Source organism: Marinobacter sp. B-12, from assembly GCF_056857915.1.
Window position 1 is genome coordinate 286,639 of the sequence record NZ_JBSXOB010000059.1, and the last position, 57,671, is coordinate 344,309.

Sequence of the window (57,671 nt, forward strand, 5' to 3'; positions counted from 1 at the left end):
GAAGCTTCTGGACGTAGAGCATAACGCCAGAACGGATCTCGAGTTAAAAGTGCATGAACGAACCGCGCAGCTTCGCAGCACCATGAGAGAGCTGGAGAAGGCAAACCGGCAGCTGGCAACCCTAAGCCTCAATGACGCTCTGACCGGGCTCCATAATCGCCGTCATATGGACAACCTGCTGCCGGAACTCTGTGCCGAAGCCCGACGTACTGGTCAACCCCTGACCATTGCTCTATTGGATGCCGACCACTTCAAGGCTGTCAACGACTCCTGGGGGCACGGGTTTGGTGATCGTTGCCTGCAACACATTGCCGACATTCTCAGGCGCCACGTCAAACGACCACGTGATATCGCGATCCGCTTTGGCGGAGAGGAGTTCGCCATCCTGTTACCCGGCACCGACGCGGATGGCGCTCTGGGTGTCTGTGAAGGGATTCTTGAGGATATCGCCACGATACGCGTGCCTGCGGACGATGGTACACCGGTTACGCTGACCATGAGCGCCGGTACCGCAACATTATCCCAGGGGGATGATGAGCGGGACCTGTTCAGGCGTGCCGATGAGGCACTCTATCGTGCCAAAGCATGCGGTCGAAACCGGACTGAGCAAGCGACACCCGAGGTCTCCTGACTCACTCCTGCCCGGTCATAAACCTTGCAGCTGTTGCCGCCGCCTGCTGAATCAGGTCTTCCCGGCTCTCACTCTGCCGCGCCAGGGGCCGATAATCGTGGTCTCCGCCTTCCAGCCAAACCAGGTTCACGTTGTCCAGCACGTCGAAGTCACGCGCCTCAACTTCTGCTTGTTTTCCAAAAGGGTCCCGTGTCCCCTGAATGATCTGTATTGGCCGGCACAGCGACTGGAAATGATCCGTCCGCCACCGGTCATTTTTGCCAGGAGGGTGAAAGGGATAGCCAAAACACACGGCACCACGAACCGCGTCATCAATACCAGGCTCCGCCGCCAGAATGCTGGCCATTCGCCCCCCCATGGACTTGCCACCGACAAAAACCCCGGCCTGACCATCGGCTCCGGCGCAAGTATCCGCAATTACCCTGCGGAAATGCCCAAGCAGGGTTGGCTGGCGGTCCGGTGGCCGCTTTTTGCCATCCTCCCGTCGCTTCTCCATATAGGGGAACTCAAACCTGACGGTCGTCACGCCCTGCGCCGACAGCGCTGCCGCCAGGAGCTCCATGAACGGCGAATCGGCGGGTGCGCCTGCGCCATGCGCAAGGACAAGCACCGGCGCGGTCACACTATCTTGCGCCCTGGTTTTGAATACAGTTACAGAATTCACCAAACCTCCGAATTATGACTATCATTAGTGTTCCGGGAAGCAACGCATCAACCGAACATCAAAAACCGCTTTTGGAGCATTCATGATTACCCTTGTAGATTCGCCATGTTACTGATTTAGACACAGTTGACAGAGTTTCAGAGTTGATCTACGTCATTGCAAACAGCTAATCGTTTCTCCATACTTGCGCCCGCATATTTTCCCCACTCTAAACCCATTGGTAAGGCTATGAGCACAGTAAATGCTAACCTGACATACAACTACAAGGTGGTAAGACAGTTTGCCATCATGACGTTGGTCTGGGGCATTGTTGGCATGGGCATGGGTGTGCTGATCGCATCCCAGCTTGTTTGGCCCTCGATGAACCTGGATTTCTCCTGGACTCACTTCGGTCGTTTACGGCCGCTCCACACAAACCTCGTCATCTTCGGGTTTGGTGGTTCGGCACTGTTTGCCACCTCCTATTACGTTGTTCAGCGTACCTGTCAGGCGCGACTGATCTCCGATGGACTCGCGGCGTTCACCTTCTGGGGCTGGCAAGCCGTGATGGTCGCGGCGATCATCACCCTGCCAATGGGCCTCACGTCTTCCAAGGAATACGCGGAACTCGAATGGCCAATTGATATCCTTATCGCCATTGTCTGGGTGTCCTACGCACTGGTTTTCTTTGGCACAATCATGCGGCGCGCCACTGCCCACATCTATGTGGCCAACTGGTTCTACGGCGGTTTTATCCTGACCGTGGCCATTCTGCACATCGGTAACAACCTGGCCTTACCAGCGGGTGCCTTCAAATCCTACTCCGCCTATGCAGGCGTGACAGACGCGATGATGCAGTGGTGGTGGGGCCATAACGCGGTCGGTTTCTTCCTGACCGCAGGCTTTCTGGGAATGATGTATTACTTTGTTCCCAAACAGGCCAACCGCCCGATCTATTCCTATCGTCTCTCCATCGTTCACTTCTGGGCGCTGATTGCGACCTACGTATGGGCGGGTGGCCACCACCTGCACTACTCGGCACTGCCGGACTGGGCCCAGACCGCGGGAATGGTGATGTCACTGATTCTGCTCGCACCTTCCTGGGGTGGCATGATCAACGGCATGATGACGCTGTCGGGTGCCTGGCACAAACTGCGTACCGACCCGATCCTCCGCTTCCTCGTGGTGTCTCTGTCATTCTATGGCATGTCCACGTTTGAAGGCCCGATGATGGCCATCAAGACGGTTAACGCGCTGTCACACAACACGGACTGGACCATTGGCCACGTACACTCCGGTGCCTTGGGCTGGGTTGCGATGATCAGTATCGGCGCCATCTACCACCTGATTCCCAAGCTGTGGGGCCTTCAGGCCATGTACAGCGTCAGCCTGATCAACGTCCACTTCTGGCTGGCCACCGTGGGCACCGTACTTTACATCGTTGCCATGTGGGTGAACGGCATCATGCAGGGGCTTATGTGGCGCGCCGTCAACGAAGACGGAACCCTGACATACAGCTTTGTCGAAGCCCTTGAAGCGTCCGAATCAGGCTATTTCGTGCGGTTCCTTGGCGGTGTGATTTTCCTGACCGGTATGCTGGTAATGGCATACAACGTTTACATGACCGTGCGTCAGAAAGAAGCCGTTGCTCAGGACAATACAGCAGCGCAAGCGGCGTAACGGGAGACAGAATCAATGAAACACGAAATTGTTGAAAAGAACCTGGGGCTGATGATCGTACTGATCATCTTCACCATCAGTGGTGGGTTCCTGGCAGAAGTGGTTCCACTGTTCTTCCTGGACGAGACCAACGAGCCGGTTGAAGGCCTTGAACCCCTGTCGGCACTGGAACTGGAAGGCCGGGACATCTACATCCGTGAAGGCTGTCACGTCTGCCACACTCAGCAAATCCGTCCGTTCCGCGCGGAAACCGAGCGCTACGGCCACTACTCCGTTGCGGGCGAGTTCGTCTACGACCGTCCGTTCCTGTGGGGCTCCAAGCGCACCGGTCCTGATCTGGCCCGTGTCGGTGGTCGCTACTCCGATGCCTGGCAGCGCCAGCACCTGTACGATCCCCGCAGCGTAGTGCCTGAATCCAACATGCCCGCTTTCCCGTGGCTGTTCGAAAATCGTATTGATCACACCAGCACCGAGTCCAAGCTGGAAACACTCCAGACTCTGGGCGTGCCCTATACCGACGAGCAGGTTGCCGGTGCGCCCGACGAAGTCAGGGGCAAATTCGAAATCGAAGCCCTGGTGGCGTACCTGCAGCAGCTTGGTACCGTGATTTCAGATAAACGGTGATCCCCATGGATATTAACGAGTTACGTGGCATTCACTCACTGGTCATTATGGCCATGTTCCTTGGCATCATCTGGTGGGCCTACAGCGCCCACCGGAAGAAGCCCAATGACGAGGCGGCCCATCTGCCCTTCGAGGATGACGACGTGGAAAAGCGTACTCTTGAACAGGAACAAACGGAGAAAAAGCAATGAGTACCTTCTGGAGCATCTGGATCAGCGTGATCGTGCTCGGTACCGTGTTTGGCTGTTGGTGGCTTCTGTATGCCACCCGCAAGGGCCAGACCACCGATACTGAAACCAACAAAACCGTTGGTCATTCGTTCGATGGCATTGAGGAATACGACAACCCGCTGCCCAAGTGGTGGTACTATCTCTTTATCGCGACCTGTGTTTTCGCACTGGGCTATCTCGCCCTGTACCCGGGCCTGGGTAACTACAAGGGTCTGTTGGGGTGGACTGCGGAGAACCAGTGGCAGGCCGAAATGCAGCAGGCCGATGCCCGTTACGGCGAGCTCTACGCCAAGTTCGGTGACACACCGGTGGCCGAACTGGCTGAGAACGACGATGCCATGAAGATGGGCCAGCGGCTGTTCGCCAATAACTGTGCCGTCTGCCATGGCTCCGCCGGGCGTGGTTCCCTCGGGTTTCCCAACCTGACGGATGACGACTGGCTGTATGGCGGCGACCCGGACACCATCCTGACCACTCTGCACCAGGGTCGTAACGGCAACATGCCCGCCAAGGGCACCATGCCGGGTATGACCTCTGAGCAGGTTGACCAGGTTGTTAACTACGTGCTCAGTTTCAGCGACCGGGCAAAGGACGAGGAAGCCGCTGCCAAGGGTGAGCAGGTATTCGCACAGGCCTGTGTGGCCTGTCACGGTCAGGACGGCAAGGGCAACCAGGCCATGGGCGCTCCGAACCTCACCGACAATACCTGGCTGTACGGCTCCACCTACGAGTGGATCAAGGAAACCGTGGTGAACGGTCGTGCGAACCAGATGCCCGCACAGGGCGACCGGCTCTCCGACGACCAGATCCAGATTCTGGCTGCGTACGTCTACAGCCTGTCCAACTGAGTAATCGGCCGGGATTCTGTCCCGGCCAGGTCTTCTCAAGCCTTGGCCTGCAGCTGCTGGCCAAGGCTTGAGAAGATCGCCTGCCCACAGTCAGCTGTGAATGAGGGCGCCACATCATCGGGAGGTAACGATGAGCAGTGAGATTCCGGTCAAACAGATTGACCCATCCTCTGACACCTCCGACAACAATAAAAACACCGGAACTGTCGAGCTATACGCCAGCCGCAAAAAGATCTACGTCAAAGGGGTCAAGAATGGCTTCTTTCAGCGTATCCGGAATATCAGCCTGACAGCCCTTATGGGCATGTACTTCCTGTTTGTCTGGTTTACCGTGGATGGTCAGCCCCTGATTCTTTTCGATCTCCCGGCCCGGGAATTCCACCTCTACGGAACCACATTCTATCCCCAGGATTTCATCCTGCTGTCGGGTATGCTGATCATCGCTGCTTTCGGCCTGTTCTTTGTCACCACGCTGTTTGGTCGGGTGTGGTGTGGCTACACATGCCCTCAAACCGTTTGGACGTTTATATTCATGTGGGTGGAGGAGCGTATAGAGGGCAGCCGCAATAAGCGGATGAAACTGGACAAGGCGCCCCGTTCCGCCGAGAAAATTGTCAAGAAATCCGTAAAGCATTCCGCGTGGCTACTGATTGCACTGGCCACCGGCCTGACCTTCGTGGGTTACTTCTACCCCATCCGTGAACTCATCAGTGACCTGTTCACCCTGCAGGCCAACGGTTGGGCCTATTTCTGGGTGGCTTTCTTTACGGCTGCCACCTATCTGAACGCGGGTTGGCTACGTGAGCAGGTATGCCTCTACATGTGCCCCTACGCCCGCTTCCAGTCCGTCATGTTCGACCCCGACACCCGTGTGGTGTCCTATGACCCCAACCGGGGAGAACCCCGCGGCGGACGCAAGAAAGGCACTGAACCTTCGGAACTGGGTCTCGGTGACTGCATCGACTGCGGGCAGTGCGTTCAGGTATGCCCTACCGGCATCGACATTCGCGATGGGCTGCAGTACGAGTGCATTGGCTGCGCGCTGTGCATTGATGCCTGTGACGAGATCATGGACAAGATGGAATATCCGCGCGGCCTGATTCGCTATACCACTGAAAACGAACTGGAAGGCAAGACCTCGAAGCTGATGAGGCCACGCACCTTTGGTTACGGGTTGGTACTGTTGCTAATGATTGGCGCGATTGTATTCACAATTGCCACCCGGGTTCCGGCGCAACTCGATGTCCTGAGGGATCGAGGCGCCCTCTTCAGCTTTAACGGTGAAGGCCGGGTAGAGAACACCTACACGCTGAAGGTCGACAACATGTCGGAGGTGCCGCAAACCTTTACGATTTCGGTTTCAGGCCTGGAAGGCATCCGGCTGCTGACCGAGAACACCCTGACCGTGGCGAGCAGTGAAAACCGGGCACTGCCGACGGTGGTGGATGTCGCACCCGAGAACATCTCGGAAAGCAACAATGCCATTGTCTTCACGCTTGAATCACAATCCGATGAATCGCTCGTTCTTGAAACCGAAAGCCGGTTTGTCGGCCCAAATCGCTGATTCCCTGACACCAATCAGGGAAACCAGCCTTGAGAGACAGCACTATGAATGAAAACGCACCCATCATTCCCTGGTACCGGCAACCCTGGCTGTGGTTTCTGCTGATATTCCCCGGCGCCGCTATCATCTGGTGCTCCATTGCCATCACAGTCGCGATAAATACCGACAACTCCATGGTAACCGATGACTATTCCAAGGAAGGTCGCGGGATCAACATGGCGATCGCTCGCGACCAGAAAGCCGAGGACCTGGGCCTGACGGCAGATATGACATTTGGCGAACGGGAAATCACTCTCTCCATGGATACTGCCACCGGTCCTGCAAACTACCCTTACCTGATACTGAGCCTGTATCACCCGACCATGTCGGAGTACGACCGCACCATACAGTTCCGGTCGATCGGAGAGGGGCTGTACAGCGCCACGCTGAATCAGCCGATTGAAGGCCGCTGGTATTTTGACCTGCGTGGCCCCGACAACCAATGGCGACTGAAGGGTGAGTCCAGCCTGCCATCGCAACGCTCCCTGAGCCTCAGTGCGGTCACAGAAGACCGCGGGTGACCCCCTTGGATTGTTATCATTGTGGTGAACCGGCACTCGGAGCACCAGCCATCACCCTGGAACTCGAAGGGGCGTTGCGACACTTCTGCTGTCTTGGTTGCAAGGCGGTCTGTGAGACCATTCGTGCCGAAGGGTTAACCGGGTTCTACCAGTTCCGTACCGAGCCGGCGGTCACTCCGAAGGCACTCAGCGATTCCGAGCGGAACCGGATCCTTGAAGTGGATCACCCCCTGGTTCAGAAGTCGTTTGTCTCTCCCGTTACCGCAGGCCAGGAAGCCACATTGCTGGTAAGCGGCATCACCTGTGCTGCTTGCATATGGTTGCTGGAGAACCACATGGCCAGGCAACCGGGCGTGGTGTCATTTTCCGTCAATCACAGCACCCAACGCGCGCGGCTGGTCTGGAACCCGGAGCACTCCAGACTCAGCCAGTTACTGATTGCCGTCCATGAATTGGGCTATCGTGCCCGCCCCTATCAGGCCGATGAGGCCGAAAAGGCTCTAAAAGCCGAACATCGCTCCGCGTTGATCCGCCTTGCCGTCGCGGGCATAGGCTCGTTCCAGAGCATGATGCTGGCCTTTCCGCTGTATTTCGAGCTGGTGAATGACCTGTCGCCAGAGTTTGTCAGTTTTTTCCGCTGGTTCAGCCTTCTGGTCGCCACCCCCGTTGTGTTCTATAGCGCTCGCCCTTTCTTCGCTAACGCGTTCAGGGATATTCGCAGCCGCCACCTGACCATGGACGTGCCGGTGGCCACGGCAATTGGCCTGGCCTATATTGCCAGCGCCTGGGTGACGGTGTTTGGCGGCGAGGAAGTCTATTTCGAGTCTGTCTGCATGTTCACCTTTTTCCTGCAGCTTGGCCGCTACATCGAAATGCAGGCCCGTTACCGCGCCGGGCTGACAGGTAACGCACTGGCCGGTTTCCAGCCCATGGTCGCCAATCGCATTCAGGGGAACGGCAGTGACATTGTGGCCACCCATGACCTGGCTGCCGGCGACATTATTCGCATCCGGCCCGGCGAGACATTGCCCGCAGACGGCGTCATCGTCAGCGGCAACTCCACCCTTAACGAAGCGGCGTTAACCGGTGAATATCTGCCAGAAACCCGCAGTGAGGGTGACCCCGTCCATGCTGGCAGCATCAACGGCGAGAACCCGTTGGACATTGAGGTCCGCCGTGCCGGCACACAGACCAGACTGTCCGGCATTTTGCGGGTGCTGGATCGGGTGCAGGCTGAGAAGCCGCCCGTTGCGCTCGCGGCCGATCGAATTGCCGGCGTGTTTGTCAGCCGTGTGCTGATCCTGGCCCCAATCATCTGGATTGGCTGGTGGCTGGCCGGCGCCGATAATGCCTTCGACATTACGCTCTCGGTATTGGTGGTGACTTGCCCCTGCGCCCTGTCACTCGCCACTCCAACCGCGATAACGTCGGCGACCATGAGGCTCCGCAAGCTGGGCTTCCTTCCGACACGCGGACACACTCTCGAATCCCTGAACACCATCGACACGGTGATTTTCGATAAAACCGGTACCCTGACCCGAGGTGAGCTCAGCCTGTTGGATACCCGAACCTTCGGTAACCTTGATGCGGATCGGTGCCGGCAACTGGCAGCCGGCCTGGAGAAACACTCGGAACATCCTATCGCCAGGGTATTCCACCAGATATCCGGTGACACCGCCAGGCAGGTAAAAAACCACTTGGGCGGTGGTCTCTCGGGACAGGTAGACGGGGCTCCCCTCTATATTGGTCACCGGGACTTTGTGGAAGAGAAGGTGGGAAGCCCGGCGCCGGAAGCCGACACCTCCCATGGCATCGAGATATGGCTGGCCACGCGCCACGAATGGCTGGCCCGGTTCACACTGGACGACGAACCCAGGCTGGATGCAAAAGAGGCCGTCCAGGCCCTGCAAAATGCAGGACTGCGCACCATCCTGCTCAGCGGTGACCGCTCAGGACACGTTGAGCAGATAGCGGGCAGACTCGGCATTGACGAAGCCATCGGCCAGGCCTCACCGGAAGAGAAACTCCGCGTACTGGAGAACCTCCGCGACCAGGGCCACCACATCATGATGGTGGGTGATGGCCTCAACGACTTGCCCTCCATGGCCGGTGCCGGTGTGTCCGTGGCCATGGGAAGCGCTGCCGACCTGACCCAGCTCAAGGCCGATGCAGTGCTGTTGAGCGGGCAGTTAACGCAGCTGTCCGAAGCCCTGAAAGCCGGCCAGGACACACGCCGCGTCATCCGCCAGAACATGGCCTGGGCACTGGCCTACAACGTCTGCGCCCTGCCCCTGGCAGCAGCAGGCCTGGTGCCACCCTGGCTGGCGGCTATTGGCATGTCCCTTAGCTCACTGGTGGTGGTACTCAATGCCATGCGGCTTGGTAGGCAGCGAGGCAACCCGGCACCCCCAACCCCGGCGGTTGGCGCCGAAGCAACGTCCTGATACCGTGAACACTGAATCACCCAATACGTCTGAGGTAGCCCTGTGCAAATCGTAATGATCCTGGTTCCGGTCATGCTGATCCTGGTGGCACTAGGCATCCTGCTGTTCTCCTGGGCCGTCAAGAACGGCCAGTACGATGACCTTGATGGACCGGCCCATCGCATCCTTTATGACGATGACAAAGACATGATCCCGGACGACGCCAAACAGCCCAAGCAGGATGCCAACTCTGCCGAGGAACCGGGCGACAGCCACAAATCCTGATGGGCGAAGAACTTTACCTGAGTTACTCCAGTGCCTTCCTGATTGGTCTGCTCGGCAGCACCCATTGCCTGAGTATGTGCGGAGGGATCAGCGCATCCCTGTCCATGGCACTGCCTGTTGGCCGGGGCTTTCGTGTTCGCCAGACCGGTATGCTGCTCGCCTTCAATGGCGGTCGGATTGGCAGCTATGCGGCGATTGCCGCCCTGATCGCGCTGCTGAGCACCAGCGCCTCGGCCTATTGGACACAACTTGGCCCGATACTTCGAACAATGGCGGGGATCCTGCTGATCCTGATGGGACTGTCCATGGGGCAGTGGTGGCAAGGCATCCGCTACGTGGAGCGCATCGGCGCCCCGGTCTGGAAACGGCTATCACCGCTCACCGCTCGGGTGCTCCCGGTGCATCATTTCCACCAGGCGCTCGTCCTCGGCGCGCTCTGGGGCTGGCTGCCCTGCGGGCTGGTCTACAGCACCCTGGGCTGGGCCGCCCTGCAACCCTCGGTGGGTAGCGCCGCCACCACCATGTTGTTCTTCGGCCTCGGCACTCTGCCGTCCATGCTGGCCACCGGTTACGCCGCCACCTGGATACGAAAACTGCGGGAACACCAACACTTCCGGCAGATCGCCGGGCTACTGCTGATCGGTTTCGGTATCTGGACCCTTCCTGTCACCGCCCTTCTGCATACAGGTCACGGATAGGCAAGGGCCGGACTGCTGGCTCGAACCGGTCAGATATTGAGCACATCCAACCGTCCGAAATCAGGTGTTTGCGGCTCGACAGTCCCGGCACTTTGGCCCGGCGCAGAATGGCGATGACCCTCGCGGAAGTTATACAGGGAGGTATCGGCGAGGTGTGACGGCTCAACGTTACACATGGCCCGGAACATGGTTTCCAGGCGCCCCGGGTGCTGCTTGTCCCAGGTCTGGAACATGTCCTTGATCACCTGTCGTTGCAGGTTCTCCTGAGAGCCACAGAGATTGCAGGGAATGATCGGGAACTCGCGCAAGCGAGCATAGCGCGCAATGTCTTTCTCCCGACTGTACGCCAACGGACGAATCACCGTGTTCCGACCGTCGTCACTGTGAAGAACCGGTGGCATGGATTTCAGCTTGCCACCGTAAAACATATTCAGGAACAGCGTTTCCAGAAGATCATCCCGGTGGTGCCCCAAAGCAATCTTGGTAACACCGTGTTCTTCCGCAAAATTATAGAGAATTCCACGACGTAGGCGGGAACAAAGTCCGCAGGTGGTCTTCCCTTCCGGCACTTTTTCCTTAACAATACTGTAGGTGTCCTTCTCGATGATGTGATACTCAATATCAAGAGCCGAAAGGTATTCAGGCAGCACCTCCTCCGGGAAGCCGGGCTGCTTCTGGTCCAGGTTCACGGCAATCAGCTCGAAGCGCACCGGCGCGCTTTTCTGAAGATTCTGAAGGATATCGAGCATGGCGTACGAGTCCTTGCCACCAGACAGGCAGCACATGACTTTATCACCCGCTTCGATCATCGAGAAATCAGCAATCGCCTGCCCCATTTCCCGGCGCAGGCGCTTCTGCAGCTTGTTCAGTTCCAGTTTCTGCTTGCGCTCCGCTTCAGGAGCCTGGGCGGTTTCGGAGTTGGCGGTTATAGCTTCGGGCATAGGAAAACGTCGTTCATAAGGTCAGTGAGCGTCGGATTATACGCGTGCAAAAGTTCCAGGGACAGGATACAGACATGGATATGTTAGACACAAAATCGGAAGCCACTGGTAAACGCGAATTCAACCGTATTCGCAATCGCAGTGCCATACTTGACGCAGCGCGGGAATGCTTCCGCGAACGCGGATACGACAACTCCACCATCCGCGATATCGTACGCCGCACTGGCCTGGCGGCAGGCACGTTCTACAACTATTTTTCCAGCAAGCAGGACATTTTCGCCGCCCTGCTGGCAGACTTTTTAAGTGGCCTGAATCACAATCTCGCTGAATGCCGAAAGGCCGCCAGTTCTGCCGAAGACTTCATCTACTTTGCGTATCTGTCGCTGTTCCGGGCCACCGCCAGCGACCCATTGGTTTACGAGCTCGCGCATCGTAACGACCGTGCCATTCGTGAACTGTTCGGCTCGGACATTCTCGGGCTTGCCATGCTCTCCCTCGAGGACGATATCAAAAACGCGGTTGAACGCGGCCTGTTGCCGAAGATGGACGAAGAATACCTGTGCGCTGCCTTTTTCGGTGTGGGTTACGAGCTTAGCCTGCGCCTGGCCTACCGCGCCCACAACCGGCCCGCCGAGGCTGAGGCCGAAGCCAGGAACGCCACCCGGTTTGCGACCAACCTGTTTCTGAAGGGGCTGGAGCGGGACATGCCTCTTCCGTAACGGCGCCCTCTCGCCTAACATTGGGACATGAATCAACCTGATACCGCAACACAGGGCGCAACGGCACTGGATGCTGACGCTCCCAATGAGACGCTAAACTTTCAGATTCAGCATCTGCTGGTTGCCACTGAGCATATCCTTCGTCGGCACCCAGCCGGAATCAACGAACTGGGCCTTATCAAAACCCTGCAAAAGCCGCCCTGGGAGCTGATCAGTGAGGTTAACTTTGGTGAACCGGACAAGCTCTATCCGGTTCATTTCCTGCTGTTCCATGTGCTGTACCGGCTACGGGATCAGCTCGCCACCGGCGGCGAAACCCTGACCATTTCGCCATTGGTGATCCAACTCCGGAAGAGCTCTGTGGTTGCAGGCGCAGGTGTGCCCGACAGCATGGACGAACTGCGGAATTTTTACCTGGACCTGTCCAAGTACGAACTGCCGGAAGACGCCATAAACCGGATGATGGACGATTTCTGGGCCGGGCGAAGTGGCAACCGACCCGCCGCCAAAGAGGTGACAGAAGCCGCAGAAATCCTCGGTTTTGAGTCCGTTCCGCCTGGCTTCGACGACATCAAACAACGCTTCCGGCGGGCAGTTATGCAGGCGCATCCGGACCGGGGTGGTGAAACCGAAACCATCCAGGACCTGAACCAGGCCTTCGCCGTGCTCAAGGCACATTTTCGGACCTGATTGCACCAGTTTTCCCGATTTCTAGGACACTCCAATGGCACAAAGAATGATAACCCGATCTCTCCTGCTCTTGCCGATCACCGCGTTCGCGTTGACTGCCAATGCCGATCTGGTAGTGCTTCAGTACCACCATGTCAGTGACTCGACACCGTCATCCACCAGTACCTCGATATCCCTGTTCCAGGGGCAGTTGGATATGATTGAAGGCCTCGGACTGGAGGTCGTTCCGCTTGAATCGGGGACCCGCGCAGCACTGGCGGGTGAGCTGAGCGACAGGTCCCAGATTGCCATCACCTTTGATGATGCCTACGAATCCGTCTATTCACACGCGGCGCCAGCCCTGCAAGAGCGGGGGTATGAGTACACCATATTCGTCAATACCGAGGCAGTGGGCAGCCATGGCTATATGACCTGGGATCAGTTGCAGGAAGTCGGAGACCGCGACGGCGTGACCATCGCCAACCACAGCAGGGACCACGGCCACCTCGCGAAACGCCCTGGTGAATCCGATAGCGACTGGGAGGCACGTGTCGATCGCAGCCTGGACGGCGCCCAGGAAACACTCTCCGAAAAACTGGGGACCAACGTTCCGATGTTTGCCTATCCCTACGGTGAGTTTGACGACGCGTTATTACGCAAGATTGAGGCACGCGGCTGGCTCGGCTTTGGACAGCAATCCGGCGCCATCGGGGAGACTTCCGCCGTCACACGTTTGCCCCGATTCCCGGTGGCGAACGCCTACGGACAACTAAACAGCCTTGAAGACAAATTACGCAGCAAGGCGCTGCCGGTCGATGCCAGCCAACTGCCGGACGGCATTATCTCAGAGAACCCGCCCACCCTCTCGTTTTCCGTACCGGAAACCATCAACGTGGACCGACTGAGCTGCTTTGCCTCCGGCCAGGGGCGGGTAGACTTCCAGGTATCAGGTGGGGACAGAGTCATTCTGCAGGCGCCGAAAAGCTTTAACAGCCGTCGCTTTCGCTACAACTGCACCCATCCGGCCCCCGATGGCAGCTATTATTGGCTGTCACAGCAATGGCTGGACCTGAGCCAGCCGGAAGACTGAACGTCACTCGCCAGCGCGGGAGAGACTGAGTTCACCGGTACGGGTGTGAGGGATGGCCTTAGGCCCGTACTTGCCCTCAATAACCGTCTGCCCCGCCAGATCCGCCTCGCGGGTGAAGATCACCATCCAACGCTCACCCCGGCTCGGAAACACCGGAATGTAAGCGTGAAGGTAGCCGTACTGATACCAGGATTCAGGAACATAGCTGGCCACCAGATCGGTCACGATTCGAACCGGGGCGAACGAGGCATCAAGAAACGCCACTGAGGGCACAAACATTCCTTCGTGGTTGAACGACCTGAGGTGGAGGATGAAATCGGTAGTTTGCTCCGCCGGCGGCAGCCTGACCAAGCGGTAGTGGCTGTCACCCGTGCTGAACGAATGGCGCGGGGCGTTGTCACCCATTGAAACTCCGAATTCACGACCTTCCTGCCATTGCTCTGGCTCCGACCGTTCCAGCGCCTGACAGCATTGCCCTGCCCATTGCTGGAAAAAGCTCTCCTCTCCGGGATCAATTCCCAGGACTGCCATGGCTTCGGGGTCAGCATCTTCCGGCAGGCCCGGCGGCCCGATTGTTTCCCCCGGCTGGTGGATACTGGCCTCCGTCAGTTGAATCGGCGGCTTGATACGCCCCTTCTCGACAGCGGTGCGGGTATCCGGCTGGTAATAGCTGACACGAATGTTGCCCTGAGCGTCCCGCCAGGTGAAATAGGGCTTGGGTTCGCCCGGACGAACATAGCCATCTTTTTCAAGCTGATTGCCATCAGGATAGTTCTCGAGGTTGTACTCTTCGTGATATCCGCCAGACGAGGTGTCGCCGGCCGGTGTTGGTTCGACAGCGCTGGCCCGGGAAGCACCGTCGCCCTTTGCTTCCGTGCTCTCGCCCCCATCCCTGTCACCGGAACTCTGCGGTATCGGCGAATGACGTACCCGCCCCTGCTCGTCCACCCAGGTAAAATAGCCTTCACGGCTTCCGGACGAATCGGAGCCTGACAACTGGCAACCATGCAGCACCAGCGCCAAGCAGGCAACAACCATAAAACGGCTTTTCGGCATCGGGGCACAACACCCTGTTCGCAAGCGCATTCGCGTCAGAATTTGGTACGGAAACTGAGACCCGCCATCACAACCCGCAGTGATGTCTTCACATCCAGCCCCGCATAAGGGTTGTAAATGATATTGGTTATGTTGTCACAGTTTAAGTTACAGCTACCGTTGGCTGGAATTGTTTCCACTGAGTGCAGATAGCTCAGGTTCATGTCGATCTCGGTATCCTTGTCCCACTGGTAACCCATGCCAACACTGTAGAGATTTGCGCCACCGAACGGCGCCATGATTTGGCGCTGGTCGTCCGGAATGACAGAGTCGCGAATTTCCATGCCGGCCCGCAAATCAAGGCGCGAAGAGGCGTGAAACTCCAGCCCGAAGCCCCAGTTCCATTGATCAGTGAAGCCCAGCGGCAATCTCAGGGTGTTGGAAGTGGCGTTCTGTGGTGACAGGATCCGCGCGGCGTTCAGGAACTCCAGGTTACGATCAAACCGGAATACGAACGCATCCCACTGTTTGTAGTCCGTCCAGCCCACATCCACGTTGACCGTCAACTTGGGATGGACATCCACACTGATGCCAGTCTGGAAATGCTGCGGATACGTCAGGTCCATGGAGACGTTACCCGCTTCCCTTGGGGCGCCGGACGGCAAGCTCAGGATAGCGGAGGTGATTGCACCCAGCACCGAGCCGTTTACGCTCTGCCAAAAGCCGGACCAGTCGTCGGTGTACTCGATCTCAAAAGTACCCTTCATGTTCATGTCGGCTTCCGAGGTATAACTCGCCCCCCAGGTGAACCATTCCGTTGGCTCCCACATCACACCCAGCGCGTAGGTGGGTGACAGGGTTTCCTGCACGTTGATGCTCAAGGCACCAATGTCGTCCCAGGGACCGACATTACCCCCGCAAAGGGCCAGCCAGGGCTGCAGGGGCTCATCGCCACTTTCACAGTTGAACGCGTCCTGGAGCACCTCTGCGACACCCAGCAGCATGTTGGGCGCACGCATGTACTGGTCCGCGGCAATCCCCATGTGCGACAGATGGATGCCGGCACCCACTGACCACTCGTCGTTAATTTTGTACCCAACGGTTGGCGACAGATAGGTTGTCCGCTGCAGGGCGGTTGCCTGTGGCATATAGCGACCCGGGTCGTCCTTATCGCGATAGAAACCGGCGGCCAGCGGCAAGTAGAAGGCATTGCCAAAGGTCAGTTTGGACCCCGGCGGGTTGATGCTGATACCGGCCGACGGCGCGATGGCAGGGCCTGGCGGCGCGCGCAATATGCCAAACCCCGGAAGATACAGGGCAACATTGTTGGTATGACTGTGCTTGTTGGCGACCGGATCTTTCTGCTTACCGGTGAGAGGGTCTGTCTCCAGGCCGTCGATACCGAAAATCTCGTACCCATCCGGCGCGTGAAAATCAGCGTCAATGTCCAGGTAGACACTCATCAGGTTGACTTCAAGTTGACGCCCATCCAGCCTGGTCAGCCCCGCCGGGTTGTAATGAATGGCCATAATGCCCGGTGGATCGGCTGTAACCGCATTACCCAGAGCCAGCGCCTTCGGATGGATGGTCAGGTTCTGCGCCAGCTGCGCCTCGACACCACAGGTCACCGAGGCCGCCATCATGGCAGCGGCAATCTGTCTTTTGTGGCTGGTTATTCCCATGAAATCTTCCCTTCCCGTAAAACGTCAGAGGCTGAACTCACTCTTTGAGACCTGAGAACCGGATGGGCAGGGACACGCCCAGCGAGAAATCAGGTGCGTCTTCGGTAAGGCCAATACCAAGGCTGGTGTTCACGATGGTGGTATCACTCACGCGGGTACCCAGCGACATACTGAGGAAGCCACTCATCTGGTCCTGAGCAACGGCCTGAGTACCATCGCTGAAGGACAGGATGGTCTGGTCGCTGTAACTCAACTGGGCGGAGATGCTGAGGGAAATGTCGTAGGACAGCGAGTAGGCGAAACCGGCGGAGCCGGAAAGCCCGAAGCCGGGCTCAAGTTCCTGCAACACCCTGGCGCCCCGGACTTGCTGGAGGTCCCGCTCAGGAAGGTTATAGGTAGCGCTGGTAGACCCGAACACTACCACCGGGTCCAGCACCTTTGAGAAACTTACGCCGCCGGCAACCGAATAGTAGCCGCTGCCGGTGGACAACTGCTCGTCGATATCAATCTCGTAGGGACTGACCCCCGTCTTGGTTGTAAAGGTGCCGAAAACCGTCGTGGACATCTTGCCCGGAACATAGGCAAAGGGCTGCCAGCGGGCGGTTGCTGATATATCACCAAAATCGTAGATATTCAGTTCATCCTGAGTATCGTATTTAACCACCAGGGGTATCCGCGCACCGACAGTCAGGTTGTCCAGCAGGCCATAATCGTAGGAAAACGCATTGGTGAAATTGTGAGTTGCGGACGGCACCACATCGAGACTTTCTACCGAACCACCGGTAATAGACAGGTCAAGACGCTGGTCACCGGTGTAGGAGTAGTCAAACGAGTAATTGAGGGAGTGGGTACCCTTCTTCTGCAACGAATAGCTGGTCTCGGCCGCCTGGAACACCTCTTCCAGCTGCTTGGATGAATCCTCATCACCCTCCTGCCTGGCAAGCGCCTCCCTCGCCTCGTCTACGTTTCCTTCCTGCGACAATGCCATGGTTGGTAAAAGGCCAGTCACGGAAAAAAGGATAAAACCTCGCACTAACCAACGATTCATCCTGACTCCCTTATTTCTAATTGTATTGGTTCCTGTGTGCCGGCTTTGCGCCCGGCACGTTAATGGCGCCGGTAAAACAGCTGCTTCCGGGTATTCTCAACGCTGCCGTCCGGATTATTCTTCTGGCGCTCCAGCATGTTTCTGATCCGGCGTTCCGTGGATTCATGGAATTCGGGTAGTTTCTGTAACGCCAACAGCGTCATTGTCTGGTCATCCACAAACCGGAGGTCTTCTTCTTTCAATTCCAAATAGTCCAGCGGCTTGTCACTGCCGGGGAATACAATAAAGAGCACGTTGTCGTCCCAGTTCTCCTCAAACTGGGCGAGCGTGAAGGAGATGTTGCCGACCGCCGGATCAGCGAGATAAACCCGACCATCGCGAATGGTCCGAAGCACCACGAAGTGTTTGAAACCCGCGTGCTGAATGGGCACGATGGCCGGGTGATCGAGATCAATCAGGTCATCAATCGTGGCGCGAAATCCGCCAGAGGGGTAACCAAGGGCGGTGACCAGGCGCTTCATATCGAGCATCGAAAAAGCGCGGCGCTGGACGATTCGCTCACTTTCGCCGTAGTGAAGCAGCCCCTCCATGACTTGCCGCTCACCAAGGTTTCTACCGAGGTAAAAGTTCAGAACCGTGGTCAGCGCGGCACTGCCGCAGCTGTAGTCGTAGGCCTGACGAACAATGTTGCGGAACTTCTGCTCGACGAGGGGTTCAACGCGGGTGTCGGTTCTCAACTCAACGGGGCTGGTGTCAAAATCCTGCTCAATCACAATGGTGCCCTGTTCATAAGGCTCCACGACGACCGCCTCCTGGGCCATGGTGAAAGTGAGGATGGATCCGGCGAGTACCAGCAGCATGGTCAGACGAAGTCCCTGTTATTATTAGACATCACGTTTTCCGAGTTACATCTTGTTACGGTAAGATACCGAAATCGCTAACGCCTTAAAGATAACTGTGCCTCAAATCTGCCGCTGCAGAAGAGGCCCTCCCCGCCGGTTTTGAGAACTGGTTCATGCCCCTCAAATCGGGACAGCCCGCAGTTGACGCAGAGCAACAAAGCCGGTATCACATTCCTTGCCACTGTCTGACACCAATTACTGAAGATCCTGATGACAACAACACTGAATCCGGGACAACTGACGTTCATCGCTGCCAAAAACCAGAGCCCACAACCACCACCCGCCCTTTTACATCGGGAAAAATTCAACGACCTTCTCCACGGCCTGGAACCGGTAAGCCTGCTGTTGGTGCACGCGCCCGCGGGCTATGGCAAAACCACCACCGTGGCGGACCGTCTTGGGGCACTGGAGGCCACCAGTGCCTGGTATCGCCTGGAAGTGGGCGATAACGACCCGGCCCGGTTTGCGGGCTACCTGGCCAAGGCGATTGAAGTTGCTGCACCCGCAAGCTGCAAGGCCACGCTGCGGAGGTTGCAGGAGAAGGGGTACGACAATCTGGAGAGCTTTCTCACCGACCTTCTGGCCGAGCTTCCCCTGGAAGGGCTGGACGGGGATCCGCTGTATCTGGTGCTGGACGACTACCACCTGATTGACAACGAGGCCATCCACAACGCACTGCGCTTCCTGCTGAGGCATCAACCCGCCTGCCTGACGCTCGTCCTGATCACCCGGACGGTGCCACCCATCGGCGTCGCGCAACTGAGAATGCAGGGACGGATGACCGAGATCACCTCACGGGACCTGGCTTTCGGTGCCGACGAAGCACAGAGCTACTTCGACAGCCGATTGCCGTTTGAAATTTCGCGGGAAAGCATGGAGCGGGCGGTGAGACGGGTTGAAGGATGGGTATCGGCGCTCCAGCTTCTGTCCGCGTCCGCACTGACCAGCATCGAATTCAACGACTTCGTCGACCAGCTTGAGTACGGCAACCAGCACATCTTTGACTACTTCGACGAACTGGTTGGGCAGGGGCTGACGGAACAGCAGCGAACATTCCTGCTGCGAACCAGCATACTGGACCGCTTCAACGCGCGGATGGTCATGCGGGTTATGGACGACAGCAACGGCCAGGCCCTGCTGAGCAGCCTTCTCTCCATGGGGCTGTTTATCACGCCCGTGGACAATTCCGCCCTGTGGTTCCACTACCATCCACTGTTTTCCGTCTACCTCCAGCACCTTTTGACCTGCACCACCGAAGAGAACCGCCAACAGCTGCACCAGCGGGCCAGTGACGCCTGGCTGGAACTGGACCACGCTGAAGAGGCCGCCCGCCACGCCATCGCCGCCGACGATGCGGACCGTATCACTCGCGTACTGACCATTCACGGCCGCAAGTTTTTCACCGAAGGCCAGTTTATCCTGCTGCAGCGGTGCCTCGACGCCCTGCCCCAGGATGTGATTGCCCAGGATCCAACGCTGACCCTGCTCAGGGCCTGGGTGGCCCAGGGCCAGTACAAGTTTGACGAGGTTGAAAACTGGTTATCGGCTGCGGAGACCCGCCTGGAAGCGTCCATGACCGAGGACACTCAACGCGCCGTACATGGTGAGTTCAGTGCCATTCGTGCCCAGGTCGCGATGAATTACGGGGATGGAGAGCGCGCCCTGGTACTGGCCCGGGAGGCTATCGACCAGGAAGCCCGCTACCTGCCCACTTCCCGGGTTGCAGCGGCCTCGGTCATCGGGGAAGCGCTGTTTGTGCAAGGGGAACTGGAAGAAGCCCTCGCACGCATGCAGGAAACCGAACACCTTGCCCGGGCTCACCAGGCCCACCAGAACGTCATATGGGCGCTGTGCCAGCAGTCAGAAATCAGTGTTGCCATGGGCTTATTGCAGAAGGCCTATAACATCCAGGAGCGGGGCTTCCAGTACGCCGAGGAAAACCACCTCAACCACCTGCCGATACTGGAATTCCTGTTCCGCATCCGCAGTCAGATCATGTGGGAATGGCACCACCTGGAAAATGCCGAGCGGTGTGCGCTCCAGGGCATCGAAATACTGGAAGCCCAGGGCGAGCGCTGGTACGTGCAAAGCTATACATCGCTGGCCAAGGTGGCCCACGCCAGGGGCCGGCAAAGCCTCTGTGCGGACTACATCGCCAAGATGCAGAAGATGCTTGCCTCCGGCGACTATCATCTGGACTGGGTCGCCAATGCCCATGCCACCATGCTCGCCTACTGGGATGCCGTTCGGGACCGCGAAGCCATCCAACGCTGGCTGACCATCGCTCCGCCTGTCGACCCCGCCACCGCGACCAACCACTTCAATCAGTGCAACGGCCGCAACCGGGCGCGGGCGTATATGAGTCTGGGTTTGTACAGCAAGGCTCAGCCTCTGCTGACAGGGCTGCAAGCCGTAGCGGAAGAAGTGGGACTGAAAACCGACCTCAACCGCAACCATATCGCCCTGGCACTGCTCTACTGGGACACCGAAGACCGCGAGAACGCTCTGAAGCACATGGTGGCTGCGCTCCAACTGGCCAGTACCACCGGGGCCGTTGGCAGCTTCCTGCGTATGGGCAAGGTATTGATCGTGATCCTGAAAGCACTGATCAATGACGAAGCCATTGACGGCATGGAACTGCAGCGGGCGGAACGCCTGATCCAGTTGGCTCAACAACAACGGGATTTCAGCCGCGCCATCCGGATTTCCCTGGATGAAGCCATCATCCAGGATATTATCGACCGGCCGGATGTGCCGGAACTGATCCGCACATCACCGCTAACCCGCCGGGAATGGCAGATACTCAGCCTGATTCATGCCGGCCTGTCGAATGACCAGATCGCCGAACACCTGAAAGTCGCCTCCACGACGGTGAAGACGCACATCCGCAGCCTCTACCAGAAGCAGAACATCAGCCATCGGTCAGAAGCCATTGAACTGGCCAAAGACCTGCTCAGCAAGATTCAAGGGGAGTGATCGCGGATCAGTCTTCGGCGCATTTCACGCAGACGGTGGTATAGGGCAGGACCTGCAGGCGCCGTGGGTCAATGTCTTCGCCGCACCCTTCACATTCGTCCCCGCGCCCTTCAGCAAGGCGTTCAAGGGCGTGTTCGATCTGGGCCAGCTCGTTGCGGGTTTCCGTTTCCAGTGAATCGACCACTTCGTCGTTCTGGGTCTGCACGGCCTGTTCTTCGAAGTCTTTCTCCAGCGCGCCACCCTGGCGATGCTGGTGGGCCTCATACTTTGACAGGCGTGCCTTAAGGTCAGCACGCAGGGTTTCCAGTTCCGATTTGCGATTACTCATTGGGTGGGGCCTCCCCCGTCGGTTCAATTCCGGATGATGACTTACTACAGTAAAGCATAAGACAGTCAATCGCAGCACCGCGTGGAATATGTCACTATTCCCGGCTTTATGATTAACGGAGAGACACACCATGCTCTACACCACGGTAGCTGCCCTGGCGGCTGCACTCGGTCTGTTCACCTGGCTGGGACTACGGGCGCGCCTGGCCGATGGCGGCCTGGATGATTTCGTGACTGCCCGCAACAGTCAGGGCGCCCGGGCACTCGGGCTATCCTTCCTGGCGTCGGGCATGGGCGGCTGGATACTCTTCGCGCCCCCAGAGGTGGGTGCCCTGGTGGGGCCAGTGGCATTGGCCGGTTACGCCCTGGGCGCTGCGCTGCCCTTTATCGTGTTTGCTTTCTGCGGCCCGGCCATTCGCCGTTACCTGCCCGAGGGCCGCAGCATTGGCGAGTTTGCCCAGGCCTGCTACGGCACATCAGTACGCCGCTACGTGTCGCTGATATCCGTGCTTTACATGCTGTGTTTCCTCACCGCCGAACTCACCGCCATTGGTGCCATCACGTCGTTACTTTCAGGCGTAAATGGCAACCTTGCAGTGCTCGGCGTGGCCATTGCCACATTGATATACACCACCTGGGGTGGCCTGCGAGCCAGCATCGTCACGGACCAGTGGCAGGCGTTCCTACTGATCGGGCTACTGGCCATTGTCGGATTCGTGGCAATGGACCGGCTACCGGAACTGCAAATGGCTGACGCCCCCTCCGCGCCAGTAGGCAGTGCCTTGGGCGTAGCCCTGACACTGGTGATCGCCGTAACCGCCGCTAACCTGTTTCACCAAGGCTACTGGCAGCGCCTGTGGTCCGCCCGTGATACCTCGGCATTACGCAGCGGCGCCTTGTTGGGCGGCCTGGTGACCATTATCGTGGTTGCCGTGGTCGGCGGCCTGGGCATTGCAACTGCCATGAGCGGTGCAGATCTCGGTTCTCCACCCATTCCCTTCTTTGCCTTGCTGTCCGGCGCCCCCGCATGGCTGACGATTCCCGCCCTGGTATTGGCCCTCACGTTAGTCGCCTCGTCCGTGGACACACTTCAGAACGCCCTCGCCTCCCTGGCAGTGACCGAAAAACAAGGGCTCTCCATCATATCGGCACGATGGGTGACCGTCCTCCTGATGATTCCTGTGGTGATTGTGGCACTCCAGGGCGTCTCGGTACTGAGACTGTTCCTGATCGCCGACCTGCTCTGCGCCACGGCAGTGATACCGGTATTGATGGGGTTGTGGAAACGCATGACTACCACCGCAGCCGTATTCGGTGGCCTTGCTGGTCTCGCGGGCGCGATCATTCCTGGATGGGTGACCGGTGGCAGCCTGACGGCAGGTGTCCTGGCCGCCAGCTTCCCCGGTGGCATTCCCACCTTGGAGCCATTCCTGGGTGCCCTGGCCGCTTCGGCTGTGGTCAGTTTGGCGATAACGCTGGTTTGGGGGCGGAAAAGCAACTGATCGCCTCTTAGTCGACTCACCGAAAGCAGGGAAAGTGGTCGACACGGCCACTTTCCCAACACTCCACCCTGGATGAGAATTCAGGAACTGATTGACCCAACGAGGTTTTCTGCCTAATTTGAACAGAAGTCAAATTGAAGTTAAATACTGCCCAGCAGAGTCGGTAATGGGAGAACGAGAATGGGGTTCTTTGGCATTTTAGCCATTGTTGTCATTGTAATATTGCTCATTCCGTCAAACTCGTTCGAGTCCAAGGCCATCCGGCTGGCTATGGATGCGTTACAAAGGACGAGCAGCACGGTACCTGAGAGTTCAGCTGAATACTTTCCGCCGCCCGGGGTAATGAAGGCAACGCTAAAGGAAAACTTTTGTCCCAGCCAAATGAAATTGTCACTACAGCGAGATTACGGTGCAGCCAAAGCTGAACATGCTGCCTATCATCTACTCGACATTGTGGGCCACTTATTCCTGCAGAATTCAAAGCCTGACATGAGTACATGGTGCCTTTCTGCAAGAGATACTTTAGGGGCCCACTTCGAGTAGGTATTTAACAAACTGTTGTAGTTCGGGCCTCCGACCCTACACCGGACTCCCATTTCGCTTCGCTACATGTACGCAGCTAAACGAAGGCGATAAGAGTTGCTGGGAAATTGGTTGTGGAGACCAAATCCAAATGTTCGCCAGGGGAAACTATGAAGCGTTACACCGCGCCCATGTCCAACACACTTCCGGATAAGCACGGTGATCGCCTCACCAAGGAAGCTCTAGAACAACTTGCGGCATCGGTCCGGATGTCGCTCATCCCGATTAACATAGAGCACGATCCTAGGGGTGGTCCGTGCGGTAGAGTGATATCAGCGGAAGTACGCGAAAGGACAGATGGCGAATATGAAGTCGTAGCCGAGATGGAAGTATTCGAAGGTCAGATTGAAGAGCTGTCGGACGGTCGGGAGATCGTGCAGAACCGCGTGGACAAATCTGAAAGCGTAAGCATCATTTGGGACAGAAGCTACTTGAGTGATGTAGATCAGAGCACGATCCAGGAACTGACGCACATCTTGAAAGGATCCTCAAGCCAAGAGCACAAGAAGTCTGTAGAGCCGCTTAGCATTTTCTGGGTGGTGGGCGGCTTTATGGGATTGGTTGGCTCATCCCTTGCGGCTGGTTTTTTCGGGAAGATGGGGGCGGATGCTTGGGATGCATTGAGAAGCAAGCTATCAACGCTCATGAAGCGGAAGGCGGAGTCGCATGACGAGTATCTTCTGATATTCGCATTTCAAGTGCGCCAGTCAGAAGGAGAGCATATCGTCGAGGTGGAGGTATGCATCGAAAATCCTCAAGGGCAAGATATTGATAACTTTCTAGGGGAAGGTATCAATATTCTTGATACTGTAGTGCCTGCATACATAGAAGCTGAGACTAAGCTCCGGAAGCTGTTTTTTGTGTATGGGAGCGGTGGGTTAGAGCTGCAGTATGGCGTCAGACGCGACTGCGCCTCCATTAAATTCAACCGTTCGACAAGGCAAGTGCTTGAAAGGCAACTGCTGCGGGGCGCACAAGATTATGCAGCCGACACTCGTACTTCGCGCGGCTGATGGAGTGCGTCAGGCACTATGTATGGACACTGACCAGATGGTTCAAAAGGTCCTTGAGGAACTGCGGGAGAATGCGACAGCTAGCGAGGGTGGATCAATTTATGACGAGCGGGACAGGGCGCTCCAAGATATAGAGCATTCGTTAAATCCAAGGAAGTATCGTGCGAAATATTGACCTGTTTAACCTACATGTTGCCGAAGTGCTCGGAATTTGCTTTGAGAGCTTTCCTGTGAGGCCAGATATAAGGTACGAGGATCTTGGTAAATGCGTTTATCAAAGGTACGCATCTGGAACTGATGAAGAGCTTTCCTACAATGCGCAGGAGTACGAAGAGCTTGCAGCTGCGACAGTAAATTGGCTAACAGATGCTGGGTATTTATGGGTCGGTAAGAATGTCTATGGTGCTGTTAAAAGTGTCACGTTGACGCCCAAGAGCTTGGAGCTGTTAAATGCCACTCCCCAGGCGCTTGAAATAACGGAGTCAGTGGGAACTATTCTGGCGAATGAATCAAAAACACTTGGACGTGAGACGGCTCTATCTGTGATTCGATCTGTGCTGGCGGAAGGCGCGAGGCTTGCGTTTCCAGGCAATATTTAACCATGACAGCCAAGGCGACAGTTACTGCATTGCGGCTTCACCTACATTCTATAGCCGCGCATACTGGCCGAGTCGTTCCTGAATTCAGCCTGGATCATATTCGCGAATTGATTCACGCACCATTTCGGGTTGTCTATCTCAAGCAGGCGAAAGAGGTTGTGCTCATACGAGTCTGGCGGAGTGAGAGGCAGCTCGACTTACCAGAAAGCGAAACATAGCCGAGCCATGCACCGTAGCTGAACCCTTCGCTTCGCTGCGGCTTGCAATCGGTGATTTCGGGCATAATACACAAGGAGTAGTCACAAAAAATGGCAAGGAAGCGCAGCCAAGGTGGGCCAATTGAAACAAGATTGATTGGCCTCTTTGCATCTCTATTTTTCTCCGTGCCCACAGCAGCATTCATCTGGCTCGGGGTAAACAAGCAACTGGCTTACTCGGGTGGTTTTCTCAGCAGTAACTATCTTTTCACCTGTATCATCGTGCTCGCCGTGACAGCGTTGATACTCCCGCAACTGTTTCCGTCTATTCTTGGCAGTATCTGGCGTGGCATCCTCAAGGTCGAGCGTTGGTGGGGCTGGTAGCCTTGATCTCTGGAGCATCCAGACCAGTCTTGATAGACTTTTACTCCGGTGCAGGAAGGCACCGGAGAGTTATTATCAAAAAAGGAAGATGGAATGAAATCAGATGACAGGGAATATGTAGCTGCTGTAATCAATTTTTTCTGGCAAGGCTTGGCACAGCCTCACTCAGTGAACGAAAACTCAGCAAAAGTAATGTATGAAGCTCTCACAGAGGCGCAGTCATGTACTGCTTCAATAGATTTGGTGCCAAGACCGACCTACACTCCAGACATCAATTACATAATCAAGCAAATAGCAAAAATTGGCCAGCGAATAATGTCTGGAGACACTTCCCTTTATAATATGTGTCGGGATCAAGTTTCTGCAAATTATAAAACCCATATTCGCGCAGCCTTGTGGGGTCTTTAATATGAATAAAATTTTTATTCTAGCATTTATGTCAATTCTTCCTCTCTCGTTGTCAGCAAGCGGCAGTGATTTGCGCATAGTTTATGGAGAACTTGACTTTTATATCCCCAAAAACCCTAACTTAGTGGGATATCTTGGTACAGATAGTGAAATTCTAATCGCAAAATACAGTGACGAGCCTGGTAAAAACATTGTTGGCTTTAGTTTAGATAAGGAAGTAAATACTGGCGGCTGTAGCCCGGATGTCTTTTTTAGGTCTGTTCTAAGCAACAACGAATTCGAATGCAACGAAGAGGCCGTTGAATCTTTTCAGTACGTTTTCATGAAAAACAGAGATTCCGGTATTTGGTTAAGTGACAATAAGGAATTTTTCTATTTTATCGGATCGGATAAGTCCACGGTATTTTTCGTAGAAAAAGGCAATGATAGTAAAACTTTTAAAATAGAATCAAACTTTTTGAGCAAAGAAAGAATCAAGAAAATATTCTCAAGTTATCTTTAATTTTTCTGAAACGGATCTCCGTTAGTACTACAGATAAGGAGTCTTCCCCACATGGACCTACGAGGTTCAAACTGCGGCACCTGCCACTGTGGCAGCGTTCAATTCGAAGTTGATCTCCCCACCGGCTTTCAAGACCTGAGTCGTTGCAACTGCTCAATGTGCGCGCGGCGTGGTGCTGTCGTGACCTCGGTTCCCCTTGATGCCTTCAGAATCTTACAGGGTGCAGAGAATTTGACCCTCTATCAGTTCAATACCAAAACGGCTGAACACTACTTCTGCTCTACCTGCGGGATCTATACACACCATAGACGGCTCTCAAACCCCAATCAGTTTGGGGTGAACGTGGCGTGTATAGAGGGGGTGAACCCCTTTGAGTTGGGCGATATTCCTACCACGGATGGCATCAACCACTCGTCCGATCGCCGCTGATCGCTAATTGCAGGTTAGTCCCGGCCTGGTGGCCGGGACTCGGTAGCCAATAACGTCCGTTCAACCAGACAGCAATTCGATCGGATAGCGGATAGTCGTCCTGTCGACACCCGGGCGGGCGCCGAAATCCACCAGCCGCAGACGATTGCAGATTTTCTTCTCAAGGGCAGGCTCGTTCAGGGTGGATTCCACCACCGAGCAGCTTGAAACCGCCCCACTCTCTTCAATCACCAGTTCCGGCGTTACGCTGCCCTGCAGTGAAGGTTTGCGGCGCAGTTCGCGGTTGTAGATGCTGTAGATGGCCGACTTGTTCGCGTCCATGGTGCGGCGGAGCTCTTCACGGCTGCGCTTGCTGGCCGCGGCCTGTTGCTCGCGCTCGGCGGCTTTTGCCTGGGCGACCACTTCTTCGGCTTCCTCCACCTGGGCTCGTTGCCGTTCCGCCAGGGCGACCTCTCGGGTTTCACGAGTCAGGCCGGATTCGTCCACACCGGAGCTGCGGCCGGTGTTGGCCTTCTGTGCCAGGGTATCACCGGTCTTGCGGGCGATCGGTTCCGCCGTTGTGACGGTGGCCGGGGTGTCCAGTTTGACGGATTTGCCCAGGGCACTCAGTTTGGACAGCTCATCGCCCATCGCCAGGATACCGGTGTTTTTTGCCTTTTCACGGGCTTTTTCGACGTCCTGCTGTGTGGGCTCCGGCTTCTCCGCCACCTGGGGCTCTGGTTCCGGTTCTGGCTCAGGTTCCGGCGCTGGCGGCTGTACCTGGGGCTCGGGCTCGGCGACGGGCTGCTCTTCCGGTTCCGGCTTTTCGGGTTCAGGCTCGGGTTCCGGTGCTTTCAGTTCTGGGGGTGGTGGCGGTTCCTGTTTCTCAACAATCAGCTTGGCCAATTGCGGCGGCAGGGCTTCACGCTCTTTGCGGTCCTGCTCCGGCAACTCAACCCAGGTGATGTACGCAGCCGCCACAATAAACAGTGGGATCACGAGGGTGGCAACCGCAAACAAGCGCTTGCGTTCTCCCGCCTCCTGATTCCAGGGCAATCCCTGACGATACTCTGCCACAGCTAGGCTCCCTGCTCTGTTTTCTGGTTTACAGCCAGTGAAATACTGGCGTAGCCCGCGTCCACGCAGGTGGACATGATTTTCTTCAGCAGTTCATAGGGCAGTTCGCGGTCGGCAAGGATGGTGATGGGGCGCCCTGCATCCGGTGCCGGCGCACTGGAGCGGCTGGCCTGGTAGTCCAGTTCTTCCTTCAGGGCGGGCTCAACCTGACCACCGAAGGCCTGGAGCACTTCCCGCTTCATCACAACACGGCCGTTCACCAGGATATCGTTGTCCGTGACCGTCAGCGCGAGCACATCACCCGGGGGCTGCTGGGCACTGGAGTCCGGCAGCTTGATGGCGTTGTCCTGGTTCAGCACCTGCACATCGGAGGATGAGTTCACCATCAGGAAGAACACCAGGATGGTAAAGATGTCCATCAACGACACCAGGTTCAGCTTGCTCTGTTGTTTGCCACGCCGATGATGGCGCTTCAGGCGTTTGGCTTTCGCAGACTCTTTCATGACTGTTCAGCCCTCTTCGGTGCGTCGCCCAGCGAGATCTCGGGAAACAGCTCGGCCTCGACCACATCACCTGCAACCACCGCTTCGTAAGAGCGCACCTTGTCCATGACCGACACCAGCGTCTGATAGGAGGTGTCGCTGGATGGCATAATGATGATGTTGCGTTTGTCCGGGAGCCTGCCCTTAAGCTCCTTCATGACCTTACCGAGCATCTCGAAGTCGTGGGCCGCTTCGCGGTTGGCGATGGTCTTGATCACGCCGCCCTGGTTGTCGGACACCACAAGCTGGTCTTCGAAGATGACAACCTGTAGCTGGAGTTCCTTCTGCTCTTCAACGGAACTGCTGTCCACGTCGGGAAAATTCAGTTCCAGCACGCTGGTGTGTGCAAACACCATATTCAGTAGCAGGACCGGCACCAGCACGATCATCAGGTTCATGAACGGTGTGATGTCGAGGTCCGCGTCACTGCGAAGCCGACGATGCTTACGCCTCATGGCTTTAGCTCCCTGATTGAACCGTTACGCCACTGACCCGGCGGGGTTGGCCGCACGGGAAGCAGGCTCTGCGGGGCGGGCAGCAGCCGGTGCCTGCGGCCTTGCGCCTGTTCCGTCGGTGATCAGGTTCAGCACCTTGATGCCAGCCATTTCGAAGCTGTCGATGATTTCGTTGGTCTTGGTCTGGAGCACGGAGTGGATCAACAGCAGCGGGATCGCGGACATCAGGCCGAAGGCCGTGGTGTTCATCGCTACGGAGATACTCTGGGACAGCAGGCTCGCCTTCTGAGACGGGTCCGCCGAAGCAACGGCGGTAAAGGCCGCGATCAGGCCGATGATGGTGCCAAGCAGCCCCATTAGCGTGGAAATGTTGGCCAGGGTGGACAGGTACTGGGTGCGCTTCTCGAGGCGAGGCATGACTTCCAGAAGCCCCTCTTCCATGGCGTACTCGATCTCTTCCCGGGACTGGCGACGGGCCAGGCGCTGGAGACCGAAGCCGATCATGGAGGCCATGGCACTGCCGGACTCGGAGGCATAATTCAGCGCGCCCTTCAGATCCTTACCACCAATCATGTGGTGCAACCGGTTGAAATCCCGGCGATTGGTAATCTTTTGGGCAGAGAGGTAGATGTAACGTTCGGCGGCAACGATGAGTCCGATAATCAGCACGATGGCAATCGGATACATGAAAAAGCCACCTTCCTGGAAGAAGCGAACGGCGGTTTCAATCATTTTCAGGGCACTCCATAGTCCGTGTTTGCAGGCTAGTGTATGCGGCAACCGCCCCGGCAGGGGTAAGTTCGCGCAAGTCTTTGTAGCGGTTTGTTTTTACATGCGTATGTGCACAAACAACGTGTGACGCAGCTCTCATTCCGGTGTTGCATCGGGGCGTCCGGAGGTCTTGCCATCCTCCACGGAGGCGCGGAAATACTGATGATAGGACACCAAACGCTGGAATTCCTGGCGCTCCAGGCGCGCGATGGGGCGCTGGAGCATCAACCGCTCATCCGGCCGGGCCAGTGACTGCACGGCCGGAGCCTGCCAGGGCACCAGGTAGAGTACCGTCGGCACTTCCTGATCGCCCCGGATGCGCGTGCCTTCAATGGTCACAACACCATCCTGGGCAACGCAGGGAAATGCAATAATCGACAGCAACAGGCTGAGTAGATATTTTCTGGCGGTCATAAACGGTTCCTGACATCAAAGATCCAGTCCTTGAGACGGGGATTCGGCTCTTCCACCAGCGACTGATACTGTTCGTAGAGAGGCAATGCTTCCTCCAGCCTGCCGAGGTAGATATCCAGCAGGATGGCCAGGTTCAGCATGGCTGGCAGGTGATTCGGGTCGGCTTCCAACGCCTGCCGGTAAAGGGTTTCCGCCTGCTCGAACTCGCCCTGCTCCCGGGCCAATACCCCAAGATGGGTCAATGCTGCGCTGTGTTCCGGGTCACGTTCAAGCACCTGCCGGAAATACGCTTCCGCCTCGTCGGCATTGTCTTCTTGCAGGGCAATAATCCCAAGATTGGCCAAGGGTCCGGTTCGCTCTGGGTCGGCCTGATGGATCTGCTCAAACAGATCCCGCGCGTTGCCGCTATCCCCTCCCCTGAGCAAGGCAACTGCCTCGCTGAATTCCTGGGTTAACTCGGCCTCACGGGCCTGGCGCTCTGCCTCCGCTACATCTGCCGGATCGGTTTTGGGCGAGGACGCACAACCGGCCACCAGCACGACAGCCAGCAGCAGGCCCACTCTCGTCCAACCCCGGAATGACCTAGCCCAGCTCATCGACAACCTCTACGGTGATTTCAGGTTTGTTGTAGCGGCCCGGCAACAGGGTTTTCAGGGCTTCGTAACTGCGCTGAACCCATTCGTCGAAAATACCGTTGCGGGCGCGGCTGGCGTTCTGTTCGTGAATATCGATGGCGTTGTCCTCAAACGGATAGGCCTGCTCTTCCAGCAACAGTTCATACTGAGCCAACTCCAGCTCCGACAATCCTTCCGGGCGCTCGGAGTCCATCAGGTCGCGGCCGAGGCGTGCATAGATGTGCGCAATCTGATAGCCGGCTTCGGTGGAGAAGGACGATACGCCGTAACTCACGGTTTTCTGGTAGGCGATAACGGCCTCTTCCAGCGCTTCGGTCTTGGCCGCCATGCTCTGATTCAGGGGCAAGGTCAGGCGAATGCTGTCGTAATACGCCAGCGCCTCCCGGGCGAGGATGGCCGAGGCCTCGGCCGCCAGGTAACGCATGCGGTCGTCTGCCTCGTCGGGATTGTTGTCCACCGCATCCATTTGCTTCCTTAGCCAGAAACGGCGGCTACTGTCGTCGCCAATCTCGTCGTACAAGCCAGCCAGGCTGTTGCCGGCTTCCATGTAGACGTCCAGTGGTTCCGGATAGGTATTGGCGTACCGCCGCCAGGTATCGATGGCCTTGCCGGTATTGCCCGCACGCTCGTACAGATCCGCCGCGATCAGCAGGGTTTCGCGCTTCTCTTCTTCCGTGGTCGCCATGGCAATGAGGTTGTTCAACTCATCCCCGGCTTTCTCCCATTGTTCTGTCTCGCGGTAGGCTAATGCCAGACGCGCCGGCAGGGAATCGATCTGCTCGTGGTCGGGATAGCGGGACCGGAACGCCACCATTACGTCGATGGCATCCTGCCAGTGACTGAGTTCGATCAGCAGAGTGGCAGCGTCGTATTCGGCGTTTGCCCGCAGTGCCGAGGTTGGCGCAACCTCACCCACACGCAGGAATTCACTGACCGCGCCCGCGGTATCGCCGGCATCCGCCAGCGCTTCTGCCTGACGGAAAACGGACGCGGCCAGGCTTTCAATAACACCCGGACGCCGTTCATCGGTTTCAGCCATGACTCGCAGTGCCTGTTGATAGGTGGCTTCCGCCTCGGCGTAGCGGCCCAGCTCAAACAGGCTGTGGGCTTTCAGTAACCCGGTTTCAGTCAGTATCTCCGCCCCGGGGGCGGGAACGCGGGCGATCATGCGATCCGCCATTTTCACCACCTGCCCGTAACGGCCCCGCTCAAATTCATGCTGCATGGCGATGTAGAGCACTTCTTCCGAACGCGGGTCATCAGGGAAAGCATTGACGAACCGTTGGCGATTCAACTGCTGGAACTCGGCGTAGTCGTTATAGGTTTCAGCGGGTTCCCGAGGCCAGGTCCTGGCGTACTCCCGGAATGCCAGAACAGAGGCATAGCCGGCCTCCGCGGCGCGTTCGGGAGGCTCGCCCTCCCAGGGAAAGTCATAGGCCACACGTTCAAAGGCTTCGATGGCTTCCGGCCACTGGGCCAGTTCTACATGGGTTTCACCCAGCAGGAACAGCATCTCCGGTGTGCGGGAATGGGTCGGGAAGGTATCCGCAAAGGCATCGTAGTACACCGCCGCCTGGCGATAGTGTTCATCCGATTCCAGGCCTTCTGTCTCGCCCGCCAGCACATAGTGGCGGTTGGCAAGCTCCGGAATCAGTTCTTCCAGTTGCTGCCCGATATATTGTGCTGTTTCGTCATCGGCCTGTTGCAAGTAGGCGCCGTGAATGCCGTAATCCCGAACGAACGCTGCCTTGCGATCCGGTATGTCGGCGGTAAAGCCGGCTTGCGCCAGGGTGTCGATGATGCGCATGTGGTATCGAGGCGCCCACGGGCTCAGTGGCCGCGCATCGATGTAGCGCTCGAACACGTCAATGGCGTCTGTGTATTGCTCCCGTTCCAGCAGCAGGTCGCTGTAGCGGTCATACACGAGGATTTCATAGGGTTTCTCGCCGGTCTCACGGAAGATGGCCTGCAGGGTGTCCGCGCCGTCCAGGTAGGACAGCGAAAGCCCGAACACGCGGAACAGGTCTTCCATCATGGTTCGGTATTCCTGCCCGACGGATTCCACGTCCTGCTCTTCGGGCATCACCAGATCCAGTACATTGATGTAACTGAACAGCGCTTCCCGATAGTCACCCTGCTTGAACTGGCTCCAGCCCAGCATGTAATGAGCGTTGACCAGGAACGAGGCGTCGTCCCTTCTGGCCGGGTCGGCGTCGATCACCGTACGGAACGCCTGCTCAGCCTCGGCGTAACGGCGATTACTGAACAGCAGGTCACCGCGCCGGAACTGGGCCTCGACCCAGAATTTCGAATCCGGATGCTCGTTCACCAGCGTCGTCAGTGTGGCAAGGTGCTCATCGCTCATGCCGCGTAGATCGTAGGCGCGGGCCAACTGGTAAAGAACCTGATCATTACCGGGTCGCTCCGGGTACTCGGCTAAAAGCTGTTCATAGGCCTCGATGGCCCCGGCCATCTCATCCACAGCGGTTTCAACCATCGTGTTTTCCGCCCGCTGGAACTCCAGGTCCGCCAGCCGGTGACGCACGGCAACCTGTTTGGCGGGGTCTTCCAGCAAAGGCAGCAAGGCGCGGTAGCTGTCCATCACCTCGTCCAGGGATACCTCACTAGCACTATCCCCGACGCTATCGGGCGTGGGCTCGATGGATTGAAGAGTGGCCAGTGTCCCGGGTTGAGGCTGCCTGTCATCCCCGCCGCCAAAGACATCCGGCATTGAGAGCGACTGGCAGCCTCCGAGAAAGCCTGCAAAAAGCACTGGCAGCAGGGCATCCAGGCGCCTGCGGATGACTGGCTCAGTCACGGTCACCTCCCGCTTCGGGGGCCGGGCTTACCGTCGCACCATTGCGACCAAGGAACAGCGTGTCCGCCAATCTCGCCGCTGCATGACGGGTTGCCCTGAGGTACCCCTGCACTTCCTGGCTCTGTTGCAGAAGTTCAGTATCCACCAGGGTGAGCAGCTCCGTGCGTGCTGCCGAGAGCGCCTTGTTCACCTCGCCCTGCAATCGTTGCAACGCGGCCTGGCGGGCCGCTACCCGGGCAGCCAGAGCCTGGTTCTCGCCACCCGATGCCATCTCCTGTTCAATCAACGCGCGCTGATCAACGAACACATTCATGGCCCGGTCCAGTTCCCGCAGCTGCTTTTCGGCAGCCCAACGATTGACCGCGTAATCATCGGCAAGGCGCCAGTTGAAGTACGCCTTCATCCGCTGGAAGGTCTCTCGCTGTTCGCGAGTGGATTCGTCATCCGGCAGTTGCGACAGGGTCTGCTCCACCTGCGCCAGTCGGTCCGCCAGTTCATGCTGTTTCTGCGTCATGAAAAAGCGCAGGTCTTCCCTGGCCAATGCGTCTTCGATAGCGCTGCGGTACTCCGCCTGTCGCGCCAGCCATTGATCCGTGTTGAGCGCCTCTAGTGCGTAGCGGGTCTCGCGAATACGTTGTTCCCGCTGTTGGGCACGGGTTGCCAGCATGATATCGAAGGATTCCAATTGCTTCTGCCACTGGCCAAGGGAATCCTGCAATCGATAGAGTTCGTGCAGATCACGCAGGGAGAGTTGAAAGCGCTCGGTCGCCAACAGACCAGCCAGGCTGTAATTCTCGGGCCTGACCTTCACGCGTCCGTAGGCATCGGTCAGCACGGTTGGCGTTCCCGGTTCGGGACGCGCCAGTGCCGGGTCCATCGACCCGACCTGTCCAGGGCTATCACCCTCACGCCCAAAGCGAAGGGCGTCGACCAATCGCGCTTCAGTCAACTGCTCCCGCTCACTCGACAGGCGGGTGTTCAGAGACTGGTAATGGCTGGCAGCCTCGCGGTAGGCCTGGAGCGCCTGCTGCTGGCGCCCCATCTGCTCGAACAGAAAGCCGCGGGCATAGGGCACCTGCTGCAGCCAGGGTGTAAACAGGGGGCGTTTCTGAAGAGTATTCAACGCTTGCAACGCCAAGCCCGCTTTGCCCTCTCGGGAGGCGGCAACCGCGTAGTCAAACAGTGCCTCGTCGGAAAACACGCCATCCAGGGCAATTTGTTCAAGGCTGGCCATCGCGCCTGCAAAATCGCCCCTACTGAGGTGAAGCCGGCCCATGGAAAGTTTTACCCGTTCGCGGAGCGCAGACATTTCATTGGCCAACGGTGGCTCAAGTTCAGGCTGCTCCCTGATCAGTTCGTCAAGCAGGTCATCAAGGCTGGAAAGATCGGCCATCGCGGCTTCCGTCTGGCCCTCTGCCAGCCGGCCAACCGCCTGGTTGTAATGCAGGTAGGCGCGCCAGGGGGAACTCTCCGGGAGCGCATCGATCAGTTCGTCAACTCTTTCCCCATTGGCCGACGCCGTTCCGGCCAAGGCCAGTTGACCCCGAAGGTACAGCCACTCGCGGTAAAGCTCTTCGTTTTCGTCCTGCAGCAGCTCGTCATCCACCCGCTCAAGGGCATCTCGTGCCGCGGCAGGATCCTGCTCCAGGTAGAACACCTTGCCCAGATAGAACCAGGCCTGGTTACGGGTGCCCGGCGCCACCGCTGCGTCCTTGTCCAGTAACGCCCGGAACAGCGCACCGGCTTCCTGAGTCATGCCGTAGGACAGCATCAGGCCGCCTTCCACAAGGGCTGGATGGTCGCCGTGACCATCGATGCCACCTTCCGCTGCGGCCACGTTGAGGCGGGTCAGCGCCTCGAACGCGTTGCCCTGGTAATACTCGTACAGGGCCACACCATAGGCGGGATCACTGGCGCGCTGCGGCAGTTCATCACCCACAGCCACCGGACCGTGAAGCAACGCCGCCAGCGCACTGGCCAACGTCAGCCCTGCAGGGGCACCTGCCGTCATTCGGTTCAGCCACTCAATCACAGGCCGCGTTACTCCCACTCAACAATGGCCACTTCGGGCTGGTAATCGGATGAGCGGTCGCGGATACGGACTTCCAGGGCGGCGGTATCCGTATCCTTCTGCAGCTGATAGGTCGCGGCCTGCTTGTAGGCCCGGTTATCCGGGCCAATACCCTCAACAAACACCGTCACCTCGTGTTCGCCCGTCTTGAGGTTGCCGATGTGCAGGCGCTGCATTCCGCCACGCTGCAGGGCCTTGGCCTGGCGCTCGGTATACAGGTGCGCTGCAACGGTTTCGTCATTGACCTTGAGCTTCACCGAATCCAGCTTGAGGAATTCGCCGGTGTCGAGGCTGAGAAACACCGCAAACTGGGTACTGGCGGGATACAGCAAGTCCTCTTCCAGAATGAACAGGTCCCGGTTCAGGCGGATCACCTGTTTTTTCAGCTCTTCAACGCTCAGGGCCACGGCACCGTCGTCGGTCCCGGATTCGCCATTGTCCTGAGCGGTAGCTGTCGGCAGCCAGAGCGCCAGTGCCAGGCTGGCAACGTGCAGTGCAAATGTGTTCTTCAGGGTCATCATGATGAATCGTTCCGACTCGGTCAGTATTCAAGAATCAGCGATGCCCGGGTTACAAAGGCATCGAACGAATAAAGGGGCTCCTGCCCCGGCAGGAAGTCGCCGGACGCAGTGACATCCCGGAAGTTGTCATAGCTGAAATCGAGCCAGTCCACCAAAAGGCTGGCCTGCAGGCGCTGAATGCCTGGCAGCGAGGTCTGTTTCCACTCGTACACCACGCCGCCACCGAGGGTAGTGCCGGAAAACGCACTCATTTCCTTGTCGCGCGCCAGGTGGGTCTGGGAGTTTTCGAAGGCGTAGAGGTCGCTGTAGAAATCCGCCTCGTCCTGGACGTAGTACCGGGCACGTCCCTCAAGCGTCCAGCGAGGATTCAGGGCGTGAACGTATGCGAGCTCGAAGGTCTGGGCGTCAATGCCCCAGCTGTCACTGAAATAGCGGAACTCACCGCGAATCGATGCCCGATAAGGCAGGTAATACAGGGCCCGGGTGGCAACGGAGAAACTGGTGCGGGTTTCCGGATATCGCTCTAGCTGATAGCTGAAGCCCCTTTGAGCATCAGGGTCGATGTAGCGATTGCGACGATAGGGATTCTGCAGATAGCCTTCGTCCGTCACCACTTCCAGGTCAACGCCCAGCAGGCTGTTGCGGGTCATGACCTGGCTCAGCCCAAGCTGGTAATTCTGGCGGTCAGCGTCTTCGCTGAACGATTCGTCCCCCCTGACACCCACCTCGTCCTGCCCCCGCGCATAACCCAGGGTGACCGTGGACATGCCGCCGAAGAATTCCTGACTGGCGGAGAAGTAGACGGTGTTGGCTTCGTAATCATTCTCTGAGCTGTTGGTGTAACCCAGGCTCAGGATGGAGTCCTCATGGAGGTAATCCACCCCGAGTGTGTATTCCGTGCGCTCTTCGGTGTACTCACTGGCCAGCGCCACCACATCCACGGATGCCGCAGATACCATGTCCACGTAATACTGACCGGACACCGACACCTGAGGCCCCACGCTCTTGCGCACCAGCACCGAAGGGCCGTCAATCACCATACCTCCGCCCTCATAGCGGTGATAAAGGACATCCACGTTATCAACCGGCAGGGTAGCAGCCGTGGCGAGTTGGCTGAGCAAGAGCCAACCCACCAGGCCGGTTACCAGGGCCGATAAAAACCCGGCGCGATCAGTTACAGCCACAACCACCTCCGGAGCCACCTTCAGCCCCCCGTGCGGATTCACGGGCCTGGTAAACGTGATGCATATAGGAGTCGGCTTTGCCATGCCGGCTCAGGCTCATGACTGGGTCCGCAAGCTTGTCCCGCTCATAGGGCTTCACCCAGGGCTTGATGTCGCTGCACCCGGCAGCTCCCACCGTCATGAGGATCACGATTGCTGACGCCATCACTGCTTTGAAAGGGTTCATACACTTACCTGCCTCAGGCTATTCCCGCACCAGTTGCCGGATCTGCGTTTCGTATTCGTCTTCATAGCCGGGCTGATAGCCATGATGGAGGAAACGGGCGTTGCCATCGCGGTCAATCATGACCGTAGTCGGCATGGCCTGGACTTCGTATTGTTCGCTGACATCGCTTTGCGGGTCATAAAGGATCGGATAGCTGACCGGCACCTTGTCCAGGAAGCGGTGCGCTTCGTCGCGGTTCTCGTCCACGTTGACCGCCAGGATGGTAAAACCGAGATCCTTGTACTGAGCGTACAGGTCGTCCATCAACGGCATTTCCTGACGACAGGGCCCGCACCATGACGCCCAGAAGTTGAGCATCACCACTTCGCCACGGAAATCCTGTAGCCGCAGGTTCTCGCCCTGACGGCTTTCCAGGGTGAAGTCCGGCGCGGGAATGTTCAGTTCCTCCGCCTGAACGGATGAAACGCCTACGAGCGTGGCCAGTGTCAGGGCCAATCCCAAAAACCGTGTTGTCATCATTGACTCCTGTTGTCAGAAAAAGACAGTGAGGCCACCGCTGACCTCGGTGTTCATGGACGTTTTTTCCTCACCCAGCACATCAATCCGGTAAAAGTGTTCACGCACCCCCAGATGGATCGATACGCTGTCGGTCAGTAAAACCTGATAGCCCGCACCCACGTTGACGGTAAACCGGGTGTCACCGGCAAAGTCCGTGGCACCGGCCCCGCCGATCAGATAGAAGTTGGTATTGAAGGCGTAGTTCTCGGTCAGGAAGGCCTCACCGGGCAGCACATTCATGCCAATATTGATGTTGTAATAGCGGTAGTCCCGGTCTTCGTCCGACAACACCTGAACGTCCCCGGCCAGCTTCTCGAAACTGGTTTCGCCGCCCTCGGCAAACCCCACGTTGGCCTCAAAAAAGAAAGTTTCGCTGAGGTGGTAGGTCAACTTGCCGCCCCACAGGAACGATGACTCAAAATCCTCGATATTAATGATGCCGGCAAACGCACCGATCTCGAAATTCTCGGTGTCGATCAACGCCTCGTCGACCTTCTGGGGCCGCACATCCGGCTCAATCAGTGGCCGGTCGTCCTCCTGAGCGCTGACAGCCGTTGGCACCAGCAGCAGGCCCGCAAACGGCAGGACGGTCAGAAGAATATGCTTAGTCCGATTTTCCATTCTGTTGCTTCTTCGTTGGTTGCCCGATTGGTGAAAATTTTATAGTCCTTGACCTCGGCACGGATGAAATAGTTGTCCGTGACGTAGGCGCGCACACCCAGGCCGGCGTGCCCAATGCTGTTGTCCCGGTCTCCGGGGTCTGCCAGGGTGGCCTTGGGCTCAATAAAAATATGCCCCACACCCAGCGTGAAGAACGGCGAAATACGCCAGTGCGGAAACGGCTGGTGCACGATGTTCGCGTTCACCATGCGAATCTCAGAGGCGCTTCCCAGCACCTGCGACCCCCACAGCTCTGCGGACAGGTTGCGGGTCATCAGATAGCCGCCGTAGATGGCGGTTACCGCCGCACCCTCGAACTCGCCCATCATCAGCCCGGCCTCCCAGCTGCGGCTGCTGAAGTTGTCGAACCGTGGATCGCTGAGCGAGACCTGCTCACCCTCGCCATCCAGTGTCAGTTGCACATCATCCACATGCACCCAGCCTTCCCGTCCCTTACGGTCGGTGACCTTCAGCCAGGAAGTCTTGCGCATGCGCAGTGTCAGCCATTCGCCCTTTTCACTGGTATGGAACACCGGATAGCCCACGGCCGGCCCGGTGCGCCATTCCACAAACGGCTCAGCCACCTGTACCTGAGGCAGCGGCTCGTCGGCACCGCCCCACAGCCAGTCGGCGGTAGCGGACAGGGGCGCGGTCAATAACAGCAGTATCAGGGCCAGTCTCATGGTTAACCGTTCAGGTCCTATCAGTCCGCCGGAGCATCAAAGGGGTTGTTGTAATACTGGCCACCAACATCCAGCCATTCGGCAAGGAGGCGCAGCTCGGCAGGGCTGAGGAAGTATTCGTGACTCCCTCCAGCACGAAACCGGTTGAAAAAGTTGCCGCTGGCCCGGGCTCCATTGACGGACATAGTGGGAGGCACATTGACGTTCACCAGGATGGGGATGGGGTTATCGTCATCGTCCAAAATCAACTCGCCATCTTCGTCCCGCAAGAACTCCCCAGACTCAACCTGCACGTCAACGAGCTGGTCACCAACCAACTCCTGCTCATTGTCGTTAAACAGCAACTCCCGGTAGGACTTGAAATGATCGGGCTCATCCGGCGAGGCGCCGTCACTCAGATCCAGCTGTGCAATCGGCAATTGTGTTGCGTCGGCTGCGTTGGTGTCCGAGTGACACCCTGTACAGGTGTAGTCCTCGACGTTGCCGCTGCCGTCATCAACGATTCTTTCAAGCCCCCACAGCGGATGGATGTGCTGCTCATAATTGATAACGGTTCGACAGGCGCCACGCCAGTCATCAAAGCACTCGGGGGTAACCGGCGCGGGCGTTTCAAGGTCCGCATAACTCAGCGAGAAGGCTGTGCCCGGTGTGAGACTGGCATCACCGGGATCGGTCCACTGGTCGACATAGACAGCGTCTGGCCGGAGGCGACGGATATCGTTAATCCGGGCCCAGGTTTCCGCCATGGTTTCACCCATGTCTGCGAAGAGTGCGGGGTCGGTGTTCGGGAATTCAATGCCGGTGGTCGGCGCGCCCGCGTACACCGGAGCTGGCCCTGCATCCGGGCGGCCATGGGGCACCGTACTTCCCGGATTATGGCAACCGTTGCATGCCAGGGTTTCTCCGGGCCTGACGTTCAACCAGTTCTGGTGGCGGGGGCCAATCCGTCGCCCTTCATCGTCCACCACGCTGATGGCAAATGCGACGTTGGCGGGCACAGCCACTCTCACCGATCCATCCGGCTCAACCGGAACGTAGCCAAGAATTTCCCGCATTGACTGCGCCTGGCTGCGGCCAAACGCCGTGTTGTCGAAGTCCCGGACCTCTTCATCGGGAATCGAGACCGGCTTTTCGAGTCGGAGGAAGCGCCTGGGAAGGTTGTCCGGAGGAACGATTGCCGGATCGGCTGTCTGCCGAATGCCTGCTGGAGAGGTATCCACGCCATCAATGTCGTAGACGCTGTGGATCTGAAGTATGCCAAGACCATCCTCTGCCAGCGCCGCCGCATCCCCGGTGAACTGAGATTCCGGAATAAAGGTCGGCAGCGAACGTTCCGTCATCAACACGGCCTCATCGAACTGCTGGCCTTCTTCAGGTGGCTGGATCGGTCGCTGGGTACCAGATGCCATATCCAGCAACCATAACCCGTAAACCGGGGAGGCGGCCCGATAGGCGCCCGAGGCGATCCTGCCCTCGGTGCAGTTGAGGATGTCGCCGTTGCCGCTCACGAGGCGTAGACGACAAGGACTCCAACTGACCAGATAGCGCCTGGTGCCGTCCAGAAAAGGTGACACCGAGCTGTAGTTACCCCTTAAGGAGATTTCGTCGGCCAAGGACAACCCACTGATTAACGGTGTCTGAGCCGAGCCGGAATTGCCATCAATGCCAATACTGGCCTCGACATAGCCCTCGACATCAATTTCGGCCGGGATGGTTCCGAAGTTATCGCTTTCTGCCGGCCGTAGTTGCGCCAACAGCCGACCGGAATCCGTCGCTTGCGGGCGGAGATACTCAATGTTTACGTCATCGCTGACAGAGCCATGAGAGTGGCGACCATAAAGATAACTGAGCCCGGTGCCGTCTGGATTGACCTTGTAGAGGTTGAACCCGTTGCCCCGGGTCTGGCCAGCGTTGTCCCAGCGACTGAACACAATGGTGCCTTCATCGGTCACCAACGGGTCCAGATCGTGGCTCTGATTGAACGTGATCTGCTCGATGTTGTCCCCATCAGCATTCATCACATGCAAGACGAACGCGGGAACTTCCCGCTCCTCGTCAAGAGCCGGATACTGGGGCTTACCCTCATCCAGAAGGATCGCCCGGGACACACGTTGTCGTGTGGACGCAAAGACTATGCGGTCGTCCGGCAGATAGGCAGGAGCGATATCCTGTCCCGCCTCGGCGGTGACGTCCGATTCGATAACGCGCCGGATGCTACCGGCAACCGCGTCATACTCCCAGATATTCCAGGTTGGTTGTTCATCCTCATCGGCATCCTCAATCTCCGGCGCCCTCATGGCAAAGAGAACGCGGGTGCCATCGTAGGAGACGGTGAGATCCTTGACGTCATAGCCAAACGGTCCCGGGAAAGCCGATGAAGTGATGTCCCTCGAGGGAGCGTCGGGAGACGCACGATCCTTCAGGAACAGGCGCGCGCCCGGACGGAACTCCGTCGGGTCAGCAAGGTTGTCACCGATCAGTGCGCCGTTGTTGTCGTCAAATAGCAAAGGGCGTTTTACAAAGACAACGGGGTTCTCAACAACCACAGGGTCACTGGACTGACTATCGCCGCCCTGGAGGCAGCCCGCCACCAGCGCGACAGGCAGAAGTGCGGAAATCCGGCCCAAAACAGCCAGGAAGCACCTTAACCCACTGACGCGAAAATACATTTTATTTTCGTAATGCTTAGTCACCACCAACAAACCCTGTTTGGCCTGAAAATCCATTTACATACGCTAAGTCGAGTCGGCGCCTGTGCTCCAAGGCTTTTACGTAACGCAATGTAATAACGTGGAGCAGCCCTCAAAACCGCAGTTAATCGCTCGCCTGGACTTTGAACAATTGTAAAATGGCACTAATGTGCGAATGCTAACGAAATCGAGGGAATCGATCATGACAGTCTTTTGTACGACCCGGCAACTTTTTAAAAGGACATTTTTACTCACTGTCCTGCTGGCTTTGGTCGGAACGCACGCCCTTCATGCAACCGCCGGCCCCAGGGAACAAGCCAAACGCATACATGAACGCATTGCTGGTGTACCGCCCTCGCCGGAGGTGCTGGATCAGATGGCGACTGACATCAGCAATAACGGCCAATCCGGTGCCGTTTCAGCGGCTTACACGGCCATGGATGACCCGGCGTTTTACGATGTTACCCTCAAAAATTTCGTCGCACCATGGACAAATGAGGCGATGTCGCCCTTCGTGCCGTTGAATGATTACACGGCAACGGTCATCGGTATTGTGCGGGATAATCATGATTTTCGGCGGGTCTTATATGACGACATACTCTATGTTGGCAATTCGAGCCTGAACGGTATCTCGGCTTACTCAACGTCGAATAACGATAACTATGAGGATCTTGAGCGCTCCGGTTATTCCCTCAGCGATGAAAGCGTGCTGGAACAAACTACGCAGTCCAGTCTCAATCCCGAACTGCCAACCGGGGCAACCGCGGGCATTATCACAACCCGGGCGGCAGCGCGGGCCTTTTTCAGCGCCGGCACCAACCGCGCCATGTTCCGCTTTACCCTGCTCAACCATATGTGCAACGACCTGGAGCAGGTCGCAGACGTTTCCCTGCCACCGGACCGCATCCGCCAGGATGTCTCGCGGAGCCCGGGTGGCGATAGCCGGGTATTCCTCAGCAACTGCGTTGGCTGCCACACCGGCATGGACCCCATGACCCAGGCCTTTGCCTACTACGACTACCAGTACAACGCCGATACCGACCCTGATGGGGAACTTGGCAGGCTGATCTACAACTCCGTCAACGACGTGGACCCGGAAACGGGTACCCGCGTTGTCGCCAAATACCACATCAATTCAACCACGTTTGAGCAGGGGTATGTGACGCCAGACGATGGCTGGGACAACTACTGGCGTTCCGGCAACAATCGTCGCCTGGGCTGGGGCCCAGGCACCGGCTCCGGCAATGGCGCTAAAAGCCTTGGTATGGAGTTTGCCAATTCCGACGCCTTTGCCCAGTGCCAGGTGAAAAAAGTATTCCGCAATGTCTGCCTGCGAGAGCCCTCAAACGATAGCGACCGCTCAAAAATCACCGAAATCGTTACGAGCTTCCGCAGCGGATACAACCTCAAAACCGCCTTTGCGGAATCTGCCGCGTATTGCCGGGGGAATAGGACATTATGACAACCATCATCAGGCAAGGAACCGGAGCCCCCATAGCGCTATTCTCCGTTTTTGCGGCCCTGCTATTTCTAGCAGGCTGTAACAGTGGTGAATCCACCGAAGCCCTTCCGAACACCGGCGGCGGATCCAATACCGTTAACTACAGTGGCCCGGCACCAGCCACCGACGATGTACTGAATTTCAAGCGCAGCGTCTGGGATGAGCTCTCGGGCCAGAACAAGTGTGGCGCCTGCCACAACGCTGGCGGCCAGTCACCCCAGTTCGTGCATGAGGGCGACATCAATATTGCCTACGCCCAGGCCAACACCATTGTTAACCTGTCCGACCCCTCCCAATCCGAGATGGTGACCAAGGTTGCGGGTGGCCATAACTGCTGGACAACGTCCGTCACCGCCTGTACTGATCTGCTGACGGTCTATATTTCCAACTGGGCTGGTGGCTCTGAAGGGGCGGTAAAGACCGTGGAGTTGCGTGCCCCGGATATCAACGAAGTTAACGACACGCTTACGTTTCCGGACGATCCGTCGCTCTTCCAAAGCAGCATCTATCCGGTGTTAACCGACTACTGCAGTGAATGCCATACCAGCAATGGCCAGACGCCTTACATTGCCAGCACGGATGTGCAAACAGCTTACGACCAGGCCAAGAGCCGGATCGACCTGAACGACCGGGCGCCGGAAGTCAGCCTTGATGATGCGTCTTCACGACTTGTTGAACGACTCAGGGACGATAGTCATAACTGCTGGGACAACGACTGCGTTGAATCGTCGATCGTAATGCTGGCAGCGATCCAGAATTTCATCTCCGATCTCGGAGAGCCCGAGCCAATCCCCGCAAACCTCGTGACCAGCAAAGCACTGAATCTGGTCAATGACGGCTTGCTGGCCAATGCCGGTGGTCGCTACGAAGACAACGCTATAGCGCTCTATGAGTTCAAGGCAGGTGAAGGCCCAACGGCTTTCGACACCAGTGGCGTGTCTCCGCCCCTGAACCTCACTCTCAGCGGCAACGTTGGCTGGGTCGGCGGCTGGGGGGTTGAGTTTGGCCCGGCCTTCGAAACCGACGATGGCGCAATGATCCGTGCCGGCAAGGCTCAGGGATCCACCGCCGACAGCCGCAAACTCCATACGCTGCTTACAGCCTCCGGCGAATACGCCATCGAAGCGTGGGTCGTGCCCGGCAACATCACCCAGGAAGACTCCCGCATCGTGACCTACTCCGGCTCCTCAACAGCACGTAATTTCACGCTGGGCCAGGACATGCAGAGCTACGAGTTCCTGCATCGGAGCACCACCACCGACCAGAACGATCCGATGTTGACCGAAGCCAACCCCATGCTGTTGCAGGCAACCCTGCAACACGTGGTGGTGAACTTTACCCCCGACGGTGGCCGCGAAATTTTTGTGAACGGCGAACCCTCCGGTGATGTCGATCCCGATTCCGCCGGCCTGCTGACAGAGTGGGACAACAGCTTTGCGTTAGTGTTGGGTAACGAGACGGACGGTGAATCCCCCTGGGAAGGCGCCGTCAGAATGCTCGCCATTCACAACCGCGCCCTCACCGCAGAGCAGGTTGCCGCCAACTATGATGTCGGCGTTGGACAGAAATTCTTCTTGCTGTTCAGCGTGTCTCACCTGGTGGATATGCCCGAAAGCTTCATCGTGTTTGAAGTCAGTCAGTTCGATAACTACGGCTACCTGTTTTCCAACCCGTTCTTCATCAGCCTCGACGACACTCAATCGCCATCCGGAATACCGTTGAAAGGCATGAGAATTGGCATCAATGGCCGTGAAGTGGTGGTGGGCCAGTCGTTCGCCAATCTGGATTTGACGCTGAATGCCAGTGACTACGTGACAGGCTCCGGTCAGCCGCTATCAAGACTCGGAACGGTTCTCGCCCTTGAGGAGGGCCCGGAAATTGATCAGTTCTTCCTGACCTTTGAACAGCTGGGCATCGGCAATACGGACGTTCGGGTCGAAGGCCCTGCCCCGACACAGCCACCGGAAACTGGTAGCACGGAATTCTCCGCCATTGGCCTGAAGACGTTTGACGAAGTGAATGCGTCCATGTCGAAGGTGACGGGCATTCCGACCACCCAGCCGGGCGTCGCCGAAACATTCACAACGGTTAAGCAGCAGTTGCCGACCGTGGAGGACCTTGAAGGCTTCCTGTCATCTCATCAGATGGCGATTACGCAGATGGCGATCCAGTACTGCGATGCCCTGGTGTCGGATACCACGCGCCGCAATGCCTTCTTCCCGGGTTTTGACTTCGATGAAGATGCCGGCACTGCGTTTGACGACGCTGGTCGTGCGCTCATCAAGGCGCCATTGATGGAGAACTTCGTCGGTACAAGCCTGAGCACTCAGCCCGCTGATGCGGACATTGAAACCGAGCTGGACGCCCTGATGGGACGCCTGGCTCCCTGCACTGGCGATTGTGATGACCGTACCGAAACCGTTGTCAAAGCGAGCTGCGCCGCCGTACTGGGCAGCGCCGTGACACTGATCCAGTAGAGGACGTTGACCATGTATATCAAACCTTCTCGCAAACGTGCGCTGGCGACGGATCAACCTCTCCTGCACAGCGATCACGCAAGGCCGAAAACCCGGCGTGAGTTCATCGCACAGGGTTTTATGACGGGCGCGGCCACCCTTTGCGGCGCGTCCGTGTTCAGCCTGTTCGCCAATCCACGGCAGGCGGCGGCAGCGCTGTCTCCAGACCTTGAGGACTGGAAAGAATCCTGCGGCATCGCCTCGGCGGGCGCGGGCAAGATTCCCTTTATCTGCTTCGATCTGGCCGGCGGCGCCAACATTGCCGGCTCGAACGTGCTGATGGGCAAATCCGGCGGCCAGTTCGACTTCCTGAGCACGGCCGGCTACAACAAGCTGGGGTTACCGGGCACGATGCTGCCCAATGATCCTGCCTTCGTGAACCAGGAGTTCGGCCTGGCGTTTCATTCCGACAGCGGTTTCCTGCGGGGCATGCAGGACAGCACGTCGGTTGCCGCCCGTGGTTTCATCAATGGCGCCATCATTGCCGCCCGTTCCGAGAACGACACCGGCAACAACCCTCACAACCCGATGTATGGCATCAGCAAGGCGGGCGCTGACGGTGAACTGCTCACACTGGTCGGCTCACAGAGCTCAGAGAGTGGCGGCAACTCGATGGCGCCCATGAGCCTGATCAACCCTCAGGTGCGCCCCACCAAGATTGACCGCCCGAGCGATGTATCCGGCCTGGTGGACGTGGGCGACCTGACCGCCATTCTGGATCAGGACGATGCCGTCGCCGTGATGGAGTCCATCCAGCGCATCAGCCGCAAGAAACTGGACAATGTCGATACCACACTTGTCACCAGAGACGATGTGGTGAAGGACCTCGTCAACTGCGGCTATGTTAAAAGCGCAGACCTGACCGAACGTTTTGCCAACCCTGCGGATATCGACCCCTCTGCGGACCCGGACATCGTAGGTGGCATTTTCACCGAAGCCCAGTTCAACGAGAACTCACGCCTCGGCCGGGAAATCCGCAAAACCGCTGCGGTGATGAAACTGGTGCAGAATGGCTACGCTGGCGCCGGTACCGTCACCCTCGGAGGCTACGACTACCACACCGGCGAACGCGGCACCGGTGAAGAGCGGGACTACCTGGCGGGCCGTTGCATGGGCGCCTGTCTTGAGTACGCGCATCGCACGCAAACCCCGCTGATGCTGTACGTGTTCAGCGACGGTTCCGTGTCGAGTAATGGTCGGTTGGACGAATCCATGGCCGGCCGCGGCAAAGGCGAGTGGACGGGTGACAACCAGCAGACGGCTGCTTCGTTCTTCCTGGTATACAGCCCGGCGGGCCAACCCACGGCCCTCACCAACCAGATCGGCTTTATGCGCTCGGACGCCTCCGTGGAAACCGCCTCAAGCCCCGCCGCCAACAACGTAAACCAGTTGGTGCAAACGGTATTGCTCAACTACATGGCGCTTCACGGGGAACAGGGTATGTTCGAGAATTCGGATCGGTTCCCCAATCATGGCCTCGGGAACCAGGCAAGCCGGGATCGGCTTATTGCCCTACAACCGATTGTGTAAACCGATGTGGCCGGGCCTGCGGGCCCGGCCACATCTCCCTGCATCACGAGCCTTCCGGCGCCACCAACCCATCCGAATAATGCACCTGACGCTGCTCATCAATGATAACGGCGTCGATGCCCTTTAACCGATTGACCATTTCAAGCCCCTTCGCCGCCCCAAGCACAAAGACCGCCGTGGACAGGCCATCGGTTGTGATGCTGTCGTCGCCGAGGATAGTCACACTCTGCACGCCTTTTACCGGTTTGCCGGTCGCCGGCGAGAGAATATGATGGACACGCTCGTTATTGTCGTCGAAAAAGAAGCGTTCGTAATCGCCTGACGTCGACACCGCCACGTCGGTCAGCGGCAGGACCATGGCATTGCGTGATTCAGATCGGGGGTCCCGGATACCCACTATCCAGGGCTTTCCCCGTTTGTCCCCCAGTAACCGCAAGTCGCCCCCAGCGCTCAATCGTGCCTGGCGAATGCCGAACGACTTAAGGATGTCGATACCGCGATCAACCGCATACCCTTTGGCAATGCCTCCCAGGTCCAGCCGCACGCCTTCATTAAGGAATCGGACAGTATTGGCACTGGGGTCCAGTACCACGGACCTGTAGTTCACCTTTGCCAGACCTTCCGCCAGCTCTTCGTCGGAGGGCTGTTGTCTGGAGCGAAAATCGTACAGGTAGCCGATGGAACCGAAACTGATGTCGAAGGCACCATGGCTCAATTCTGAAATCCGCAGCGCCTGCTGAAGCACCGTAAAAAGACTGTCGCTCACTTCCACCGGGGCGCTGGCCGCCTCGCGATTTACCCGGGACAGTTCGGAATCCTCCCGATAACGGCTCATCTGGTGGTCAATCCGGTCGAACATCGCCAGTACCGCGTCTCCGGCCTCACTCGCCATGGCCGGATCCTCAGACCAGAACTCCATCTCGATGGCGGTGGTCATTGCCGTGCCGCTCACACGCACCCATTCGGCATGGGCTGGCATGGCCACGGTCACCAGCGTAGCCAAACCCCACGCCAGCATCCGTTCAACCACCCGCATACTCAACCGTCCGTTGCTCACTGCCCGCCCTCGTTTTGATATCCATGTTTTGATCGTTGTCTTTGAAGTCTCTGAAGAATATGACGACTCATCCCCTCTACGCCCCCCTCATCCCCCCGGCTACGCCAACAAAAAGTGCGTCAGGAGGATGAACGGCCGGGACCATCGTCGCACTATGCATGAAAGCTATTCCAGCGGATGCTTTCCGCTATCACAATAACAATCTTTCACCGCCAGGGTGTTAAGCGAGGCAAGATGATGAAGAACCCGGACTGGTGGCGTGGCGCCGTCATTTATCAAGTTTATCCACGCAGCTTCTACGATTCCAATGGCGATGGCATTGGTGACCTGCCTGGGGTAACCGCCAAACTCGATTACATCGCCAGCCTGAACGTGGATGCCATCTGGCTGTCGCCCTTCTTTACCTCGCCGATGAAGGATTTTGGCTACGACGTGTCTGACTATCGCGGCGTGGACCCGATATTCGGCACCATCGAGGATTTCGACGAACTCATAGCCGAGGCCCACAAACGCGACCTGAAGATCATGATCGACCAGGTGTTGAGCCATTCTTCCGATCAGCATCGTTGGTTTGCTGAAAGCCGCGCCAGCCGTGACAATCCAAAAGCCGACTGGTACGTGTGGGCAGACCCGCAAGCCGACGGCACACCACCCAACAACTGGCTGTCTGTTTTTGGCGGCTCCGCCTGGGCCTGGGACAGCCGCCGCAAGCAATACTACCTGCACAACTTCCTGACCAGCCAACCGGACCTGAATTTCCACTGTCCTGACGTGGTTGAACAGGTGCTGTCAGATGTAAAGTTCTGGCTGGACCGGGGCGTTGACGGCTTCCGCCTGGACGCCATCAACTTCTGCTTCCACGATCCGGAACTTCGAGACAACCCGCCCAGCAACGCCGTTGCCGAGGGCTCCATTGGCGTGCGCAAGGAAAACCCCTACGCCTACCAGTTCCACAAATACGACAAGACCCGCCCGGAAAACCTGGCCTTTCTGCAGCGCCTGCGTGCACTGCTCGACCAGTACCCCGGCACCACCACCGTCGGTGAAATCGGCGACGACAACTCGCTGCAGACCATGGCGGAATACACCAGTGGCGGCGACAAGTTGCACATGGCCTATTCCTTTGACCTGCTGACGGAGCAGCATGGCGCCGACTTCTTTCAAAAAACCGTCGACTCCATCGAGAAAAAACTGACCGACGGTTGGCCCTGCTGGGCCATCGGCAACCATGATGTTTCACGGGTTGCTACCCGCTGGCAGGCACGTACACCCCAGCAGTTGAAAGCCTATATGGCAATGCTGCTGACGCTCCGTGGCAGTGTCTGCATCTATCAGGGCGAAGAACTCGGCCTGACTGAGGCGGAACTGGAGTACAAGGACCTGGTGGACCCCTACGGCATCAATTTCTGGCCCGAATACAAAGGCCGGGACGGTTGCCGCACCCCCATGGTGTGGGACAACAAAGAAGCCAACGGCGGCTTCTCCAATGCACGCCCCTGGCTGCCGGTTTATGATGATCACTACAACGCAGCGGTCGCCGTTCAGCACGGTCAGGACAATTCGATCCTGCAGGCATATCGAACATTCCTGGGCTGGCGTGCGCAGCAACCGGTGCTGCTCAAGGGCGACATCGACTTTCTGGATAGCCCGGAAAACACCCTGGTTTACACCCGGACTTATGAAGGCACCACCCTTCTGGTGGCCCTGAACCTGACAGATAACCCGGTTCGGATCACAGCCCCGGCTGCGGGCCAGTCAGTCAGCGGTACGCCTGATTTCGTCGGCGGCTCGTGGCATGACAACGAGCTAGAACTGCAGCCCTGGGGTGTGGAGATTGCAACACTCTGAATTCGCTTTCACTGATCAAACAAGAAGACATACGTTATGGCCAGCGTCACATTAAGAAACATCTGCAAGAGTTATGACGAAACCCAGGTCACCCGCAATGTGAACCTGGATATCGACGACGGTGAATTCGTGGTGTTTGTCGGCCCCTCCGGGTGCGGCAAATCCACCCTGCTGAGAATGATCGCCGGGCTGGAGGACATCACCTCCGGCGACCTGTATATCGGTAACGACAAGGTCAACAACCTCCCTCCCAAGGAACGGGAAGTGGGTATGGTGTTCCAGTCCTATGCGCTATACCCCCATATGAACGTGGCGGAAAACATGGCATTCGGGCTCAAGCTCGCCAAAACCGACAAGGCCGAGATCGACCGTCGCGTAAACGATGCCGCCAAACTGCTGCAACTGAACAACCTGCTGGAACGCAAACCCAAGGATCTGTCCGGTGGTCAGCGCCAGCGGGTCGCCATCGGGCGCACCATCGTGCGTGAGCCGACGGTATTCCTGTTCGACGAGCCCCTGTCCAACCTCGATGCGTCCCTGCGGGTGCAGATGCGCATCGAGATCTCCCGACTGCACAAGCGCCTGGACGCCACCATGGTGTACGTCACCCACGACCAGGTGGAAGCCATGACCATGGCCGACAAGATCGTCGCTCTGGACAATGGCTCTATTGCCCAGGTCGGCAAGCCCATGGAACTTTACCACTACCCTGCTACACGGTTTGTGGCTGGCTTTATCGGTTCCCCGAAGATGAACTTCATCGACTGCACCGTGGAGAGTGCCAGCAGCCAGTCCGTGACCGTTACCATGCCCGGCAAGCACTCCCTGGAGTTGCCCATCAATGGCCATGAGCTGACCGCTGGTGAATCCGTTACCGTAGGTATTCGCCCGGAGCACCTGAGCAACGACGACGAAGCGGATATGTACCTGGACGGCGAAGTGACCGTGGTGGAGCGGCTGGGCTACCAGACTCTGGTGCATATGGACGTGAACGGCGTGGATGGCGTCATCACCATGCGCACCGACGGCAGCGACCCGGTCCAGGAAGGCTCGAAAGTCACCCTGGGCATCAAGGCCATCAAGTGCCACCTGTTCCGCGAAGATGGCAACGCCTGCCCCCGGCTTTACCGGGAGCCCTGCATTGATTTCTGATCTACTCTGACACCTTTTCAGGGGCCGGTTCCGTCACGTACCGGCCCCTTTTTTTGTCTTTTCAATCCATCCTTGGTCCAACTCGACCCAACCCACGCCGACCGCTAAACAAGCTTGTAGGTACTCCCGAAACACGCTTTGAATACGTCCCTGTACGCTCGGCTCCGCCATCCATGGCTCCGCACGGTTTCGGAAGTACCTACAAGCGTGTTCAGCTATCAAGGTGGTGGCCGCAAAGACCGAGGGTATTCACAGCGTGTTTCGGGAAACCCTACGTCACTGTTCAGCGGGCAGGTAGCATCAGGTAGCGGCTGGGAAAATAAAAAAACCCGGTCAGCAGGGGGGGGGATATTAGCCTGACCGGGTCGCGAAGTGCGGAAAATGAAGACGCATTTCTCGCGGAAGGGCCGCCCGGGATCATCCGTGGCGGCATAGGAGAACAATTCATTCAGTCCAGCGGCATCAACCCTTGACGCCGCCAGCAGTAAGCCCGCCAACAATCCATTTCTGGCAGTACAGGAAGATCAGCGTGATGGGCAGGCCCGATAGCACGGCGGCGGCGGCAAAGTCGCCCCACAGATAGTTCTGCTCGTACAGGTACTGCTGAGCGCCGACCGCCAGGGTCAGCTTGTCGGTGTCCACCAGCAGTACGGACGCCATCGGGTATTCCATAATGGTCATAATGAACGCCAGGATGAACACCACCACCAGAATTGGAACCGACAACGGCAGCAGGATGTAGCGGAACGCCTGCCACGTCGTCGCCCCGTCCACGATGGCGGCTTCTTCCAGGGAGCGATCGATGGAATCGAAGTAGCCCTTGATGGTCCAGATATGCAACGCCATGCCCCCGAGGGAGGCCACAATCACCGCACCGTGGGTATTCAGCCCCAGCCAGCTTACGTGATTGCCAATCTGGTCAAACAGGGCATACAGCGCCACCAGCGAGAGCACCGGCGGGAACATCTGGAAGATCAGCATCGACTTGAGCACAAAGCCCTTGCCGGCGAAACGCATACGGGCGAAGGCATAGGCACTGGTGGTCGAGAGGGCCAGGATCATCACCGAGGAGATCACCGCGATCTTGATGGAGTTCCATAGCCACAACAGCACCGGGAATGGCGGTTGGGTCACCGTACCGTCTTCCCCGGTGTAGGGAATGCCCAGCGCCAGATACCAGTGCTCCAGCGAGGGGTTCTCCGGCAGCAGGCTTCCGGCTGCAAAGTTACCGCTGCGGAAGGAGATGGAAATCACCATCAGCAGCGGGAACAGGATGATCACGATAAAGCCCAGCATCCCGAGATGGGACGCCAGAACGCGATACTTGGTGGAGCGGGGTTGAACCATTGCCATGGGTAGCTCCTTACACTTTGACTTTGGACAGTTTCAGGTTGATCAGCGACAGGGCGCCAACCACCAGGAAGATGGCTGTGGCAATCGCAGCCGCCAGGCCAAAGTTCTGTCCGGAATCCTGGAACGCGATGCGGTAGGTGTAGCTCACCAACAGGTCTGTGGTGCCTGCGGGCGTGCTTGCGCCGATAATATCGGGCGCGCCACCGGTCAACAGCGCAATCAGGACGAAGTTATTGAAGTTGAACGCAAAGCTTGCGATCAGCAAAGGCATCAACGGTTTGATGATCAGCGGCAGCGTGACATTGAACAGATTGTTCACCGGCCCTGCCCCATCCATGGCGGAGGCCTCGTAGAGATCCCGTGGAATGGCCTGTAACAGGCCCATGCACAGCAGCATCATGTACGGATACCCCAGCCAGGTATTGACGATCAGGATCATGGTTCGCGCCAGCGCCGGGTCGCTGAACCAGTCGGGTCGCAGGCCGAACAGGCCTTCCAGTACCAGGTTGATCTCACCGAAGTTCTGGTTGAACAGTCCCTTGAATACCAGGATCGAGATAAACGCCGGTACCGCGTACGGCAGGATCAGCATGGTGCGGTAAAAGCCCTTGCCGCGAATCTGGTCCCACTGCAGAAGGTTCGCCAGCAACAGCCCGAGTGCCAGGGTGAACACCACGGTTGCCACGGCAAAGGACAGCGTCCATACGAAGATCTCAAAGAACGGCCCGCGAATGCTCGGGTCGGACACCACCTTCAGGTAGTTGTCCCAGCCGATGTTCACGGTCCACCCCGGCGACAGTGTCTGACCTTCCGCACTGCGGTAGAAGCCGGTGTCGTGGTCCGGGAAGTAGGTCACGTCGGTCTGGTTGTTGGTGATGCTGCCGTTGTCGTGCAACGTGAACTGGGCGTTGATGGCCGCAAAGGCACGCAGGCTGGCCATGCTCAGCTCGCGCCCGTCTTCGGTCAGCAGGTCCAGCTCCGACAGTTCCGATCGCAACTGAATGATGTCGCGAATGGCCAGCGGCTCGCCAGCAGGCTTATCCGAAGCGGGTAAAACCGGCGCTCTGGTGTCGGAGCCGTCCAGCGCCAGCGGGGCCGATACCAGGTTCTGGTGTTGGCCCTCAAGGTAGATCACATAACCGGCATCGGTGTTGAAAAGCTCATAGTTATAACGGACGGAATCGGACTGGTAGGTCCGGTCCATCAGGTTGTCCTTAACCTGCTCGAAACTCAGCAAGTTGCTGGCACTGTAGTTGGTAAAACCGATACCGACGGTGTACATCAGCGGGAAAATAACAAACACCGCCATACCGGCTACCGCAGGGAAGATGTAGCGATGGGCGTAGAGTTTCTTGTTCACGAATACAAACACCGCTGATGCCGTCAGCACCAGGAACAGCATCGCGAACACGAACTCCTGCTGGGCATACAATGCCAGTATCAGGTAGAGCGCCATGCCCACCAACGCGGCCAGGGCACCCCACTTTAAAATCATTCGGGTCATTGGAAGTCTGCTTTCGGTTCCGGGGGAGGACAGGGTTTCCGTTATCATTGTAGTCAGCCCGTTTAAAGCCGTCGCCAACGTCTGGCGAGGGCAGGTTTGCAACAACAGGTCAGCACGGCTGGGAGAACCATCGGCACGTCGGCCGACGGCACTCCCATCAGGGGCATTACCGGGTAATGCGCTGTGCTGCTGAGTTCAGGGCGTCCTCAACGGGCTGTCTTCCAGAAGTGATGTTCTGCAGAGCCGGCCCCATGGAGGACCAGAACGCGCCCATGGCAGGCACACTCGGCATGGGTTCACCCAACTGGGCGTTTTCAAACGTCGCCGCAATATTCGGGTTGGACGACAGCTCGTCCATAAATTCCTTGTTGGCCACGGCTCCCAGGGGAACGTCGTTGTTCACCATCTTCAGGCCCTTGACGGACAGCGCGTAGTTCTCAAGAAACTCTACCGCCAGGTCCTTATTGGGGCTGGCCGTGTTGAGGGTGGCCGCCATCACGCCAACCATAGGCTTGCTGGGCTGGTCATCGACGGTGGGCAACTTGGCAACGCCAAAGTCAATGTCGCTCTTCTCCAGGTTACCCCAGGCCCATGGGCCGTTGATCATCATTGCGGTTTCGCCCTTGTTGAAGCTGGACTCCATGGCGCTGTAATCCGCACCGCGAGGCATCACGCCTTCTTCAATCAGGGTTGTGAGCATGTTGGCGCCCTTCATGGCACCCTCGTTGTTCACTCCGGTGTCCTTGACGTCGTAACTGCCGTCGTCGTTCTGGGCAAAAATGTAGCCTCCGGCCGCGGCAATCATTGGCCAGGTGAAATAGGTGTTGTTGTAGTCCCAGAGGATGGCGCGCTTCCCATCTTCCGCCAGTTGCTTGTGGATGGCGGGAATGTCCTCGAAGGCGGTTGGCGGCTCGGGCACCAGGTCTTTGTTATAGATCAGACCAATGGACTCCACGGCCATGGGGTAACCGTACTTCTTGCCGTCGACGGTTACGGCATCCCAGGTGAAATCGAAGTTTTCACCGATAACACGCTGTGACGGCTTGACCTCAGAAATGATGCCGCTTTGCGCCCACTCGCCGAAACGGTCATGGGCCCAGATAAAGATGTCCGGGCCATTGCCCGTGGCGGCGGATTGCTGGAACTTGTCGGTGGCACTATCGGGGTGAGCCACTTCAACGGGAATGCCGGTTTCCTCGGTAAACCAGTCGCCCACTTCCTGCAGGCCATCATAGCCCTTGTCCCCATTAATCCAGACCAGGAGTTTGCCTTCCTCGATCTCGGCGTGGGCGGGCGCAGACAGCCCAAACGTTGCTGCAACAATGGCAGCGGCCATTGCACTGCGGTTAAGGGAAATGCGGATAAAAGTTCGACGATTCATCAGGTGTTTCCTCTGCTTGTTCCTGCCTTATTCTTGTTGTCCGCCCTGACACGAGGTTGGCCGGGCGGGCTGAACGCAAATCTTTTTATTGCGAGTAACCGAACTGTGTTGCAATTTGCTGTTGCTGGCATCAGCCCTGATTTCATTCCCTGAGGCGTAGAACGGGGGAGTAGTGAGGCGTAGTGAATTCCGTCTACCACCCTCCGTTCAGGTCTGGTTTGATTGGATAACCACAACAATAAATGGAACCGGAGCCCATTGCATGAGACAGACCCCGAAAAAAATCAGGTTTACCGCCAGCCTTGTGACGTGCCTCTCGCTTGCCGGCTGCGCCGGTGGCCAGTTCGAGACTGCCGCCCCACCCTCGGACAACCGCGCTGTTTCAACCGGCGGGATGTGCACCGCCACCCAGGCAGAGATGACCGTTACCGTCGGCAATGCCTTCAAAGACGGCGACTGGGTGCGAGACTACTACAGTGGCAACAAGGCACAGGTGACAAATGGCCAGGTCACCCTCACCCCGGCCCCGGACGCCGAAGGCCTGTTACTGCTGGAAGCCGTCGACGCTCCGGAGCAGAGCTTCACCTGGGCGGGCGCGACTGTCTACTTTACCGTGACAGATCGCTTTGCCAATGGCCGCACCGACAACGACCTGAACTACGGCCGCAAGCCCGACGGCAAGGATGAAATCGGCACCTTCCACGGCGGGGATTTCGCCGGCCTGACACAGAAGCTGGACTACCTGAAGGATCTCGGCGTCAATGCTGTCTGGGTCACCCCACCGTTCGAGCAGATTCATGGCTGGGCTGGCGGTGGTGACCAGGGGGACTTCCAACACTATGGGTACCATGGCTATTACGCCCTGGACTTCACCCGCCCTGACGCCAACTTCGGCACCCGCGAGGAATTCCGCACCCTGGTGGAAGAAGCCCATGCCCGCGGCATCCGCGTGGTCATGGACGTGGTTATGAACCACCCGGGCTGGGCCAACTGGTGGGGCAAGGACTGGGTTCGCGCCGGCATCGGCGACTACGACACGCCGCCCAAAGCCTCCATCGATCCGGTACGGGGCTCCCTCGCCTTCCTGCCGGATTTCAAGACGGAATCCGATAAAGCGGTGGACCTGCCCATTTTCCTGCAGAACAAGGAAAACACCCGCGCCACACAGCTTGAAGACGCCACCGTCCGGGATTATCTGGTCACCTGGCTGACCGATTGGGTGCGCGAGTTCGGTGTTGATGGTTTCCGGGTGGACACCGCCAAGCACGTGGAGCCGGAAGCCTGGAAACAACTGAAAACCAAAGCTCAGGATGCACTGGACACCTATCGCGCCAATAATCCCGGCCAGCCGTTG

54 protein-coding genes (2 of these 54 only partly in view) are annotated in these 57,671 nt (G+C 57.8%); 28 read left to right on the forward strand and 26 right to left on the reverse strand.

Translation table 11 applies throughout. The features are described from left to right. A protein-coding gene (locus tag AC13D2_RS14830; RefSeq protein ID WP_300495786.1) for a sensor domain-containing diguanylate cyclase crosses the window boundary here: on the forward strand, positions 1–631 show its 3' portion. 1,211 nt of this gene lie to the left of the window's left edge; 631 of the gene's 1,842 nt are visible here — the last part of the coding sequence; its start codon lies beyond the left edge, outside the window; the stop codon is at positions 629–631. Between the two features lies 1 nt (position 632). Here AC13D2_RS14830 and AC13D2_RS14835 read toward each other — a convergent pair whose 3' ends face one another. Beyond that, positions 633–1,295 (reverse strand): alpha/beta family hydrolase, encoded by a 663-nt coding sequence (locus AC13D2_RS14835; RefSeq protein WP_367191012.1) that lies wholly within the window; start codon positions 1,293–1,295, stop codon positions 633–635. Between the two features lie 228 nt (positions 1,296–1,523). On the opposite strand from AC13D2_RS14835, the gene ccoN reads away from it, so the two are divergent. The 9 genes from ccoN to AC13D2_RS14880 all read left to right on the forward strand — a co-directional run bounded on the left by ccoN (position 1,524) and on the right by AC13D2_RS14880 (position 10,186). After that, entirely contained in the window at positions 1,524–2,954 is a 1,431-nt protein-coding gene (ccoN, locus tag AC13D2_RS14840) for a cytochrome-c oxidase, cbb3-type subunit I (protein WP_007153696.1), read from the forward strand. A gap of 15 nt (positions 2,955–2,969) precedes the next feature. Further along, positions 2,970–3,578, forward strand: coding sequence for a cytochrome-c oxidase, cbb3-type subunit II (gene ccoO / locus AC13D2_RS14845; protein WP_286749603.1), 609 nt, complete (start codon positions 2,970–2,972; stop codon positions 3,576–3,578). A gap of 5 nt (positions 3,579–3,583) precedes the next feature. Next, positions 3,584–3,769 (forward strand): CcoQ/FixQ family Cbb3-type cytochrome c oxidase assembly chaperone, encoded by a 186-nt coding sequence (locus AC13D2_RS14850; RefSeq protein WP_036205261.1) that lies wholly within the window; start codon positions 3,584–3,586, stop codon positions 3,767–3,769. Further along, a complete protein-coding gene (ccoP, locus tag AC13D2_RS14855; RefSeq protein WP_041334233.1) occupies positions 3,766–4,656 on the forward strand; it encodes a cytochrome-c oxidase, cbb3-type subunit III in 891 nt (296 codons plus the stop codon). The genes AC13D2_RS14850 and ccoP overlap by 4 nt, the downstream gene beginning before the upstream one ends. Before the next feature lie 130 nt (positions 4,657–4,786). After that, entirely contained in the window at positions 4,787–6,220 is a 1,434-nt protein-coding gene (ccoG, locus tag AC13D2_RS14860) for a cytochrome c oxidase accessory protein CcoG (protein ID WP_286749604.1), read from the forward strand. A 44-nt stretch (positions 6,221–6,264) separates the two neighbouring features. Continuing rightward, positions 6,265–6,780, forward strand: coding sequence for a FixH family protein (locus AC13D2_RS14865; protein ID WP_482938849.1), 516 nt, complete (start codon positions 6,265–6,267; stop codon positions 6,778–6,780). Further along, complete coding sequence (locus AC13D2_RS14870; protein WP_482938850.1) at positions 6,777–9,224, forward strand: heavy metal translocating P-type ATPase; 2,448 nt, start codon at positions 6,777–6,779, stop codon at positions 9,222–9,224. The genes AC13D2_RS14865 and AC13D2_RS14870 overlap by 4 nt, the downstream gene beginning before the upstream one ends. Before the next feature lie 54 nt (positions 9,225–9,278). Beyond that, positions 9,279–9,488, forward strand: coding sequence for a cbb3-type cytochrome oxidase assembly protein CcoS (gene ccoS / locus AC13D2_RS14875; RefSeq protein WP_007153689.1), 210 nt, complete (start codon positions 9,279–9,281; stop codon positions 9,486–9,488). After that, positions 9,488–10,186, forward strand: a complete 699-nt coding sequence (locus AC13D2_RS14880) for a sulfite exporter TauE/SafE family protein (protein WP_482938851.1) — start codon at positions 9,488–9,490, stop codon at positions 10,184–10,186. Before ccoS ends, AC13D2_RS14880 begins: the two co-directional genes overlap by 1 nt. Before the next feature lie 29 nt (positions 10,187–10,215). Here the strand turns inward: AC13D2_RS14880 and ttcA are convergent, their stop codons facing one another. After that, entirely contained in the window at positions 10,216–11,127 is a 912-nt protein-coding gene (gene ttcA, locus AC13D2_RS14885) for a tRNA 2-thiocytidine(32) synthetase TtcA (RefSeq protein ID WP_292049329.1), read from the reverse strand. 74 nt (positions 11,128–11,201) lie between these two features. Between ttcA and AC13D2_RS14890 the strand changes: the two genes are divergently transcribed. Genes AC13D2_RS14890 through AC13D2_RS14900 form a run of 3 tightly spaced genes read left to right on the forward strand, consistent with a single transcriptional unit; the run spans position 11,202 to position 13,605 of the window. Then, a complete protein-coding gene (locus AC13D2_RS14890; RefSeq protein ID WP_300495805.1) occupies positions 11,202–11,846 on the forward strand; it encodes a TetR/AcrR family transcriptional regulator in 645 nt (214 codons plus the stop codon). A 27-nt stretch (positions 11,847–11,873) separates the two neighbouring features. Further along, complete coding sequence (locus AC13D2_RS14895) at positions 11,874–12,536, forward strand: DNA-J related domain-containing protein (protein ID WP_420388994.1); 663 nt, start codon at positions 11,874–11,876, stop codon at positions 12,534–12,536. A gap of 46 nt (positions 12,537–12,582) precedes the next feature. Beyond that, on the forward strand, positions 12,583–13,605 hold the full coding sequence (locus AC13D2_RS14900; RefSeq protein WP_482938872.1) for a polysaccharide deacetylase family protein: 1,023 nt from the start codon (positions 12,583–12,585) through the stop codon (positions 13,603–13,605). Positions 13,606–13,608: 3 nt separating this feature from the next. Here AC13D2_RS14900 and AC13D2_RS14905 read toward each other — a convergent pair whose 3' ends face one another. Genes AC13D2_RS14905 through AC13D2_RS14920 form a run of 4 tightly spaced genes read right to left on the reverse strand, consistent with a single transcriptional unit; the run spans position 13,609 to position 18,230 of the window. Beyond that, on the reverse strand, positions 13,609–14,661 hold the full coding sequence (locus AC13D2_RS14905) for a MalM family protein (protein ID WP_482938852.1): 1,053 nt from the start codon (positions 14,659–14,661) through the stop codon (positions 13,609–13,611). A gap of 35 nt (positions 14,662–14,696) precedes the next feature. Further along, positions 14,697–16,322, reverse strand: coding sequence for an OmpP1/FadL family transporter (locus tag AC13D2_RS14910; protein ID WP_292049335.1), 1,626 nt, complete (start codon positions 16,320–16,322; stop codon positions 14,697–14,699). A gap of 37 nt (positions 16,323–16,359) precedes the next feature. Then, on the reverse strand, positions 16,360–17,370 hold the full coding sequence (locus AC13D2_RS14915; protein WP_482938853.1) for a transporter: 1,011 nt from the start codon (positions 17,368–17,370) through the stop codon (positions 16,360–16,362). Between the two features lie 59 nt (positions 17,371–17,429). Continuing rightward, positions 17,430–18,230: a C39 family peptidase gene (locus AC13D2_RS14920; RefSeq protein WP_292049337.1), complete on the reverse strand. Its 801-nt coding sequence runs from the start codon at positions 18,228–18,230 to the stop codon at positions 17,430–17,432. Positions 18,231–18,482: 252 nt separating this feature from the next. On the opposite strand from AC13D2_RS14920, the gene malT reads away from it, so the two are divergent. After that, positions 18,483–21,248 (forward strand): HTH-type transcriptional regulator MalT, encoded by a 2,766-nt coding sequence (gene malT, locus AC13D2_RS14925; RefSeq protein ID WP_482938854.1) that lies wholly within the window; start codon positions 18,483–18,485, stop codon positions 21,246–21,248. Between the two features lie 7 nt (positions 21,249–21,255). Here malT and AC13D2_RS14930 read toward each other — a convergent pair whose 3' ends face one another. After that, complete coding sequence (locus AC13D2_RS14930; RefSeq protein ID WP_292049340.1) at positions 21,256–21,576, reverse strand: TraR/DksA family transcriptional regulator; 321 nt, start codon at positions 21,574–21,576, stop codon at positions 21,256–21,258. Positions 21,577–21,706: 130 nt separating this feature from the next. On the opposite strand from AC13D2_RS14930, the gene AC13D2_RS14935 reads away from it, so the two are divergent. From AC13D2_RS14935 to AC13D2_RS14970, 8 genes are all read left to right on the forward strand, one after another. Further along, on the forward strand, positions 21,707–23,077 hold the full coding sequence (locus AC13D2_RS14935) for a sodium:solute symporter family transporter (protein ID WP_292049341.1): 1,371 nt from the start codon (positions 21,707–21,709) through the stop codon (positions 23,075–23,077). Between the two features lie 692 nt (positions 23,078–23,769). Continuing rightward, a complete protein-coding gene (locus AC13D2_RS14940) occupies positions 23,770–24,672 on the forward strand; it encodes a hypothetical protein (RefSeq protein WP_286749613.1) in 903 nt (300 codons plus the stop codon). A 161-nt stretch (positions 24,673–24,833) separates the two neighbouring features. Further along, positions 24,834–25,271 (forward strand): hypothetical protein, encoded by a 438-nt coding sequence (locus AC13D2_RS14945; protein WP_292049342.1) that lies wholly within the window; start codon positions 24,834–24,836, stop codon positions 25,269–25,271. 2 nt (positions 25,272–25,273) lie between these two features. Beyond that, positions 25,274–25,489, forward strand: a complete 216-nt coding sequence (locus AC13D2_RS14950) for a type II toxin-antitoxin system RelE/ParE family toxin (protein ID WP_339666907.1) — start codon at positions 25,274–25,276, stop codon at positions 25,487–25,489. Between the two features lie 90 nt (positions 25,490–25,579). After that, positions 25,580–25,852 (forward strand): hypothetical protein, encoded by a 273-nt coding sequence (locus tag AC13D2_RS14955; RefSeq protein ID WP_286748881.1) that lies wholly within the window; start codon positions 25,580–25,582, stop codon positions 25,850–25,852. 93 nt (positions 25,853–25,945) lie between these two features. Further along, the gene (locus tag AC13D2_RS14960) at positions 25,946–26,260 is read left to right on the forward strand and encodes a hypothetical protein (protein ID WP_286748880.1); all 315 of its coding nucleotides are present in this window, start codon (positions 25,946–25,948) and stop codon (positions 26,258–26,260) included. A gap of 1 nt (position 26,261) precedes the next feature. Next, positions 26,262–26,762, forward strand: coding sequence for a hypothetical protein (locus AC13D2_RS14965; protein WP_286748878.1), 501 nt, complete (start codon positions 26,262–26,264; stop codon positions 26,760–26,762). 51 nt (positions 26,763–26,813) lie between these two features. Further along, the gene (locus AC13D2_RS14970; protein ID WP_286748876.1) at positions 26,814–27,191 is read left to right on the forward strand and encodes a GFA family protein; all 378 of its coding nucleotides are present in this window, start codon (positions 26,814–26,816) and stop codon (positions 27,189–27,191) included. A 60-nt stretch (positions 27,192–27,251) separates the two neighbouring features. On the opposite strand, the gene AC13D2_RS14975 is transcribed toward AC13D2_RS14970, so the two are convergent. From AC13D2_RS14975 to AC13D2_RS15045, 15 genes are all read right to left on the reverse strand, one after another. Further along, entirely contained in the window at positions 27,252–28,247 is a 996-nt protein-coding gene (locus tag AC13D2_RS14975; RefSeq protein ID WP_292049346.1) for an AgmX/PglI C-terminal domain-containing protein, read from the reverse strand. Positions 28,248–28,249: 2 nt separating this feature from the next. Beyond that, on the reverse strand, positions 28,250–28,750 hold the full coding sequence (locus tag AC13D2_RS14980) for an ExbD/TolR family protein (protein ID WP_007153671.1): 501 nt from the start codon (positions 28,748–28,750) through the stop codon (positions 28,250–28,252). Then, on the reverse strand, positions 28,747–29,244 hold the full coding sequence (locus AC13D2_RS14985; RefSeq protein WP_007153670.1) for an ExbD/TolR family protein: 498 nt from the start codon (positions 29,242–29,244) through the stop codon (positions 28,747–28,749). The genes AC13D2_RS14980 and AC13D2_RS14985 overlap by 4 nt, the downstream gene beginning before the upstream one ends. A 24-nt stretch (positions 29,245–29,268) precedes the next feature. Further along, complete coding sequence (locus AC13D2_RS14990; protein ID WP_292049347.1) at positions 29,269–29,976, reverse strand: MotA/TolQ/ExbB proton channel family protein; 708 nt, start codon at positions 29,974–29,976, stop codon at positions 29,269–29,271. A gap of 135 nt (positions 29,977–30,111) precedes the next feature. Next, positions 30,112–30,429, reverse strand: coding sequence for a hypothetical protein (locus AC13D2_RS14995; RefSeq protein ID WP_292049348.1), 318 nt, complete (start codon positions 30,427–30,429; stop codon positions 30,112–30,114). Then, entirely contained in the window at positions 30,426–31,025 is a 600-nt protein-coding gene (locus tag AC13D2_RS15000; RefSeq protein ID WP_292049349.1) for a tetratricopeptide repeat protein, read from the reverse strand. Before AC13D2_RS15000 ends, AC13D2_RS14995 begins: the two co-directional genes overlap by 4 nt. Continuing rightward, positions 31,012–33,882: a tetratricopeptide repeat protein gene (locus AC13D2_RS15005; RefSeq protein ID WP_292049351.1), complete on the reverse strand. Its 2,871-nt coding sequence runs from the start codon at positions 33,880–33,882 to the stop codon at positions 31,012–31,014. The genes AC13D2_RS15000 and AC13D2_RS15005 overlap by 14 nt, the downstream gene beginning before the upstream one ends. Then, a complete protein-coding gene (locus AC13D2_RS15010) occupies positions 33,875–35,914 on the reverse strand; it encodes a hypothetical protein (protein ID WP_482938855.1) in 2,040 nt (679 codons plus the stop codon). The genes AC13D2_RS15005 and AC13D2_RS15010 overlap by 8 nt, the downstream gene beginning before the upstream one ends. A gap of 8 nt (positions 35,915–35,922) precedes the next feature. Further along, a complete protein-coding gene (locus AC13D2_RS15015) occupies positions 35,923–36,474 on the reverse strand; it encodes an AraC family transcriptional regulator (protein WP_421844681.1) in 552 nt (183 codons plus the stop codon). A gap of 20 nt (positions 36,475–36,494) precedes the next feature. Beyond that, positions 36,495–37,658: a DUF3570 domain-containing protein gene (locus AC13D2_RS15020; protein ID WP_482938856.1), complete on the reverse strand. Its 1,164-nt coding sequence runs from the start codon at positions 37,656–37,658 to the stop codon at positions 36,495–36,497. Next, entirely contained in the window at positions 37,645–37,884 is a 240-nt protein-coding gene (locus AC13D2_RS15025) for a DUF4266 domain-containing protein (protein ID WP_292049355.1), read from the reverse strand. Before AC13D2_RS15025 ends, AC13D2_RS15020 begins: the two co-directional genes overlap by 14 nt. Positions 37,885–37,902: 18 nt before the next feature. Next, complete coding sequence (locus tag AC13D2_RS15030) at positions 37,903–38,400, reverse strand: TlpA family protein disulfide reductase (RefSeq protein WP_300498892.1); 498 nt, start codon at positions 38,398–38,400, stop codon at positions 37,903–37,905. Between the two features lie 15 nt (positions 38,401–38,415). Further along, positions 38,416–39,063, reverse strand: coding sequence for an outer membrane beta-barrel domain-containing protein (locus AC13D2_RS15035; RefSeq protein WP_300498894.1), 648 nt, complete (start codon positions 39,061–39,063; stop codon positions 38,416–38,418). Further along, positions 39,033–39,785, reverse strand: coding sequence for an SH3 domain-containing protein (locus AC13D2_RS15040; protein WP_421910983.1), 753 nt, complete (start codon positions 39,783–39,785; stop codon positions 39,033–39,035). Before AC13D2_RS15040 ends, AC13D2_RS15035 begins: the two co-directional genes overlap by 31 nt. A 20-nt stretch (positions 39,786–39,805) precedes the next feature. Next, positions 39,806–42,454: an HzsA-related protein gene (locus tag AC13D2_RS15045; RefSeq protein ID WP_300498897.1), complete on the reverse strand. Its 2,649-nt coding sequence runs from the start codon at positions 42,452–42,454 to the stop codon at positions 39,806–39,808. 397 nt (positions 42,455–42,851) lie between these two features. Here AC13D2_RS15045 and AC13D2_RS15050 point away from each other — a divergent pair, with 397 nt between their 5' ends. From AC13D2_RS15050 to AC13D2_RS15060, 3 genes are read left to right on the forward strand one after another with little or no spacing between them, the layout of a single operon-like run. After that, positions 42,852–43,937 (forward strand): hypothetical protein, encoded by a 1,086-nt coding sequence (locus AC13D2_RS15050; RefSeq protein ID WP_482938857.1) that lies wholly within the window; start codon positions 42,852–42,854, stop codon positions 43,935–43,937. Beyond that, positions 43,934–46,453 carry a LamG domain-containing protein gene (locus AC13D2_RS15055; protein WP_300498901.1) on the forward strand — a complete coding sequence of 840 codons (2,520 nt, stop codon included), beginning with the start codon at positions 43,934–43,936 and terminating at the stop codon, positions 46,451–46,453. The genes AC13D2_RS15050 and AC13D2_RS15055 overlap by 4 nt, the downstream gene beginning before the upstream one ends. A 12-nt stretch (positions 46,454–46,465) precedes the next feature. Then, positions 46,466–48,022 (forward strand): general secretion pathway protein GspF, encoded by a 1,557-nt coding sequence (locus AC13D2_RS15060; RefSeq protein ID WP_300498903.1) that lies wholly within the window; start codon positions 46,466–46,468, stop codon positions 48,020–48,022. A gap of 43 nt (positions 48,023–48,065) precedes the next feature. Here AC13D2_RS15060 and AC13D2_RS15065 read toward each other — a convergent pair whose 3' ends face one another. Beyond that, positions 48,066–49,058: an FAD:protein FMN transferase gene (locus tag AC13D2_RS15065; protein ID WP_300498905.1), complete on the reverse strand. Its 993-nt coding sequence runs from the start codon at positions 49,056–49,058 to the stop codon at positions 48,066–48,068. Positions 49,059–49,313: 255 nt separating this feature from the next. Between AC13D2_RS15065 and AC13D2_RS15070 the strand changes: the two genes are divergently transcribed. Together AC13D2_RS15070 and malK are read left to right on the forward strand one after the other, a co-directional pair. After that, positions 49,314–50,927, forward strand: coding sequence for an alpha-glucosidase family protein (locus AC13D2_RS15070; RefSeq protein WP_482938858.1), 1,614 nt, complete (start codon positions 49,314–49,316; stop codon positions 50,925–50,927). A gap of 36 nt (positions 50,928–50,963) precedes the next feature. Continuing rightward, positions 50,964–52,079 (forward strand): maltose/maltodextrin ABC transporter ATP-binding protein MalK, encoded by a 1,116-nt coding sequence (gene malK / locus AC13D2_RS15075; RefSeq protein ID WP_292049364.1) that lies wholly within the window; start codon positions 50,964–50,966, stop codon positions 52,077–52,079. A 462-nt stretch (positions 52,080–52,541) separates the two neighbouring features. Here the strand turns inward: malK and malG are convergent, their stop codons facing one another. From malG to malE, 3 genes are all read right to left on the reverse strand, one after another. Then, positions 52,542–53,432, reverse strand: a complete 891-nt coding sequence (gene malG, locus AC13D2_RS15080) for a maltose ABC transporter permease MalG (protein ID WP_041335489.1) — start codon at positions 53,430–53,432, stop codon at positions 52,542–52,544. Positions 53,433–53,442: 10 nt separating this feature from the next. Continuing rightward, the gene (malF, locus tag AC13D2_RS15085) at positions 53,443–54,936 is read right to left on the reverse strand and encodes a maltose ABC transporter permease MalF (RefSeq protein WP_300498912.1); all 1,494 of its coding nucleotides are present in this window, start codon (positions 54,934–54,936) and stop codon (positions 53,443–53,445) included. Positions 54,937–55,102: 166 nt separating this feature from the next. Then, a complete protein-coding gene (gene malE, locus AC13D2_RS15090; protein ID WP_482938859.1) occupies positions 55,103–56,317 on the reverse strand; it encodes a maltose/maltodextrin ABC transporter substrate-binding protein MalE in 1,215 nt (404 codons plus the stop codon). A gap of 262 nt (positions 56,318–56,579) precedes the next feature. Between malE and AC13D2_RS15095 the strand changes: the two genes are divergently transcribed. Next, positions 56,580–57,671, forward strand: the 5' portion of a protein-coding gene (locus AC13D2_RS15095) for an alpha-amylase (protein WP_482938860.1). It continues 579 nt past the right edge of the window; only the first 1,092 of its 1,671 coding nucleotides appear in the window; its start codon is at positions 56,580–56,582; its stop codon lies beyond the right edge, outside the window.

What these genes read in the sequence shown, in the direction of transcription:
- AC13D2_RS14915 (WP_482938853.1), bottom strand. Translation starts at nt 17,370, where the DNA reads ATGAATCGTTGGTTAGTGCGAGGTTTTATCCTTTTTTCCGTGACTGGC.
- AC13D2_RS14950 (WP_339666907.1), top strand. Translation starts at nt 25,274, where the DNA reads ATGACAGCCAAGGCGACAGTTACTGCATTGCGGCTTCACCTACATTCT.
- AC13D2_RS15000 (WP_292049349.1), bottom strand. Translation starts at nt 31,025, where the DNA reads ATGAGCTGGGCTAGGTCATTCCGGGGTTGGACGAGAGTGGGCCTGCTG.
- AC13D2_RS14905 (WP_482938852.1), bottom strand. Translation starts at nt 14,661, where the DNA reads ATGCCGAAAAGCCGTTTTATGGTTGTTGCCTGCTTGGCGCTGGTGCTG.
- malE (WP_482938859.1), bottom strand. Translation starts at nt 56,317, where the DNA reads ATGAATCGTCGAACTTTTATCCGCATTTCCCTTAACCGCAGTGCAATG.
- AC13D2_RS14895 (WP_420388994.1), top strand. Translation starts at nt 11,874, where the DNA reads ATGAATCAACCTGATACCGCAACACAGGGCGCAACGGCACTGGATGCT.
- AC13D2_RS15050 (WP_482938857.1), top strand. Translation starts at nt 42,852, where the DNA reads ATGGCGACTGACATCAGCAATAACGGCCAATCCGGTGCCGTTTCAGCG.
- AC13D2_RS14990 (WP_292049347.1), bottom strand. Translation starts at nt 29,976, where the DNA reads ATGATTGAAACCGCCGTTCGCTTCTTCCAGGAAGGTGGCTTTTTCATG.
- ccoS (WP_007153689.1), top strand. Translation starts at nt 9,279, where the DNA reads ATGATCCTGGTTCCGGTCATGCTGATCCTGGTGGCACTAGGCATCCTG.
- AC13D2_RS15040 (WP_421910983.1), bottom strand. Translation starts at nt 39,785, where the DNA reads ATGAGACTGGCCCTGATACTGCTGTTATTGACCGCGCCCCTGTCCGCT.
- AC13D2_RS15070 (WP_482938858.1), top strand. Translation starts at nt 49,314, where the DNA reads ATGATGAAGAACCCGGACTGGTGGCGTGGCGCCGTCATTTATCAAGTT.
- AC13D2_RS14930 (WP_292049340.1), bottom strand. Translation starts at nt 21,576, where the DNA reads ATGAGTAATCGCAAATCGGAACTGGAAACCCTGCGTGCTGACCTTAAG.
- ccoG (WP_286749604.1), top strand. Translation starts at nt 4,787, where the DNA reads ATGAGCAGTGAGATTCCGGTCAAACAGATTGACCCATCCTCTGACACC.
- malT (WP_482938854.1), top strand. Translation starts at nt 18,483, where the DNA reads ATGACAACAACACTGAATCCGGGACAACTGACGTTCATCGCTGCCAAA.
- AC13D2_RS14955 (WP_286748881.1), top strand. Translation starts at nt 25,580, where the DNA reads ATGGCAAGGAAGCGCAGCCAAGGTGGGCCAATTGAAACAAGATTGATT.
- AC13D2_RS15030 (WP_300498892.1), bottom strand. Translation starts at nt 38,400, where the DNA reads ATGACAACACGGTTTTTGGGATTGGCCCTGACACTGGCCACGCTCGTA.
- AC13D2_RS14880 (WP_482938851.1), top strand. Translation starts at nt 9,488, where the DNA reads ATGGGCGAAGAACTTTACCTGAGTTACTCCAGTGCCTTCCTGATTGGT.
- AC13D2_RS14970 (WP_286748876.1), top strand. Translation starts at nt 26,814, where the DNA reads ATGGACCTACGAGGTTCAAACTGCGGCACCTGCCACTGTGGCAGCGTT.
- AC13D2_RS14940 (WP_286749613.1), top strand. Translation starts at nt 23,770, where the DNA reads ATGAAGCGTTACACCGCGCCCATGTCCAACACACTTCCGGATAAGCAC.
- ccoO (WP_286749603.1), top strand. Translation starts at nt 2,970, where the DNA reads ATGAAACACGAAATTGTTGAAAAGAACCTGGGGCTGATGATCGTACTG.
- AC13D2_RS14995 (WP_292049348.1), bottom strand. Translation starts at nt 30,429, where the DNA reads ATGACCGCCAGAAAATATCTACTCAGCCTGTTGCTGTCGATTATTGCA.
- AC13D2_RS14890 (WP_300495805.1), top strand. Translation starts at nt 11,202, where the DNA reads ATGGATATGTTAGACACAAAATCGGAAGCCACTGGTAAACGCGAATTC.
- AC13D2_RS15060 (WP_300498903.1), top strand. Translation starts at nt 46,466, where the DNA reads ATGTATATCAAACCTTCTCGCAAACGTGCGCTGGCGACGGATCAACCT.
- AC13D2_RS15045 (WP_300498897.1), bottom strand. Translation starts at nt 42,454, where the DNA reads ATGTATTTTCGCGTCAGTGGGTTAAGGTGCTTCCTGGCTGTTTTGGGC.
- AC13D2_RS14910 (WP_292049335.1), bottom strand. Translation starts at nt 16,322, where the DNA reads ATGGGAATAACCAGCCACAAAAGACAGATTGCCGCTGCCATGATGGCG.
- AC13D2_RS14850 (WP_036205261.1), top strand. Translation starts at nt 3,584, where the DNA reads ATGGATATTAACGAGTTACGTGGCATTCACTCACTGGTCATTATGGCC.
- AC13D2_RS15015 (WP_421844681.1), bottom strand. Translation starts at nt 36,474, where the DNA reads ATGATGACCCTGAAGAACACATTTGCACTGCACGTTGCCAGCCTGGCA.
- AC13D2_RS14980 (WP_007153671.1), bottom strand. Translation starts at nt 28,750, where the DNA reads ATGAAAGAGTCTGCGAAAGCCAAACGCCTGAAGCGCCATCATCGGCGT.
- AC13D2_RS14985 (WP_007153670.1), bottom strand. Translation starts at nt 29,244, where the DNA reads ATGAGGCGTAAGCATCGTCGGCTTCGCAGTGACGCGGACCTCGACATC.
- ccoN (WP_007153696.1), top strand. Translation starts at nt 1,524, where the DNA reads ATGAGCACAGTAAATGCTAACCTGACATACAACTACAAGGTGGTAAGA.
- AC13D2_RS14920 (WP_292049337.1), bottom strand. Translation starts at nt 18,230, where the DNA reads ATGCTGCTGGTACTCGCCGGATCCATCCTCACTTTCACCATGGCCCAG.
- AC13D2_RS14900 (WP_482938872.1), top strand. Translation starts at nt 12,583, where the DNA reads ATGATAACCCGATCTCTCCTGCTCTTGCCGATCACCGCGTTCGCGTTG.
- AC13D2_RS15035 (WP_300498894.1), bottom strand. Translation starts at nt 39,063, where the DNA reads ATGGAAAATCGGACTAAGCATATTCTTCTGACCGTCCTGCCGTTTGCG.
- AC13D2_RS14865 (WP_482938849.1), top strand. Translation starts at nt 6,265, where the DNA reads ATGAATGAAAACGCACCCATCATTCCCTGGTACCGGCAACCCTGGCTG.
- malF (WP_300498912.1), bottom strand. Translation starts at nt 54,936, where the DNA reads ATGACCCGAATGATTTTAAAGTGGGGTGCCCTGGCCGCGTTGGTGGGC.
- AC13D2_RS14965 (WP_286748878.1), top strand. Translation starts at nt 26,262, where the DNA reads ATGAATAAAATTTTTATTCTAGCATTTATGTCAATTCTTCCTCTCTCG.
- AC13D2_RS15025 (WP_292049355.1), bottom strand. Translation starts at nt 37,884, where the DNA reads ATGAACCCTTTCAAAGCAGTGATGGCGTCAGCAATCGTGATCCTCATG.
- AC13D2_RS15065 (WP_300498905.1), bottom strand. Translation starts at nt 49,058, where the DNA reads ATGCGGGTGGTTGAACGGATGCTGGCGTGGGGTTTGGCTACGCTGGTG.
- AC13D2_RS14960 (WP_286748880.1), top strand. Translation starts at nt 25,946, where the DNA reads ATGAAATCAGATGACAGGGAATATGTAGCTGCTGTAATCAATTTTTTC.
- ttcA (WP_292049329.1), bottom strand. Translation starts at nt 11,127, where the DNA reads ATGCCCGAAGCTATAACCGCCAACTCCGAAACCGCCCAGGCTCCTGAA.
- AC13D2_RS14935 (WP_292049341.1), top strand. Translation starts at nt 21,707, where the DNA reads ATGCTCTACACCACGGTAGCTGCCCTGGCGGCTGCACTCGGTCTGTTC.
- AC13D2_RS15055 (WP_300498901.1), top strand. Translation starts at nt 43,934, where the DNA reads ATGACAACCATCATCAGGCAAGGAACCGGAGCCCCCATAGCGCTATTC.
- malG (WP_041335489.1), bottom strand. Translation starts at nt 53,432, where the DNA reads ATGGCAATGGTTCAACCCCGCTCCACCAAGTATCGCGTTCTGGCGTCC.
- malK (WP_292049364.1), top strand. Translation starts at nt 50,964, where the DNA reads ATGGCCAGCGTCACATTAAGAAACATCTGCAAGAGTTATGACGAAACC.
- ccoP (WP_041334233.1), top strand. Translation starts at nt 3,766, where the DNA reads ATGAGTACCTTCTGGAGCATCTGGATCAGCGTGATCGTGCTCGGTACC.